Here is a 57,671-nt window from a genome sequence, read left to right on the forward strand (position 1 = left end):
CACGTGTCGACCTTGTCGGGCACCACCTCGGCGACGACCTCGTCGACGAACGAGATGTGCCGGACGATCTCCATGCGCTCAGCGAGCGGCACGACAGGACGCGAGCCCTTCGTGAGCTCGAGCATCTCGTCGGAGACCACGCCCGCGATCAGGTGATCGCAGTGCTGCTTGGCGAGCCGCAGGATGTTGAGGTGACCGACGTGGAACAGGTCGTACGCACCCGGTGCGTAGCCGATACGTGCCATGCCTGGTCCCCCGGTCCTGAAGTGGCGGCAGGGTCGCGAGAGCGGCCCGGCCGGCGTCGTCGCAGCGCCACGATATCGACGCAAACGGGCATTGACGACACACCAGGAGGTAATTCACCCGCGCGGCCGCGACCGTCCGGGTGGGTGGGGAGCCTCGCGAACCTGGCGCTGTGTCACGATGGAACGGTTGCCCGGGGCGCTGCCCCAGGTGGACGTACGCACCCGGGACGTGGGCACCGCGAGGCGGGCCCGACGTCCCCACCGGCCGCAGCTGCCCCGACGAAGGACGGTCGATGGAACCGAGCGAGTACCTGTCGATCCTGCGACGGAACTGGCTGCTGCTCGTGGTCGCCGCCGTCCTCGGCTTCGGCGGCGGGTACGCCTACGCGCAGACGGTCCCGCCGAGCTACCGCGCGAAGGCCAGCGTCTTCATCGCCGTCCCGCCCGGCGCGACCGTCGGCGAGGACGTGCAGGGCTCGACGTACGTGCAGAACACCGTCCCGAGCCTCGCGCGCCTCGCCGTCCAGCCCGTCGTGCTCGAGGAGGTCATCGACGACCTCGACCTCGGGACCACCGCAGGGTCGCTCGCCAAGACGATCACCGTCGAGAGCCCGCTCGACACCTCGATCCTCGAGATCTCCGTGGTGAGCGGCGAGGCCGAGCGCTCCGCCGCGATCGCCAACGGGGTCGCGGACCAGCTCCCGGAGTCGGTCGCCGAGCTCATGGGCGAGCGCGACGCCGACCGCCCAGCCATCCAGATCACCACGACGGGCCCCGCGACGCCGCCGTCGTACGCGTTCTCGCCCAACACCAAGCTGCTCGCCGCGACCGGCATGCTCCTCGGGCTCGCCGCGGCCGTCGTCTTCCTGCTCGGGCGCCGGATCGTCGACACGCGCATCCGCAGCGTCCGGGACCTGCGCCGGGTGACCGACGCCGCGGTGCTCAGCGTCGTGCGCTGGGAGCGTCGGGACGTCGAGGACCGCCTCGTCGTCCGCGACCGCCCCCAGAGCGACCGGGCGGAGGCGTTCCGCCGCCTGCGCACCAACCTGCGCTTCCTCAACCTGCGCGGCTCGGGGCGGACCATCGTCGTGACGTCGTCGCTGCCCGGCGAGGGCAAGTCGGTCACGACGATCAACCTCGCGATGGCGATGGCCGAGGGGTCCTCGCGCATCCTGCTCGTGGACGCGGACCTGCGCCGGCCGTCGGTCTCCCGGATGCTCGGGCTCGAGGGGGCGGTCGGCCTCACCACCGTGCTCATCGGCGACGCGCAGCTCGAGGACGTCGTCCAGCCCTTCGGCGACGGGACGCTCGACGTCCTGGCCGCCGGCCAGATCCCGCCCAACCCGAGCGAGCTGCTCGACTCCGACTCGATGGTCGAGCTGCTGCGCGAGGCGGCCCTGCGCTACGACGTCGTGCTGCTCGACTCCGCTCCCCTGCTCCCGGTGACGGACGCGGCCGTGCTCGCGCGGCTCACCGACGGCGCGCTGCTCGTGGTCGGCTGCCGCAAGGCCCACCGCCACCAGGTCACCGAGGCCCTCACCTCGCTCGAGACGGTCGCCGCGCGGATCCTCGGCATCGTGCTCAACCAGGTCTCGTCGAAGGAGTCCGGCGCGGCGTACGTGTACGGGTCGGTCCCCGGCGGCGACACGCGGCCGCAGGAGCGCCGCCGTCGCGGGGCACGCCGCACCGCCGGGGCCGACGCGTCCCGGCCCCTGCACGCCGCCGCCGGACGCGCGCCGGGCCGGCCGGCGCCGCTCCCGGCCCCCGTCCCCGCTCCCGCGGACGACCCCGCCCCGGGCGTGCCGGACGTGGCGGCCGCCCCCCGCTTCGTCGGCCCGAGCCTGCCCGAGGCGCTGCGCGCCATGGAGGAGGCCGCCGGCGCTGCCGAGCGGCCGCCCGCCGCGTGGCTGCCGGTCGCGGCACGCCCCGGCGAGGTCCGCTACGAGGAGACGGAGGCCGACGGCCCCGCCGAGGTCCCTGTGACGACGCGCGCCCTGCCGACGCTGCCGCCCGGCCCCACGGACCCGTTCGCGGTCTCCCGTGCCGAGGGCTCCGCCGCGCCGGACGGGGGTCGCGGCCCGGGAGGCCCTGCCGCGGACCGTGACGCGGGCGCTCCGGCTGCGGGAGGGCCCGTCGCGGGCACCCCGGCCTCGGTGGTTCCGGCCACGGGAGGTCCTGTCCCGGCGCCCGGTGCGGCACCGCAGGGGCGGCCCGCTCCCGGCCCCGACCCGGCCAGGACGGACCCCCGGCAGGCCGGCTCCGCCCCCTCGGCGCCTGCGACCGCACCGTCGACCTCCGCCGCGCCCGCGGACGGTCAGGACGCGCCGTCCGCCCACCACGACGCGGCGACGGTTCCCGCGGACTCCTGATTCCCGCCGACGCCTGACGACGCCCGCCCGGGGACGACGGGGCGGGCGGTGTGCGGGAGGTCAGCGCGCGGTCAGCCCACGCGCTCGAGCAGCAGCACCGCCGTGCGGTCCCCCTGCCACGCGTCCACGACCTCGAACCCGAGGCGTTCGAGCCCGGCGCGCTCGGCACCGTCCGCAGCCAGCGCGGCGTCGGCCACGAGCCACACCCGGGGCGCGCGCAGGAGCTCCGCGCGGTGATCCTCGACGGTGCTGCTGCGGTCCCACACCTCCCCCTCGGCGTCCGCGGTCGGCAGCCGCGTGGGGTCCTCGAGCCCGGCGAACGCGTCGGGGTAGGTCCGTGCGAGGGCCCGCGCGGAGGAGGTCGCGTCGCCGTTCGCGTTGACCAGGTCGGTGTAGACCACGGCGTCACCGGGGCGCGCCGACGCCTCGAGGTGCCGCACCGCCGGGGCCCAGTCCGAGAGGTCCTTCGCCGTGGTGCGCCGCTCCGAGACGTACGAGGGCACCGCGAGCAGCACGACGAGGCCGAGCGCGGCGGCCGGCTGGGCACGGCCGCGCAGCGTCGTCAGGGCCTCGCCGACGAGCAGCGCGAGGGCGGGCACCGTGAACGCGAGGTACTTCGGGGTGTAGACCGGCGAGGCGACGACCGAGTAGGCGAGCACGCCCACGGTCGGGACGACGAGCCACGGCAGCCCCACGACGACCGGCGACAGCACGAGGGCGTCGCGGCCGCCGCGGACGGCCCGGAGGACGACGAGGGCGACCGCGGCCCAGCAGACGAGGGCCAGCGGGAGCGACAGCAGGCCGTCGGTGCCGAAGGCCTGCTCGACCACGACGCCCCGCAGCGAGCGCAGCCCGGGCTCCGGGATCCAGGACACCTGGCCGGTCTGCCCCGCGGAGCGCACCAGCACCGGCGCGGCGAGCACGCCCCCGAGCACCGCCGCACCGACGAACCGCGTCACGGCGGCACGGCCGGGCCGCGCGAGGAGCACGGTGATCGCGTGCGCGACGACGAGCAGCCCGAGGAAGACCCACAGCGACGCCCCGACCCCGACCAGCACCGCGTAGACGGCCCACCGGCGCAGGCCGCCGCGCCGCAGCGCCGCCACGAGCGCGACGGTCGCCCACACCGCGGCCGCCGCGACGAGCGCCCCCGACCGCGCCTCGGTCGCGAGCCACGTCGTGCGCGGGAGCACCGCGACGACCACGCCGGCGAGCAGCCCCAGGCGGGCCCCACCGAGCGACCGTCCGAGCACGACCGTCCCGGCGGCCAGGAGACCGACGCCGACCGCGCTCAGGGCGCGGGCCGCGAGCAGCGACGGACCCCAGACGTCGAGCCAGACGTGCAGGGCCCCGTAGTAGACGCCGTGCACGGCGTCCATCTCCTCGAGGTAGCGCCCGAGCGCGGCCCAGCTGCGTGTGGCGGCCGAGAGGCTCGCCGCCTCGTCCCGCCAGCCCGACGGCACCCACGACCCGAGGAACCCGAGCAGCGACGCACCGACGCCGACGAGCGCCGGCACGAGCCAGGCGCGCGTCCCCGGCGACGGTGCGTCCCCCGGGCTCGTCCGCGGCGCCGACTCGTCGGCCTCCGGGACGCGCGTCGTCATCGCGGGGCGCCGGCCGGGACCGACGGGCGGGCAGGTGCCCGGCGCGTGACGCGCTCGAACCCCCAGCGCGTGACGCGCCCCATCGCCTCGACGACGATGTCCCGGCTCATCTTCGACTCGCCGCGCTCGCGCTCGACGAACGTCACCGGCACCTCGACGACGTGCATGCCCGCGTGGTGCGCACGGCGCACGAGGTCGATCTGGAAGCAGTAGCCCTGGCTCTCGATGCCGTCGGCGACGATGCGTCGCAGGGCGTCGGCGCGGTACGCGCGGTAGCCGGCCGTGGCGTCGCGCACGGGGATCCCGCACATCACGCGCGCGTAGATGCTGCCGCCGCGGGAGAGCACCTTGCGGTGCAGCGGCCAGTTCACGACCGAGCCGCCCCGGACCCAGCGGGAGCCGATGACGAGCTCCGCGGACCGCTCGTCGAGCGCCGCGAGGAGCGAGGGCAGCTGCTCGGGCAGGTGCGAGCCGTCCGCGTCCATCTCGACGACGACGCCGTAGCCGCGCTCGAAGGCCCACGCGAAGCCCGCGAGGTACGCCGCCCCGAGGCCCGCCTTGCTCGTGCGGTGCATCACGTGCACCTGCGGGTCCGCGGCGGCGAGCGCGTCGGCGAGGTCGCCGGTCCCGTCGGGCGAGCCGTCGTCGACCACGAGCACGTGCGCGCCCGGGACGGCGGCCCGGACGCGGCCGACGATGTCCTCGATGTTGAGGCGCTCGTTGTAGGTCGGTATGGCGACGAGCGGGGTCCCGGCATGCGTGCCGGTGACGCCCGCCTCCCCCTCGGCAGGCTCGGACAGCATCGTCGACTCCCTCGTTCCCCGTCGCGTCGGCGGTGCGCGACCCGTGGTGCCGGTCGCGGGGACCTCGTCCCGATCGTCACCCTAGCCGCGGGGCGCCTCCCCCCGACAGCGTCGACCGGGTGAGGTTTGTCCGGTTCGCCCACCTGATCGGCGGAGGACCGACGCCCGCTCGAGGGGGGAGAATGGGGGCGCACGGGACGGGGAGACATGGACACGAGCGACGAGCGCGGGCACGAGGCCGTGCCCCTCCTCCGGCGCGCCCGGACGACGACGCGGCGGGACGACGCGTGACGGCGCCCGCCGGCGCACCCGCCACCGCACCCCGTCGACCGCGGCCGCGCTCGGTGGTGCACGCCGACGTCGCGCAGCCGGCGGTGCAGCTCAACCGGTGGATCGCCGTCGTGGCGCTCCTGCTCACCGGGCTGCGCATCCGCCTCGGTCAGGAGCTCGTCCCGGGGATCCTCGTGGCGGTGGCCCTGCTGCCCGTGTGGCTGCCGGCGCTGCGACGGTTCGCCGGCGCGCGGCTCGTCGTGGGCCTCGGCGCCCTCGCGCTGCTCAACGGGGTGTGGCTGGGCGTCTGGTCCTCGGCGGACCACACGGTGAGCCAGGGGCTCGCGACCGGCGCCTCGCTGCTGCTCCTCGGGATTCTCGGCGGGATCGGGGTCGTCCTGTGGGCGCGCACCGTGCTGCCCGACGCGTGGGTCGGCATCTGGCTCGGGCTCGGCGCGCTCGCGTCCGAGCTCGCGAGGCCGGCCGGGTGGGGCGGGAACCCCTGGAAGTTCGCTCTCGCCGTTCCCGTGTCGATCGTCGTGCTGTCCGCGGTGCGCCTCTCGCGCCGCCGGTTCGTGGACGTCGTCGCGCTCGTCGTGCTCGCGCTGTTCTCGGCGACGCAGGACTCGCGGTCCGCGTTCGCGATCTACCTCGTCGCGGCCGCGCTCCTGCTGTGGCAGACGGTGCCCGCGGCCGCCGCGGGCGAGGGCCGCTCGTGGCGCCGGCGCGGGCGGATCCTGCTCGTGATGGGCGCCGTCGTGGCGGCGACCTACAACCTCGGCGTCGCGCTCGTGCTCGACGGCCACCTCGGCGAGTCGGCCCAGCAGCGCACCCTCGCGCAGGTCCGGACGTCGGGCTCGCTCCTGCTGGGCGGACGGCCCGAGCTCGCCGCGACCGCCGCGCTCATGCGCGAGCGGCCCCTCGGCTTCGGTCCCGGCACGCTGCCGAGCCCGGGCGACGTCACGACGGCCAAGGAGGGCATGGCCGCGATCCACTACGACCCCGACAACGGCTACGTCGAGCGCTTCATGTTCGGCACCCAGTTCCGGCTGCACTCGGTCGTGGGCGACCTCTGGGCGGCCTTCGGCATCCCGGGTGCCGCGCTCGCGCTCGCGGTGCTCGTGCTCGTCGTGCTCGCGCTCGCGGGCGCCCTGACGGCCAGGCAGGCGAGCGGCGTGACCGTCTGGCTGACGTTCCTGGTCGTGTGGGACCTGTTGTTCGGCCCGCTCTACGCGTCCGCGCCGGCGCTCGTCGCGGCGCTCGGGCTCGCGCTGCTGCGCAAGGAGCCCGCACCCGCGGAGCCGGCGGCCGCGGAGCCCCCGGCTGCGCCGGCGCGCGCGTACTCGCCGTAGGTCCGCCCGGCGACACCCGCGAGGACCCCCCAGCCGCTCGCCGCCCGGAGCTCACCGTGGGCTCGCCGCACGAGCGACCCCGTGAGGCTGCCCGTGAGCGCCTGCGCGGCGCCGAGCCCCAGGAGCGCGGTCCCGCGGGCGACGAGCGCGAGCCGCGCCCGGAACCGCCCCGGCACGGTGGGCTGCAGCGCGAGGTGCACCCGGCTCCACGTCGTCCCGGTGCGGTAGGAGCGGCGCAGCACCCACGCGCGCGTCGCGCGGTCCGCCGGCACGGGGTCGTCGACCACGGCCTCCGCGCACCAGCGCACCGTCTCGCCCCGGGCGGTGAGCGTGCGCGTGAGCATCGTGTCCTCGCCGCCGCTCGTGCCGAAGCGCTCGTCGAAGCGGAGCCCGAGCCGGCGCAGGACCCGCAGGTCGAGCAGGAGGTTGTTGGTCGCGGCGCCGGGCACGACGGCGCCGGTCGTCCGGGCCGCCCGTGGGGCGAAGAACCCGCTCGCCTGCACCCAGGGGTCGACGGGCCTCGTGAGCTGCTTGACCGCGGGTCCCGCGACCGCGGCGCACCCCCAGCGGGTCCACGCGTCGACGAGGTGGGCGAGCCAGCCGTCCCGCGGCAGCTCGTCGTCGTCCACGAAGACGAGGACGTCGCTCGCGGCGCTCTCGTCGAGCGCCCGGTTGCGCACCGCGGCGAGCCCCGGGCGCGGTTCGTGGCGGTACTCGACGCGGCCGGACCAGTGCCCGGTCACGAAATCGCGGGCGCTCGCGTCGGGGTCGTTGTCGACGACGAGCACCCGCACGGCGCCCACCAGCGCCTCGGCCAGCGCCTCCGCCTGCGGCACGACCTCGCTCAGCGCGCTCGCGAGCGTCCGGGGGCGGCGGAACGTCGCCACGGCGACGGTGACCGACGGGCCGGTGTCGCGGCCGGCCGCCGCCCCCGGCGAGGTCAGCTCGAGCTCGCCGGCTCGGGCGCGGCGGGCCGCGCGTACTCCGAGTAGACGGTCCCCGCGAGCCCCGAGAGCACGCCGGCGCCGCGGGCGAGGGTCCGGCGCCCCCGGGCCTCGTGCGCGGCGGACCGCGTGACGAACCCGAAGGCGGTCCGGGCGGCGCCGACCGCGACGCGGCCGCCCCCGAGCGCGAGCAGCGACGCCCGCGCGCGCAGCCGTGCGGGCGGAGAGCCGGCGACGACGAGGCTCACGCGGGTCCAGGTGTTCCCGGCGCGGTACGCGCGCTGCAGCACCCACGCGCGCGTCACGCGGCTCGGGGGCACGACGTCGGTCACGACGGCCTCGTCGCACCACACCATGCGCAGACCGTGCGCAGCGGCCTGCCGGGTGAACAGCGAGTCGCTGCCGCCCGTGAGGCCGAACCGCGCGTCGAAGCGCAGCCCGGCCGCGTCGACCTGGCGCACGTCGAGCAGGAGGTTGTTCGTCGCCGCGAGCGTCACCTCGGTCCCGGTGGGCAGACGGCGCCGGTCGAAGAACCGGCCGGCACGCACCCACGGGTCGGGCGGCACGACGTACTCCGAGACCACCGGTCCCACGACCGCGAGCGGCCGGTCGACGAGGTACTGCTGGACGAGCCGGCGCAGCCAGCCGTCGCTCGGCCGCTCGTCGTCGTCGATGAAGACCAGGAGGTCGTCACCGGCGGCCTCGTCGAGCGCCCTGTTGCGTCCGTGCGCGATGCCGGGCTGCGGCTCGTGCACGTACCGCGCGCCCTCCACCTGTGCGACGACGTCCCGGCCCCCGGCCGCGGGGTCGTTGTCCACGACGACCACGCGGGCCCGGGGCCCGAGCTCGGCGGCCTGCGCGACGAGCGTCGGCAGCACCGCTCGCAGGTCGTCGGGCCGGAGGTACGTGAGCACCGCGACCGTCACGGACAGGTCCGCCACCGACGGCTCCCCCGCGCCCGCCCCGGGGGGCCGTGCGCCGCCGTCACCCTCGTGCGTCACTGCGCCGGACCTGCCCACAGGTCACGGAAGCCGACCGTCGCGGGCAGCGTCGTGGACGAGCCCGAGAGGTAGGAGTGCAGCCCGATCGAGCCGGGCACCTGCAGGGCCGCCGTGGCGTCGGTCGTCGTGAGCTGCCACGCGGCGGGCTCGGCCGTCCCGTCGCGCCAGACCTTCGCGCGGATCGTCGTCGGCGTCGTGCCGGTGACCTGGAGCCGGACCCGCAGGGGCTGGCCGGCGACCGAGGTCAGGCCGGCCACGTCGGCCGCCGTCAGCGTCGTCGCGCCGCGCTGGAGCTGCAGCGTGACCTTGCCGCCGGGCCACAGCCGCAGGCGCGTGCGGTAGTCGTTCGTCGCGTCGACCCGGCGCCCGAGCACCGACACGTACGTGCCGCCGCCCGTGGGCTCCTGGTCGGGGACGACGGCGACCGTGACCTCGGTGTCCGTCGAGGAGACCCCGTCGAGGTACGTCACGACGTTGGCGCCCGCGGCACCCATGCGGTGCGTGCCGGTCCCGGCGGCGACCGAGAACCCCGCGGCGGCGGTCGTGGGCGTCCACGTGCCACCGGTCGCCGCGGCGCCCCAGCCGTTCGCCACGGTGCGGTCGAACACGTCGCGGGCCAGGTCGGTGACCACGGGCGGGTCGGTGACCGTCACCTGGGCGGTCCGCTGGTGCGTCGCACCCGTGTTGTCGGTGACCGTCAGGGTGACCGGGTACGTCCCGGCGGCGTCGTAGTCGTGCGTCGCCGTCGCGCCCGTCGCCGTGCCGCCGTCGCCGAACGTCCAGGCATAGGCCGTGACGGTGCCGTCCGGGTCGGACGACGTGGAGCCGTCGACCGCGACCGTGAGGTCCGAGGTCGTCGACGTGAACGCCGCGATCGGGGGCACGTTCGGCGGCGGGTCCGTGACCGTGACCTGCTGGCTGGTCGACGCGCTGCCGCCCTTGTCGTCGGTCACCGTGAGCGTGACGGTGTACGGGCCGCCCACCGCGTACGGGTGGGTCGCGGTCGCGCCGGTCGCCGTGCCGCCGTCACCGAAGCTCCACGCGTAGGCGGTCACGGTGCCGTCGGAGTCGGACGACGCCGAGGCGTCGACCGCGACGGTGCGCTGGCCGGGCGTCGCCGTGAAGGCCGCGACCGGGAGGGCGTTGGCCGGCGCGGTGCCGCTGCCGAGGGTGAAGTGCTCGCGCACCTCGTCGTCGGTCAGCGCCCGGCCGTAGACGGCGACCTCGTCGATGCGGGCGGCCAGGTACGCCGGGGTCCCGTTCCACGAGCTGTCGCCACCGACGCGCCAGTAGCCGTTGTACGTCTGCGCGCGCGCCTCGGCGTTGGACCCGACGAGCACACCGTCGACGTACAGGCGCATGCCGGCCGCGGACTGCGACGCCACGAGGTGGTGCCACGCGCCGTCGTTGTACGCCGCGGGCGACGTGATCTCGACCTGCGTGCCGGGGTAGGCGCCGAACGTGAGCCGGCCCGTCGCGTCCAGGAAGACGTGGCGGTCGTAGCTCGAGGACAGCCCGCTCGCGGCGCTGCCGAACCCGACGAGCTTGCCGCCCGTCGTCGACGTCGTGCTGAACCACAGCTCCTGCGTGAAGGCCGACGGGCTCACGAACTGCACGTTGCTGCCGATGGTGTCGTTGACGCCGTCGAACCGCGCCGAGGTGTTCGTCGTGCCGACGATCCCCGAGGGCTGCCCGAGCACGACGCCGTTGCGGTAGGCGCCCGTGATGTTGCGCACGCCCGAGTCCGCCGCGGTGGGGCCGGACGCCTCGCCCAGTCGCCAGTACAGGTCCGGGGCGTCGGAGTGGACCGCCTGGCCGTACGGGTCGGCCGGGACCGGCGGCAGGGCCGAGGCACGGCCCGAGAGGACGTAGTGGCTGTCGATCTCGGCCGCGGTCAGCGGGCGGTCGTAGACGGCGACGTCGTCGATGGAGCCGGTGAAGTTGCGCCCGCCGGACCACGTCGTGTCCCCGCCGATGCGCCAGTAGCCGTCGAAGGCCAGCGCGCTGACGGTGTCGGCGCGGCTCGCGACCCGCTTGCCGTCGACGTACAGCGACATCCCGTCCGCGCCGAGCGTGCCGGACACGTGGTGCCACTCGCCGTCGTTGAGCGCGGTCGGCGACTGCAGCGTGCGCGTCGTGCCGGGGAAGGCGCCGAAGAGCACCTGGCCCGACGTGTTCATGTAGAGGTTGCGGTCGTGGCGCGCGCTGTTCCCGGTCGCCAGGTTGCCGAACCCGACGATCTTGCCGCCGGCCCGCGTGGTCGTCCTGAACCACGCCTCGACCGTGAACGCGTCCCGGCCCATCTGCGCGCGCTGCGAGGCGACGCGGCCGGCGTCCGTCCCGTCGAAGGTCGACGCGGTGTCCGGATCGCCGGCGACGACGCCCGCGGTGCCCCGGGTGACCCCGTCGAGCGCGGTCGCCGGGTTGAAGCCGGCCCAGTCCCGCACGGTCGCGCCGGACCCCTCGCCGAGCCGCCAGAACGAGCGGGCGCCGTCGTCGAGGACCTTCTGGGCGTACGGGCTGAGGGTGCCGTCCGCGGCCACCGTCACGGTGACCCAGTCGGAGTACTGCACGTTGTTGAACGCGTCGCGCGCGGAGACCCGGTACTGCTGGGTGCTGCCCGGGGCCGCGGTGGTGTCGACGAAGCCGAGCTGCGGGAGGTTCCAGAACTTCGCGGTCACGACCTGCTCGTTGACGACCGTGCCGCCGCGGTGCACGCGGTAGGTCAGCGTCTCGTTGTCACGGTCGAAGTTGGCGTTCCAGGCGATCCGGACCTCGCCGGCCTCGTGCGACTGCGCCGAGACGGGGAAGGACGTGGAGTACAGGCGCGGGCCCTGCTTGTTCGGCGCGATGCTCTTCTTGGCCATGCGCACGAGGCCCTGCTGACGCGTGCCGTTGACGTGCGTGAACTCGCCGCCGTAGACGACGTAGTCGCCGTTGCCCGTGACCGTCCACGTGGCCTGGCTCGCACCCGTGAAATTGGCCGGCGTGAATGCCGGGAAGAACGTCAGCAGGCTCGGCCCGGGGTTTCCCTCGAACTGGAAGTAGCTGCTGTAGAGGTTGCGCCCGACGGGACCGGTCACGAAGTTCGTGAACGCGTTCGCGTAGTAGGCCGTCCACGGCTCCGTCTGCGGGTAGCCGTCGACCGTCGCGCAGTAGTGCGGGTGCCCCACGGTGTAGGTCACGTCGCCGCTGGTGTAGACGTCGTAGCTGTCGCCGTGGCAGTCCTCGACCCAGCGCAGGTTGCCCTCCCAGTCCGCGGAGAACGCGCCCTCGAGGTTGCCGCCGCTGCCGTAGACATAGCCGGTGCCGTAGAAGCCGCGGTCGTCGCCGTACAGGCTGTAGATCGACGCGTTCTCGCCGCCGTTGCGGATCAGGCCGTTGACCGCGAGGGGCAGCGACGCACCCGTGCTCGCGTCGAGCCGGGCGAGGCCGTAGCCGGGCGACGCCGCGCCGTCGACCGCGGTGAAGCTGCCGCCGACGACCACCGTCGAGCGGTCCGGGGAGATCGCGATCGCGGCGACCTGGCCGTCGGCCGGCGTCGCGGTGAAGGGCAGGGCCAGCCCGCTCGTGGCGTCGAGCTGCGCGACGCGGACCCGGTTCGCCCCGCCGGCCTGCGAGAAGATCCCGCCGATGTAGACCGAGGTGTTGGTCGCCTCGACGACCGCGACGCGCGCGTTGACCACGGGCGCCCAGCTCTGCAGCGCCCCCGTGGCGGCGTCGAACGCGGCGACCCGGTACCGGGTCGAGCCGTTGACCGAGGTGAACTCCCCGCCGACGTACAGGCGCGTGCCGTCGGGCGAGACCGACAGGCTGCGGGCCTGCGCGTTGAGCGTCGGCGCGAAGCTCGTGATGAGCACGCCCGTCGTGAGGTCGTACGCGAGCAGGTGCGACCGGGGGACGGTGCTCGTCCCGGGTGCGGCGCCCGCGGGGCGCGCGGTCGTGAAGTTGCCGGCCACGTACACGCGGTTCCCGACGATCTCCTGGTCCCACACCACGCCGTCGATCTGGACCGTGGGCAGGCCGTCCGCGGCGACCGTCTCCGGGACGGTCGGGTCGGCGGGCGCGGTGTCCGCCGCCGCCGGCTGCGCGGCGACGGCGAGCACGCCGGCCGCCATCACGAGAGAGGTCAGGCCGGCGGCGAGCCGACGACCGAGGTGAACGTGCTGGCGCATGGGGTCCTCGATTGCCACGAAAAACATCGACAGGGCTTTTGCGGTCGCGGAGGACCGATTCGTAGGATATCCGCGCGAACCGGACAGCCTCGGGTGCCGACCGGGTGAAAGTCGGCGCAGACGGGTGCGTTTCAGGACGGCGTCGGGGCCGTCGCGTCGAGAACTGCGGCGCCCGGGACGGAGTACACCTCGACGCGCGTGGTCGTGGCGCCGGCCGGGAGCAGGAACACGTACGTGCCGGTCGCGTCCGCGCCCGCGTCGACCGACGACGGCAGCGGGCTCGAGCCCGAGCCGCTCAGCTGGATGCCCGGCGTCTGCGCGTCGCCGAAGTACGCGTTCACGACCGCGCCGACGAGGGACAGCTCGGCGTCCGAGCCGTTGCTCACGCGGACCGTGAACCGGACCGAGGGCCCGTCGATCTCCCCGGGCCCGTCGCCGTCGCCCTGGATCGCCTCGAGCGCGTCGACCGTGACGGTGACGCGCGGCGCGACCTCGGCGGGCGCGCCGACGGCCGACGACACGGTGCCGGTCCCGGGAGCCGCCGCGTCGGGCGGGACGGTGACGGGGGCCGCCGTCTCGGGCGCGGGCGTCGGGGCCTCCCCCGCCTCGGCACCCTCGGTCGTGGCGCCCGCGACGACCGGCGACTGCGAGGCGGTCGAGGACGCGGTCGGGCTCCCCGACGGCGAGGGCGCGGCACCGGGCTCCCCGGCGCCGGCGCGCACGACGACCCAGACGACGAGCGCGACGACCACCGCGGCGAGGACCGCGAGGGCGACGAGCCGGTTGCGGGGGCTCAGGCGGGCCCAGGGACCGGTCGAGGGGGTGGGTGTCTCGCTCATCGCAGGGCCTCCGAGTCGGCGGGGACGGACGCGGCGGCGCCGTCGAGGGCGACCGGCCGGCGCCGGGCACGACGCGGGCCGGGGACACGGCGCTCGTGCAGGTCACGGCACAGCTGCTCGTAGCCGTCGGCCACGCGGTCCCAGTCGTAGGCGTCGGCCCGCACGCGCAGGCCCGCGGCGCGCGCCGCGGTGCCGGTGGCGTCCCGCTCGGCCTCCTCGACCGCCGTCGCGACCCCGGCCGCGTCCGCGAAGAACCGGCCGTCCGCGCCGAGCACCTCGCGGTTGAAGCTCACGTCGAACGCCGTGACCGCCGTGCCGGCCCCGATCGCCCGCAGGAGCGAGGGGTTCGTGCCGCCGACCGAGTGGCCGTGCAGGTACGTCCGGGCGTGCGCGTACAGCTCGTCGAGCTGGTCCTGGTCCCACACGGGCCCGACGAGGCGCACGCGGCCGTCCGCGAGCTCGCGGACCCGCGCGGTGTACGCATCGGAGTACGGCGCGCCGCCGACGACGACGAGGGGCAGCGTAGCGCCGCTGCGCACGTAGCCCTCGACGATCAGGTCGACGTGGTTCTCCGGCTCGAAGCGTGCGACGACGAGGTGGTAGCCGTCGGGCTCGAGGTCCAGCGCGCGGAGCCGCTCGGAGCCGGTGCCGTCGAGCCGCGGGGCGCCGTAGGTCAGGAGCGTCGTCTCGACGGCGAACGCGTCCCGGTAGTACTGCGCGATGCCCTCGGCGTCGGCGATCAGCGCGTCCGACCAGCGCACCGACAGGCTCTCCGCGGCGCGGTAGTACCGGCGACCGTTCGGGCCCCACTTGGCGCGCTTCCACTCCAGGCCGTCGACGTGCGTGGCGACGGGGATCCGCGCGGCGCGCACGACGGGCAGCCACGGGGAGTTGGCGGCGTTGAAGACGATCGCGGCGTCGACCCGGTGCGCCGCGAGGTGCAGCACCGACAGGCCGGTGTGCGAGAGCGTCTCGAGCGAGCGACGGCGCACCGCGGGCAGGTGCACGAGGCGCATCCCGGCGTAGGTCGGCAGCGCCTCCTCGCCCGTGGACCGGCAGTACACGGTGACCTCGTGCCCGCGGGCGGCGAGGCGACGACCCACCTCGTCGACGGCCGTCTCGAAGCCGCCGTAGCGCGCCGGGACGCCGCGCGTCCCGACGAGCGCGATCCGCAGGCCTGCCTCTGCCGTCACGACACTCCCCCTCGTGCTGCCCCACCTCGGCTGACGCGCAGCCGTCCGGCCCGCGGGTGGCGGGGCGGGCGCGGCCCCGCACCTGCGGGGTCCGGCTCTGTGGCCGACGGTCGGCCCTCGATCGTCAGCCAAAGAATACGGACGGCACGGGGCGCTCCAGCACGCAAAACGTACTTTTCACCCGGACGGCCGGGACGACCGCCCGGTGCGCCCGAGTAGATTCGACCCTGCTGGTCGGGGCCGACTGTCGCGCGCCCGTGCGTCGTCGGCACCGGCACCGGCGACCTCACCCGGGGGCACACCCCGGCGGTCGGGTCAGCCACCGCCCCCACCGAACGACCGGAGCCGTCGCGATGCCATCGTCCGCACCCCCCGCCGCGGGGCTGGGAGCGCGTGCGGCCCGCGGCGGCGCGGTCACCATGGCCGGCCAGGTGGTGCGGATCGGCATCCAGGTGCTGTCGGTCGTGCTCCTCGCCCGGCTCCTGGACCCGCACGACTACGGGCTCCTCGCGATGGTGCTCGCGGTGATCGGCGTCGGGGAGATCCTGCGCGACTTCGGCCTGTCCTCGGCGGCCATCCAGGCCCCCGAGCTCTCGCGCGGCCAGCGGACCAACCTGTTCTGGATCAACACCGCGCTCGGCGCGGTCCTCGCCCTCGCCGTCCTCGCGGGAGCACCGCTCCTCGCGGCGCTGTACGACGAGCCCGACGTCGTGCCCGTCGCGCGCGCGCTCGCGGTGACCTTCCTGCTCAACGGGATGGCGACGCAGTACCGCGCCGACCTGGTGCGCCGGATGCGCTTCTCGGCGCTCGCGACGAGCGACCTGGCCGCACCCGCCGCCGCGCTCGCCGTCGGCGTCGCGCTCGCGCTCGCCGGGCAGGGGTACTGGGCGCTCGTCGCGCAGCAGGTCACGCAGGCGCTCGTGCTGCTCGTGATGCTCGGCGGCTGGGCGCGCTGGCTCCCGCGGCTGCCGGACCGCTCCGCACCGGTGGGTGCGCTGCTCCGGTTCGGGCGCAACCTCGCCGCGACGCAGGTGCTCGGGTACGTCGCGAACAACGCCGACTCCTTCGTGATCGGCCGCCGGTTCGGCGCGGGCGACCTCGGGTTCTACAACCGCGGGTACCAGCTCCTCACGACGACGCTCAGCCAGCTGCGCGCCCCGACCACGACCGTCGCGCTGCCCGTCCTGTCGCGGCTCAGCGACGACACCGATCGGTTCGCCCAGTACGTCCGGCGCGGCCAGCAGACCCTCGGCTACACGCTCGTCGTCGGCGTCGCGCTCGTCGCGGGGGCGGCGGAGCCGGTCGTGCGCGTCGCGCTCGGCGAGCAGTGGCTCGCGACCGCGCCCGTGCTGCGCTTCCTCGCGATCGCCGGCGCGATGCAGACGCTCGCGTACGTCGGCTTCTGGGTCTACCTCGCGCGCGGGCTCACCGCGGACCTGTTCCGCTACTCGACGGTCACGGCGGTCGTGAAGATCGCGTGCGTCGTCGCGGGCAGCACGTGGGGCATCACCGGGGTCGCCGCGGGGATCGCGGTGGCCGCGTCGCTCGAGTGGCCGCTGTCGATCTGGTGGTTGTCCCGGCGCACGCCCCTGCCGGCGCGCGCGCTCGTGCTCGGCGCGCTGCGCATCCTCGCCGTGGCGTCCCTCGCGGGTGCGGCCGGGTACGGCGCGACGCTCGCGGTCCACGGCTCCCCCGTCGGCCAGCTCGCGCTGGCGACCCTCGGGCTCGCCGTGGTCTACGCGCTCGCGCTCACGGTGCCGCCCGTGCGCCGCGACCTGCAGGCGGTGCTCGCCGTCGTGCGGACCGCGCTCTCGCGGAGGGCGGGCCGGTGACCGCGGGCGGCGCGACGCCGGGCGCGACGGACGCCGACCTGCGCGGCGTCGGGGTCGTCGTCGTGAACTACGGCTCGAGCGACCTGCTGCGCGACAACCTGCCGGACGAGCTCACGGCGAGCGGCGCGCGCGTGCACGTCGTCGACAACTTCTCGGGCGACGCCGAGCGGCACTCGGTGCGCGCGCTCGCCCGCGCGCGGGGCTGGTCGCTGCTCGAGCTCGACAACGTCGGTTTCGGCGCCGGCATGAACGCGGGGGCGGCAGCCGCGGTCGCGGCGGGGGCGGACACGCTGCTCCTGCTCAACCCGGACGCCTCGATCCCTGCGGCCGGCCTCGCGGAGCTCGTCGCGACGACCCGCGCCGAGCCGCTGACGATGGTCTCGCCCCTGATCGTGCTGCCGAGCGGCCGGCTCCAGTTCCGGGGGTCGCAGGTGCTCGTGCGCGAGGGGCGCACGCGCGCCGCCGACGGCAGCGACCCGGGTCTCGAGGGTGCCTGGCTCGCGGGCACCGTCCTCGTGCTGAGCGTGACGCTCTGGGACGCGATCGGCGGCTTCGACGACGACTACTTCCTGTACTGGGAGGACGTCGACCTGTCCTGGCGGTGCACCGCGGTGGGCGGCCGGCTGCTCGTCGACCCCCGGGTGCGCGCGACGCACGACGTCGGCGGCACGCAGGCCACGGCGCACCCGCAGGCGAAGTCGACGACCTACTACTACTGGAACTGCCGCAACCGCCTGCTGTTCGCCGCGCGCCACCTGGGCCCGCGCGACCGGCTGCGGTGGGCGCTGCGCACCCCCGGGTACGCCGTCGAGGTGCTGCTGCGCGGCGGGCGCCGCCAGCTCGCGCACCCCGTGGCCCCGGTCGGCGCCGCGCTGCGCGGATCCTTCGCGGGCCTGCGCCTGCTCGTGACCCACCGAAGCCCCCGGCCCCTCGCGGAGCGCGCCACGTCCGGCGCCGTCTCCGCCGGGCCCGAGACGAGGAGCTCGACACCATGACATCCCGGCCCCTGGTGGACGGTCCCGCACCCAGCCACCGCGACGTCGTCGCCCGGCTGGCCGCAGCCCAGAAGAGCAACCGCGGCGCACCGGGGTGGTCGCGCTGGGTCAACCGGCCCGTCGGGCGCCAGCTCGCCGCGTTCGCCTACCGGCGCGGCATGACCCCGAACCAGGTCACCGCCGCGAGCGCCACCGTGAGCGCGGTCGCGATCGCGCTGCTCGCGACGCTGCGCCCGACGGTCGCGACCGGGGTTCTCGTCGCCGTCCTCCTGGTCCTGGGCTTCGCGCTCGACGCGGCCGACGGCCAGCTCGCGCGGCTCACGGGGACCGGCAGCCCCGCCGGGGAGTGGCTCGACCACGTCGTCGACGCGACCAAGACCGCCCTGATCCACGTCGCGGTGCTCGTCACCTGGTACCGGTTCTTCGACCTGCCCGACGCGCTGCTGCTCGTCCCGCTCGCGTTCGGCGCCGAGGCGAGCGTCTTCTTCTTCGCGATCATCCTCTCGGAGCAGCTGCGCCGGCGTGGCCGGGCGACGGCCGACGGCGCGGGGTCCCCGGGCGCCCCGGCTGCGACCCCCGCGTCCGCGGAGCCCGCGCCGGTCCTGCGCTCGGTGCTCGTGCTGCCGGCCGACTACGGCGTGCTGTGCGTGGCGTTCCTGCTGCTCGGCTTCCACGGCGTGTTCGTCGTCGTCTACGGGCTGCTCATGGCCGCGAACGTCGTGTTCCTGCTCGGCAAGCTCCCGCAGTGGTACCGCGAGATGCGGGCGCTCCCGGCGGCCTGAGCCGCCGGGTCAGGACCCCGGGCGCGCCACCGCCTCGACCGTGTGACCCGTCGCGCCCGCGAGCACCGCGAGCACGGCGTCCCCGTAGCGCTCCGCGGTGAACCGCAGGTCCGCCTCGGCGCGACCGGCGGCGGCGAGCGCGTGCGCCCGGGCGGGGTCGTCGAGCAGCGACGCCACGGCGTCCGCCAGCGCGGCGGCGTCCCCGGGCGGGACGAGCAGGCCCGTGCGTCCGTCGTCGACCACCTCGGCCAGGCCCTGCACGCGCGTGGCGACGACCGGGCGGCGCGCGAGCATCGCCTCGACAGCGGTGTTGCCGAACGGCTCGAGGCGCGACGGGACCAGCACGACGTCGGCGGACGCGAGCTCGGGCCACGTCGGGTGCACGTACCCGGCGAGCGTCACGCGACCGGCGAGGTCCGGGCGGCCCGCACGCGCACGCAGCTCCTCCTCGAACCACTCGTAGCCCGGGAAGACCGTGCCGCAGACGGTGAGCGTCACGTCCCGGCCCGCCGCGGTGAGCAGCGCGGTCGCCTCGAGCGCGACGTCGATGCCCTTGCGCGGCGACAGCCGGGCGACGAGCGCGAGCCGCGCGGGGTCGCCCGGGGCGCGCTCGCGCAGCGGCGCGGGGCCCTCCGCGGGCCCGGGCATACCGTTGTGCACCACCACGACCGACGTCGCCAGCCGGGGCACGACGTCGGTCACCGCGTCGCGCGCGGCGGCGCTGTTCGCGATCACGGACCGCGAGAGGAGCAGCGGGGCGGCGAGCGCGCGCCGCACCAGCCCGGGGTGCCCGTCCTCCGCCTCGTGCACGTGGCAGACCACCGGCCGGCGGGCGAGGCGCGCGGCGAGCACCCACTCGGGGATCGTCACCGTGTTGACGTAGACCAGCGCGGGGTCGACTCGGCGCACGAGCCGGCGCAGGCGCACCGTCGCGGCGAGCATCCGCCACGGCAGCCGCACGAGCTGGGCCGGACGCAGCAGCGCCTTGCGCAGCACGGGGTGGTCCACGACCTCGACGCGCGCGCCGCGCTCCTCGAGCAGCGGGACGAGCGGCCCGGACATCGGCAGGACGACGACGACGCGCCACCCGCCGCCGACGGCCGCGGTGATCGTCTCCAGCAGCTGGCGGTCGGAGCCGTACAGGTCCGGGGACGGGTGCGCGACGAGCAGGGTGCGCGCGCTCACTCCGCGACCTCCGTGCGCGGTGCGCGCGTCTTGAGCAGCCGGGCGGGGACCCCGCCGTAGATGCCGTTCGGCGGGTAGGTGCCGGCCGCGACCACGGCACCGGCGGCGACGATGCAGCCGTCGCCGATCTGCGCGCCGTCGAGCACGGTGACCTTGGCCCCGATCCAGCACCCGGCGCCGACCCGGATGCCGGCGTGGGTCACGCCCTGCTCGCGGATCGGCACGTCGAGCCGGTCGGCGACGTGGTTCTCGGAGTGGAAGCTCACGAAGTTGCCGACGATCGTGTCGTCGCCGATGGTCACGCCGCCGGCGCACCCGTAGAAACTGTCGGTGCCGAGCCCGACCCGGCGCCCGACCGTCAGCCCGCGGCCGCGCTGGCGCAGGCTCCCGGTGCACTCGATGCGGGTGCCGCGGCCGACGGTGGTGTGGTCGCCCAGCCGGACGCCGTCGACCGAGAGCGCGTCGACGTAGGCGTCCGCGCCGATCGTGACGCCGCGTCCCACGAGGAGGTCGCCCTTGCTGCGGACCCGGGCCCGGGCGCCGACGGAGGGGCGCTCGGAGCGGCCCGGGAAGAGCACGAGACCGCGCACCTTCATCGCCACGCGCTCGATCACGACGTGCAGGAGGTACCCCGCGCCGATGCCCTCGTCGATGAGATAACTCTCATCTTTGGCCCGACTGGCGAAACGGCTGAGTACGGTGGCCACGCGGGCGCTCATCGCCCGCACTTCCGCGTTGTTGCGACGTCCATGCGTACACCCTGCCCCAATGTTCGATCCCAACCGAATAGCCCACGACAGAGTGTGAAACGTGTCACGCATCCGCGACAGGATGTAGCCGGACAGACGTCCGAACGTGCAGGTCGGGCCGCGCGCCGCGCCCGACGGGAGGCGTCGGAGCTGTCCGCACCGCGTGATCACGGGCCTGTCGGCCGTCACCCGGATGGCCTAGTGTCGTCCGGACGCGGCCGCCCCTGCGGCCCGGAACCCGCGACTCGACGCGTGATGCGTGCGCCCATTTCGGCTGCACCGAAAGAAAAAGGAGTGTCCCATGACGGGTAGACACGTGACCGGAGCGCCCGACCGGCGCTCGAAGCACCGGCGGCTCGCCCTCACCTCGGTGGGCACGCTCCTGCTGGCGTTCGTGCCGTGGACCGCCTCGCAGGCGTCCACCCCCGCCTCGACCCCCGCCGGCGCACCTCAGGTCGCCGCGACGACCGCCCCCGCCGCCCCCGCCGTCTCGGCCGTCGCCGCGGCGACCACCGCCCCCACGATCGCCGAGTTCACGCTCGCGTACGGCGCTGCGCGGACCGTGGCGCTGCCGTCCGCGCCGACGAACGCCACCTCCGTGACCCTCAAGGTGCGCGGCCGGTGGTCCTGGAAGCCGACCCGCGTCTCGCTGTGCGCCGGGTCGACCGCGACCCAGAGCTGCAAGAGCAACGTGGTCCTCACGACGCCCAAGCAGCGCGAGAAGACCGTGACCGTCACCCTGCCGCTGTCCGCGGACGCCAAGAACCGGGTCACCCTCTACAACGCCGACGCCAGCGTCCGGCTCCGCGCCGAGGTGCAGTCGTACACCACCCCGCCGCCCGCGGCCGCCCCGGCACCCGCGCCGGCGCCGACCCCGACCGCCACGGCGAAGCCGGCACCCAAGCCGACCGCGACCGCCACGGCAGCCCCCGCGCCGGCGCCTGCGACCCCGACCGGACCGGCCACGGCCGCGACCACCGGTGTCCCGTCCGGCACCGCGCTCACCACGCACGCGGGCGACCTCGTCATCACGCAGCCCGGCACCGTGATCGACGGGCTGGACATCCAGGGCGTCGTGTCCGTCAAGGCGGACAACGTGACGATCAAGCGCTCGATCGTCCGGGGCAAGAAGCTCACCGGGAACATGGGCCTCATCACCAACGACCTCGGCCGGTACCGCTTCGTGCTCGAGGACAGCGAGCTGCGCCCCAACGAGGCCTCCCCGTACGTCAACGGCATCATCGGCAGCAACTTCGAGGTGCGGCGCACCGAGATCTCGCGTGTCATCGACTCGGTGCACATCACCGGCTCGAACGTCCTCGTCGAGGACTCGTGGCTGCACGACAACCTCTTCTACGACAAGGACCCGAACCAGGGCGGCGGGCCCAGCCACGCCGACAGCGTGCAGATCCAGGGCGGCTCGAACATCACGTTCCGCCGCAACACGATCGAGGGCGCGTACTCCTCGGCCTTCCAGACGACCCAGGACCGTGACGTCGTCTCGGGCGTCACGATCCAGGGCAACAAGATCAACGGCGGTGGCTGCTCGGTGAACGTCGCGATCGGCAGCCGTCCGGCCATCGCCGGGCTCAAGGTCGCCGACAACGTGTTCGGTCTCGACACCCGGGTGCCCGAGTGCGCGATCATCGCGCCGTCGAGCGTCACGGTCGCGAACACGAACAACACGTACGTCAACGGTGCGGCGGTCAAGGTCTCGCGCGGGTCGTGAGCTCGTAGCACCCGCAGGACCGCACGGCGGAACCCGCGCGGAGCAGGACCACACGGCGGGGCAGCCTCTCGGGGCTGCCCCGCCGTCGTCGTGACACCCGCCGGTCGGGCAGGACGACAGCCCCAGCCGACGACATGAATTCTCGCGGCGCGCGACCGCGGCGCCCGGGTGGCGCAGATCACACGCGCGAATTCCTCAGCTCCCGCGCACGCCGACCGAGCGCATTCCCGCGCCGACCGGGCGCACGCCGCATATCCCCCGATCCCGCCCGACTATTCGGGCAGAACGCCCCAAAAAGGCGGCCACATCACGCTCGCGGGTGAGATATTTCACCGCCGAGCGGGTGAAGTTGCAGGTCACAGCCTTCACCCTCGACCACCGGCAACCGATTAGCCCCCATGAGTGAGAACGCTCACTTACGGGTGTCGCGCCGATGGCCTACTGTCCCCTTCCGGGAACGCGGTCGCTGGAAGCGACCATAGCCACGCTGACGAGCATGGGATGTGCGTTCCGTCCGGAATGCACCTGATGAGGAGAAATTGTCATGTTCGCAGCACCCCTGCACCGATCACGCACCACGCGCCGCTCCCGCGGGCTGGCGCTCGCCGCCGTCGGCGCGCTCCTGCTCACGGCCGCGCCGAGCGTGGCGGCCCAGGCTGCTCCGGTCCCGCTCAGCGCCGTGACGAACACCGGTGCCGCGATCCCCGGGTTCACGCTCTCGTACAACTCCTCGAAGGTCGTCGCGCTGCCGTCGGTGCCCGCCGGTGCCACCGCCGTGACGATGACGCTCCAGGGCCGCTGGTCGTGGAAGCCCACGCGCCTGTCGGTCTGCGCGGGCTCCACGCTCACGACGGCCTGCAAGAGCAACGTCGTGCTGACGACCCCCGTCCAGGACGAGGGCAGCACCACCTTCACGCTCCCGCTGCCGTCCTCGGCCGCCGGCAAGGTCACCGTCTACAACCTCGAGGCGAGCGTCCGCGTCGCCCTGAGCGTCGCGAGCTTCGAGGTCCCGGGCACGACGCCCGCCCCGACGCCGAAGCCCACCGCGACCGCGACGCCGACCCCCACCGCGACGCCCAAGCCCACGGCCACCCCGACGCCGGCTCCCGCGCAGCCGCAGTTCGCGACCGCCGCCTCGACGGGCGTGCCGGCCGGGACGGCGCTCAAGGTCGTCACCGGTGACCTGGTCGTCACCACGCCGGGCGCCGTCGTCGACGCCGTCGACGTCCGCGGGTTCATCAAGGTCAAGGCGCCGAACGTCACGATCAAGCGCTCGATCGTCCGCGGCCGCCCCCTCACCGGCAGCTTCGCGCTCATCACGAACGACACCGGGGCGTACCCCTTCACGGTCGAGGACAGCGAGCTGATCGCGACCGAGGCCTCGCCGTGGATCAACGGGATCATCGGGCACAACTTCACGGTCCGCCGCACCGAGATCGCCAACGTCATCGACTCGGTCCACATCACCGGCTCGAACGTGGTGCTCGAGAACTCCTGGCTGCACGGGAACCTGTTCTACGCGCAGGACCCGAACCAGAAGGGCGGCCCGAGCCACGCCGACAGCATCCAGATCCAGGGCGGGTCGAACATGACCTTCCGCGGCAACACGATCGACGGCGCGTACTCCTCGGCGATGCAGACCACGCAGGACCGCGCCGCGGTCTCGAACGTCACGGTCACCGGCAACAAGATCGACGGCGGCGGCTGCTCGATCAACATCGCGATCGGCTCGACCTACGGCGCGATCAAGGGCTTCAACGCCTCCAACAACGTCTTCGGGACCGCGCAGCGGCACACGAAGTGCGCGATCGTCGCGCCGACCAGCGTCACGGTCGGCAACGTCAACAACGTGTTCACCGACGGCACCGCGGTGAGGATCACCAAGGGCGCCTGAGCCCGGCGGTCCCCGGACCCCAGCGACGACGACGGCGGGGCAGGCTCCTCAGGGAGCCTGCCCCGCCGTCGTCGTGCGAGCCGCGGCCGTGCGAGCCGGTCGTCGTGCGAGCCGGTCGTGCGCCGCTCCGTGTCAGTACGCCCCGGAGCCGGACAGGACCGCGCGGCCGGTCTTCCACAGGATCATGAGGTCCATCGTGACCGACCAGTTGTCGACGTACCGCAGGTCGAGCCGCACCGAGTCCTCCCAGGCGAGGTCCGCCCGGCCGCTGACCTGCCACAGACCCGTGAGGCCCGGACGCACGCGCAGCCGGCGGCGCACCGCGTCGGGGTACGCCTGGACCTCCTCGAGCAGCGGCGGACGGGGGCCGACGAGCGACATGTCGCCCTTGATGATGTTGAGCAGCTGCGGGAGCTCGTCGATCGAGAACCGGCGCAGGACCCGGCCGACCGGCGTGATGCGCGGGTCGGCGTGCATCTTGAACATGAGGCCGTCGCGGTCGCTCGACTCGAGCAGCCCCTCGCGCACCCGGTCGGCGTCCGCGACCATCGTGCGGAGCTTCCACATCGTGAACGTCCGACCGTCGACCCCGACGCGCGTCTGGCGGTAGAACGCCCCGCCCTTCGAGGTCAGGGCGACCGCCGCCGCGGCACCGAGGATCACCGGCGAGGCGACGAGCAGCGCGAGCACACTGAGCGTGCGGTCCATGACCGACTTGGCGAGCAGGCGCTCCCGCGGCGCCTCGATCTCGACCTGGAGCAGCGACAGACCCGCCGTGGGGCGGACCGTCAGGCGCGGGCTCGCGACCTCGACGATGTCCGGCGCCACGACGAGGTGCGCACCGGCGCGGCCGAGCGCCCACGAGAGCCGGCGCAGCGCGTCGCCGCTCAGCGACGAGCCCGTGACGATGACGACCTCTGCCGCGCGGTCTGCCACGACCTGGACCACGTCCGCGATCGCTCCCAGGACCGGGACCCCGCCGACGTCGCCGCCGGGCTGGGCCTCCGGGAGGCACATGCCCTCGATCTGGTAGCCGTGGTGCGTCGCCCCGCCGAGGTTGCGCGTGACCCGCAGCGCCGACGCGGCGTCGCCGACCACGACCGTGCGCATCATCGCCTGGCCCTGCATGCGCTGACGGTGCAGCCGGCGGCGGTGCACGTGCCGGACCCACCACGAGAGCACCGCGAGGACCGGGACCCCGACCACCACGAGCGAGCGCGGCACCGGGGCGCTGAGCAGGAACCCGAGGACCATGAGCGCGCCGGCGAGGTGCAGGGTGCCGCGCAGCACCGACTGGAACTCCCGCGGGCCGTCACCGAGCGCGGAGCGCTGGTACCCCTTGGCGGTCGCCACGAACGCCACGAACGCGAGCGCGCCGGCAACGGCCCAGGCGGCGCTCGCGAGCGTGTAGCCCGCCGACCAGCCGAGGACGGCGAACGTCACGCCGGCCGCGAGGACCGCGTCGAGCAGGACGGCGGTGCGGGCGTACGCCACGCTCGCGCGCGCCCACCGCATCGGGTAGGTGGTCTCGTCGGAGTTGTACGGCGTCGGTCGCCGCTCGAACGGGAGGTCGGAGGCCCAGGAGCGGCGGGCCTCGATCGACCGCGCACGACGCTCCTGCGTCCATTCCGACTCGTCCAGCCCTGGTTCTGCCGTCAGCGTCATACGTCCCCCGTCCAGCGCTGAATGTGCTGGTGAAAGGGTAGGACGACCTCCTGGGCGTAACAACGCCAAATGTCCGATTTCACCCGATGCCGAGGCATCCGGGTGAACCGTGGGTGACGATCCGGTGAGCCGGTCAGCCCTTGGTGTGGACGCGCAGCTGGGCCTTCTCGAGCCCGTCGACGACGACGAGCTCGACCGCGTCCGCCGCCGCGTCGACGAGCCACGGCAGGTCCTTGCGCTCGGCCGCCGAGAAGTCGCGCAGCACGAAGTCGGCCGGGTCCATGCGACCCGGCGGCCGGCCGACGCCGACGCGGACGCGGACGTAGTCCTTCGTGCCGAGCGCCTTGGACGTGTCGCGCAGCCCGTTGTGCCCGCCCTCGCCGCCCCCGCGCTTGAGCTTCAGCTCCGCGTACGGGATGTCGAGCTCGTCGTGCACCATCACCACGCGCTCGGGCGGCACGTCGTAGTACTGCGCGAGCGAGGCGACGGGCCCGCCCGAGACGTTCATGTACGTCGTCGGCTTCGCCAGCACGACGCGCGGGCCGGGCGCACCGCCGGGGAGCGTCCCGAGCCGGGTCTCGGCGACGACGGCCTGCGGGCGGCGCGAGAGGATCCCGCCGCGCGACCCGAAGCTCGAGCCGGTGCGCCGCGCGAGCTCGTCGAGCACCATCTGGCCGACGTTGTGGCGGTTCCCGGCGTACTGCGCACCGGGGTTGCCGAGGCCCACGACGAGCCAGGGGTCCTCGGTCATGGCGGTCCTTCCGATCGGTCGGGTGCCCGGGGCGACGCAGCGGCGCCCGGCACCGAGACGGTACCGGGCGCCGTGGTGCGTCCGAGCGGGGCGGTGCGCGAGCGCGTCACCCCGTGCGTGTGGTGGCTCAGGCCTCCGCGGCGGCGGCCGAGGCGGCCGACTGCGAGGCGGCGATGTCGGCCGCGACGGCGTCGGCCTCGCGGTCGGCGGCCGTGGCCTGGGGCGCGGTGATCGCGACGATGACGGCGTCGGCGTCCGTGACGAGCGTCGAGCCCTGCGGGAGCGTCAGCTCGCCGGCCGTGACCGTGGCGCCGGCCTCGAGGCCCTCGATCGAGACCTCGACGGACTGCGGCAGGTGCGTCGCCTCGGCCTCGAGGGTGACGGTCTGGTGCTCGACGATGTGGATGGTGCCCGAGAACGACTCGCCGGTGATGACGACGGGGATCTCGACGGAGACCGTCTCGCCCTGCTTCACGATGAGCAGGTCGACGTGCTCGATGACGTTGCGGACGGGCTCGCGCTGGACGTCCTTGGTGATCGCGAGGGTCGTCTTGCCGTCGATCTCGATCGCGAAGAGCGCGTTGGCGTGCTTGAGCGCGAGGAACGTCTCGTGGCCCGGCAGCGACACGTGCAGCGGGTCCGAGCCGTGCCCGTAGAGGACGGCGGGGATGCGGCCGGCACGGCGCGTGCGGCGCGCGGCGCCCTTGCCGAAATCGGTGCGGGTGGTGGCGACGAGCTTGACCTCGGACACGATGACTCCCAAGTGAGGACGGTGGTGCAGGGCAGCGAGCAGGGGGACGCGCCGTCCGGGGAGGACGGCCGCCGCTGATGATGGTCAGCGCAGGACGAGCAGGTGGTGGCCTCGACGCGGGGCGCAGGACGGGCACGCGGAGGCATCCGCCCAGTCGATCACGGAGATCGTGGTCCGATCGTGCGGGATGGGCATCCCGCGACCTGACCGTCCGACGTCCCTCGCCGAGGCAACCTGACGATCTTACCCGCCCGGGGCCAGGACCCCAAGCCGGTCGAGGGGTGAGCCCCGGCCGGCCCGGCGGCGGGCGCCGCGTCCGGCGGCGTGTCGGTCGTGCGGGAGGGTCAGGCCTGGCCGTCGAACAGCGACGTGACCGAGCCGTCGTCGAAGACCTCGCGGATCGCGCGCGCGATGAGCGGGGCGATCGAGAGCACGGTGAGCTGCTCGAAGCGACGGTCGTCGGCGATCGGCAGGGTGTCCGTGATGATGATCTCGCGCGCGCCGCACTGCGACAGCCGGTCGATCGCGGGGTCCGAGAGCACCCCGTGCGTCGCCGCGACGATGACGTCCTTGGCGCCGGCCTCGAGCAGGACCCGCACCGCGCCGGTGATCGTGCCGGCCGTGTCGATGAGGTCGTCGACGAGCACGCAGCTGCGGCCCTCGACGTCACCGACGACGCGGTTCGCCTTCGTCGAGTTGGGCCGGTTGATGTCGCGGGTCTTGTGCACGAACGCGAGCGGGCCGCCGCCGAGCTTCGCGGCCCACTGCTCGGCGACGCGGATGCGGCCGGCGTCGGGCGAGACGACCGTGACGTTCGTCGTGTCGACGCGCGTGCGGACGTACTCGGTGAGGATCGGCATCGCCCACAGGTGGTCGACCGGGCCGTCGAAGAAGCCCTGGATCTGGGCCGCGTGCAGGTCGACGCTCATCATCCGGTCGGCGCCCGCGGTCCGGAACAGGTCGGCCATGAGCCGCGCGGAGATCGGCTCGCGGCCGCGGTGCTTCTTGTCCTGGCGGGCGTAGCCGTAGAAGGGCGCGACGACCGTGATGGTCTTGGCCGAGGCGCGCTTGAGCGCGTCGACCATGAGCAGCTGCTCCATGAGCCACTGGTTGATCGGCGCCGCGTGGCTCTGCAGGACGAACGCGTCCGAGCCGCGCACCGACTCCCCGAACCGCACGTAGATCTCGCCGTTCGCGAAGTCGTAGGCGGTGGTGGGGACGAGCGAGGTCCCGAGCTCCTCGGCGACCGAGGTCGCCAGCTCCGGGTGGGCGCGGCCCGAGACGAGCACCAGCCGTCGCTCGCCGTCGTTCGACACGGTCCCGATCATCGTGCGGTGTCCTTCGTGTCGGCCGGCAGGTCGTGGATCTCCGCGGGGTGGTCCGGGAGCGTCGGTGGAGGCGTGGGGGCCTGACCTGCGGCGGCCCGCTGGGCGCGCTCGAGCTCGAGGCGCGCCTGCGGCGAGAGGTCCTCGGTGCTGCGGTCGCCGAGGGCGCGCGCGGCGGCCTCGGCGGCGGGCGTGCCGGCGCGTGCGCGCAGGACCCACGCGTCGATCGTGCGCTGCGGCCCGGCGCTCACCGCGAGCGCCCCCGGCGGGACGTCGCGCCGGATGACGCTGCCCGCCCCGGTGTACGCGCCGTCGCCGACCGTGACCGGGGCGACGAACATGTTGTCCGAGCCCGTGCGGGCGTACGAGCCGATCGTCGTGCGGTGCTTGTTCACGCCGTCGTAGTTCACGAAGACGCTCGCGGCACCGATGTTCGTCTCGACGCCGATCGTCGCGTCCCCGACGTACGACAGGTGCGGGACCTTCGAGCCCTCGCCGATCTGCGCGTTCTTGGTCTCGACGAACGTGCCGATCTTGCCGCGGTCGCCCAGGTCCGTGCCGGGCCGCAGGTAGGCGAACGGGCCGACCGTGGCGCCCGCCCCGACGACCGCGCCCGAGCCGTGCGTGCGCACGACGCTCGCGCCCGCGCCGACCGTGACGTCCGTGAGCGTGGTGTCCGGGCCGACCGTCGCGCCCTCGCCGACCGTCGTGGCGCCGTGCAGCTGGGTCCCCGGCAGGAGCGTCACGTCGCGCGCGAGCTGGACGTCGACGTCGACCCACGTGGTCGCCGGGTCGACGACCGTGACGCCCTCGCGCATCCAGTCCTCGAGCAGCCGGCGGTTGAGCTCCGCCCGCAGCGCCGCGAGCTGGACGCGGTCGTTGACGCCCTCGACCAGCAGCGGGTCGTCGGTGCGCAGCGCGCGCACGCGCCCGCCGTCGGCCCGCGCGATCGCGAGCACGTCGGTCAGGTACACCTCGCCCTGCGCGTTGTCGCGGCCCAGGCGGCCGAGCGCCGAGCGGAGCACGCCCGAGTCGAAGACGTAGACCGACGAGTTGATCTCGCGGATCGCGCGCTGCTCCTCGTCGGCGTCCTTCTCCTCGACGATCCCGAGCACGTCGGCCGTGCCGGCCTCCCGCAGGATGCGGCCGTACCCGGTCGGGTCGTCGACCTCGGTCGTGAGGACCGTGACGGCGTTGCCGTCCGCGACGTGCGCGGCGAGCAGCTCCGCGAGCGTGTCGCCGTCGAGCAGCGGGACGTCGCCCGCGAGCACGACGACGGCACCCTCGACCTGCGAGCCCGCGGCGCTGCCGCCGGGGCCCGGGCCGTCGACCGCGGCGGCCTGCTCGGCCTGGGCCGCGGCGTCGAGCACCGACAGCGCGCACTGCACGGCGCGGCCGGTCCCCGGGATCGCGTCCTGGTCGGCGAGCAGGACCGTGGGGTCGAGCTCCCGGGCGTGCGCGGCGACGCGCTCCCGCTCGTGGCGGACGACGACGGTCACCCGCGCCGGCTCGAGCCGGCGGGCCGCGGCGAGCGCGTGCCCGAGCAGGCTCCGGCCGGCGATCGTGTGCAGGACCTTGGGTGTCGCCGAGCGCATCCGGGTGCCCTCACCTGCGGCAAGGACGACGACGGCGGCTGGGCGGGGGGTGGTCACCTGTGGGTGCTCCTCGCGGACTGCCCGAAGGCTCGGGCGGCGGATCTGGCGCGAGTGCACTCTACCGCCGCGCGGAGGGCCCCCCGCGCCGCCACCTGCCGCCGCGGGTCGCGCGGGGGTCGGACGGGTGGTCGGGGTGCCCGGTTGGCCCGGATCGCCGGGTTCGGCCGTGCGACGGCTCGGACTCGCTCCGCCCCCAGGATTCGAACCCGGACCGCAAGGCACCAAAGGCCTGCGTGCTGCCGTTACACCAGGGCGGATCGTCGGCTCGCCGCGCACGGCACCGACACGGGCCGAGGCCGACCGGCGCGGACCGCCGTCGGCCGACCAGTCTGCCAGCCGCAGCCGCCGCGGTCCCCGCGGGGGCTGCGATGATGGGCGCGTGGCTACCGAGACGAGGCGGACGACGCGCGCACGCATGACAGGCGTGCAGCGGCGCGAGCAGCTGCTCGACGTGAGCCGTCGACTGTTCGCGGAGAAGGGCTTCGAGCTCACGAGCGTCGAGGAGATCGCCGCGCGCGCCGAGGTCTCCAAGCCCGTCGTGTACGAGCACTTCGGCGGCAAGGAGGGCGTCTACGCCGTCGTCGTCGACCGGGAGATCCGCGCGCTCACCGGGGCGCTCACCGCGGCGCTCGCCGGCGGCGGCCACCCCAAGGTGCTCGTCGAGCGCACCGCGCTCGCGCTCCTGACCTACATCGAGACGTCGACCGACGGGTTCCAGATCCTCGTGCGCGACTCGCCCGTCGCGCAGGCGACCGGCACGTTCTCGAGCCTCATCGGCGACGTCGCGACCCAGGTCGAGCACCTGCTCGCCGACCAGTTCAAGCGCCAGGGCCTCGACCCCAAGACGGCCCCGATCTACGCGCAGATGCTCGTGGGCATGGTCGCGCTGACCGGGCAGCACTGGCTCGACGCGCGCCGCCCCGGGAAGGCCGACGTCGCGGCACACCTCGTGAACCTCGCGTGGAACGGGCTGTCGGGGCTCGAGCGCCGCCCGACGCTCACGTCGACCGAGAGCTGACGCCGCGCCGCCGGCGGCAGCCCGCCAGGTATCTCGATGTCGAGTAACCTCGCGCCATGACGGCTCGAGCGGCGCACGGACGGGGCGACGAGCCCGCGCGTGCGCCGGCTGCCGGGACGGACGCCACCCGGACCGGGGTGCGGGACGAGGTCGACCGGATCGTCGAGGCGTGGGGGCGCGAGCGCCCGGACCTCGACGTCACGCCGCTCACCGTCCTCTCGCGCGTCAGCCGCCTCGCTCGGCACCTCGACCTGGCCCGGCGCGGCGCGTTCGCGCGCCACGAGCTCGAGACGTGGGAGTTCGACGTGCTGTCCGCGCTGCGGCGCGCGGGCGCGCCCTACCGGCTCTCTCCCGGCGCGCTGCTGACCCAGACGCTCGTCACGAGCGGCACCATGACGAACCGCATCGACCGGCTCGCCGAGCGCGGGCTCGTCGAGCGCCAGCCGTCCCCGGAGGACCGGCGCGGGGTGCTCGTGCAGCTCACCGGCACGGGGCTCGCACGGGTCGACGCGGCGTTCAGCGACCTGCTCGACGTCGAGCGCCGGCTGCTCGCGGTGCTCTCCGAGGCCGAGCACGCGACGCTCGCGACCCTGCTGCGGGACGTGGTCGCCCCGTTCGACGCCCCCTGACGCGGGCTCTCAGCCGGCCGTCTCCGCCGCCTCGAGCCACGCCTCCTCGAGCTCCTCCCGCTCGGCCGCGAGCGCCCGCAGCTCGGCGTCGAGCGCGAGGACGGCCTGGTGGTCGGTCGCCTGCGCCGCCATCTTCTCGTGCAGCTTCCCCTCGAGCTCCGTGATCTTCGCGAGCCGGCGCTCGATGCGCTGGGTCTCCTTGCGGGCGGCGCGCTGGTCGGCCGCGGACGGCGCCGCCGTGCCCCCGTCGCCCGCGCCGTCCGACGGCCCGGTGCCCGCGGGGGCGCCGGTGTCCGTGCTCAGCGCGCCCGGGGCCCCCGAGCCGCCACCGCCGGCCGTCGCCGCCCGCCGCAGCTCGAGGTACTGCTCGACGCCGCCGGGCAGGTCGCGCACCCGGCCGTCGCCGAGCAGCGCGACCTGACGGTCGCACACGCGCTCGAGCAGGTACCGGTCGTGCGAGACGACGATCAGGGTGCCGGGCCAGCCGTCGAGCAGGTCCTCGAGCGCCGCGAGCGTGTCCGTGTCCAGGTCGTTGGTCGGCTCGTCGAGCAGCAGGACGTTGGGCTCCCCGACGAGCAGGCGCAGGAGCTGCAGGCGCCGGCGCTCGCCGCCCGAGAGGTCGCGCACCGGCGTGCGTGCGCGCTCCTTGGTGAACCCGAGGCGCTCGACGAGCTGCGCGGCGGTGAGCTCCTTGCCGCCCGCGACGACGGTGCGCTTCTCGCGCTCGACGACCTCGACGACCCGCAGCTCCCGCAGCTCGTCGAGGTCCTCGACGTCCTGGGTCAGCTCGGCGACCTGGACGGTCTTGCCGCGCTTGACCCGACCGCTCGTCGGCTCGAGGCGGCCCGAGAGGAGCTTGAGCAGCGTCGTCTTGCCCGCGCCGTTGACGCCGACGACCCCGTACCGGTCCCCCGGCCCGAGCCGCCAGGTCACGTCGTCGAGCAGCGTGCGCGTCGTCGCCTGGCCGGTCGCGTCGTCGGGCGCGTCGAAGCGCAGCGTGACGTCCTCCAGGTCGAGCACGTCCTTGCCGAGCCGGCTCGTCGCCATGCGTGTCAGCTCGAGGCGGTCGCGGGGCGGCGGCTCGTCGGCGATGAGCTCGGCGGCGGCGTCGAGGCGGAACTTGGGCTTCGAGGTCCGCGCCGGGGCGCCGCGGCGCAGCCACGCGAGCTCCTTGCGCAGCAGGTTCTGGCGCTTCTCCTCGGTGACCGACGCGCTGCGCTGGCGCTCGGCGCGTGCGAGCACGTACGCCGCGTAGCCGCCGTCGTACTGCTCGACCGAGCCGTCGTTGACCTCCCACGTCCGCGTGCAGACCGCGTCGAGGAACCAGCGGTCGTGCGTGACGACCACGAGCGCCCCGGTGCCGCGCGCGTAGCGGGCCACGAGGTGCTCGGCGAGCCACGCGACGCCCTCGACGTCGAGGTGGTTGGTCGGCTCGTCGAGCGCGAGGACCTCGTGGTCGCGCACGAGCAGCGCCGCGAGCGCGACACGGCGGCGCTGGCCGCCCGAGAGGTTCGCGACGTCGTCGGTCAGGTCGAGGTCGGCCAGGAGCCCGGCGTGCACCGACCGGACGCGGGGGTCGCGTGCCCACGTGTGCTCGTCGGCGTCGCCGTGCACGATCTCGCGGACCGTCGCGCCCGGGGGCAGCTCGTCGCGCTGGTCGAGCAGCGCGACACGGACCCCGCCCGCGCGCGTCACGCGGCCGGAGTCGGCGGGCTGCAGGCCGGCGAGGACCCGCAGCAGCGTCGACTTCCCGGCGCCGTTGGGGCCGACGACGCCGACGCGCATCCCGTCGTCGACGCCGATGCTCAGGTCGTCGAGGAGCGTGCGGGTACCGAGGGTGAGCGACACGGAGTCCGCTCCGAGCAGGTGGGCCATCAGGTTCTTCCGCTGGGGGTGGGGTGCGGGTGCACGACCAGGCGAGGGTACGCGGGCGGCGACGTGGGCCGCCGTCCGGTGCCACCCCTGGGGCGGGCGACCTCAGACGACGGTCGCGTGAGCCGCAGGTCGGCTCACTCGGGCCCGGAGGTGACGACGCGCGCGCCGGGGACGGGGCCCACCGCGGTGAGCACCGAGTCGGCGACGCCCGCCGCGGTCATCGCCGCGGCGATGACGAGCGCGTGCTGGCGGCTGCGGGCCAGCGCGGCGATCGTCGGCCCGGAGCCCGAGACGACGACGCCGAGCGCACCGGCGTCCTCGGCCACCGCGAGGGGCTCGGCGAGGTTCGGGGCGAGCTCGAGCGCGGCCGGCTGGAGGTCGTTGTGCAGCGCCCGCCCGAGCGCCCGGGGGTCGCCCGCGCGCAGCGCCTGCATGAGCGCGACCTCGGTCTCGTGGCCGCCGCCGCCCATGTGCAGCTCGTCGAACGCCGCGTACACGGCCGGGGTCGAGAGGCCCTCGTCCTGCACCGCGAACGCCCAGTGGTACTCGCCGCGGCACAGCGCGGGGGTCAGCAGGTCGCCGCGGCCGGACCCGACCGCCGTGTGGCCGAGCAGCCCGAACGGCACGTCCGAGCCGAGCGACGCCGCGAGCTCGTGGAGCTCGTCGCGCGGGAGGCCCGTGCGCCAGTGCGCGTCGCACGCGATGAGCGCGGCCGCGGCGTCGGCGGAGCCGCCCGCCATGCCACCCGCGACCGGGACCCCCTTGTGCACGTGCAGGTGCACGCCCTCGTCGATCCCGGCGTGGTCGGCGAGCGCGCGAGCGGCCCGCAGCGCGAGGTTGGTCCCGTCGGTCGGCACGAGGTGAGCCTGCGGGCCGGTCACCGAGAGGGACAGCCCCTCGGCCGGAGTCGCGACGACGTCCTCGTACACCGAGACGGCCTGGAACACCGTCGCGAGCGGGTGGTAGCCGTCGGCCTCACGCCGCCCGACGCGCAGCGACAGGTTGACCTTGCCGGGTGCGCGGACCCGGACCTCACGGTCGGCGCGGATCTCCGTGGGGCTCGACGTCACGGTTCCACTGTGCCAGGTCCGCCCGGCGGCGGCGCGGAGGCGTCGGCGAGCGCGGCGTCGGCGAGCGCGGCGTCGGCGGGCGACACCTCGGCGGGCGCGGCGTCGGCGAGCGCCGCGGCGATCCGCGCGAACCCGTCCACGTCGACGCGCTCGCCGCGGGCCTGCGGGTCGACGCCGGCCGCCTCGAGCGCCGCGACGGCGGCGTCGGCCGAGCCCGCGAGACCGGCCAGCGCCGAGCGCAGCATCTTGCGCCGCTGCGCGAACGCGGTGTCGACGACAGTGAACACGTGCTCGCGCGTCGCGGACGTGCTCGGCGGCTCCCGGCGGTCGAGGCGCACGAGCGCGGAGTCGACGTTCGGCACCGGCCAGAACACGCTGCGCCCGATCGTGGAGGTGCGGCGCGCGTCGGCGTACCAGGCGACCTTCGCGGACGGGACGCCGTAGACCCGGCTGCCGGGCGGCGCGGCGAGCCGGTCGGCGACCTCGGCCTGGACCATGACGAGCACGCGCTCGAGCGTCGGGAAGCGCTCGAGGAACGTCAGCAGCACCGGCACCGAGACGTTGTACGGCAGGTTCGCGACGAGGGCCGTCGGCGGGCGCCCGGGCAGCGCCCGCACGTCGAGCGCGTCCGCCAGCACGATCGTCAGCCGCGCGGCCGCGTCGACGTCCGCGTCCGCGACGGGGCGGTCGCCCGCGTGCGGGCCGGAGACGACGAGCCCCGGGACGTGCGCCCGCGCCGTCCCGGGCAGCAGCCGCGCGAGCACCGGGTCGATCTCGACCGCGAGCACGTCGGCGCCCGCCTCGAGCAGCCCGAGGGTCAGGGACCCGAGCCCCGGGCCGATCTCGACGACGCGCTCCCCCGGCTGCACGGCCGCCTGCCGGACGATCTTGCGCACCGTCCCGCCGTCGAGCACGAAGTTCTGCCCGAGGGTCTTGGTGGGACGGATGCCCGCGCGCTCGGCGAGCTGCCGGATCTCCGCGGGCCCGAGCAGGGGTCCGGGGGTGTCGGTCATGCGCAGGAGCCTAACCGCGAACCACAGGCGCCCGGCGGGGACGACGACGCCCCGCCGCCGCTGCAGTCAGCGAGGGCGCGGCGTCGACGGTCGATCAGGCGAACAGGTTCTTCCCGCAGTGCGGCCACTGGCCGGCACCCGAGCGGTTGTAGAGCATCTTGGCGCGCGCCGTCTGCTCCTCCGCCGACGCGTCGGACGGGAGGCCGGCACCGCCGACCGCCTGCCACGTCGCGACCGAGAACTGGTACAGCCCGTGGTACTTGCCGGTCGAGGAGACGATCGACGGGTTGCCGCCGGACTCGCACTTCGCGAGCGCGGCCCAGTTCAGCGAGTCGGCGTCGCCACCCGCCGTGACCGGGGACCCGGTCGCCGGCGCGGACTCGGCAGCCGGAGCCGCAGGGGCCTTGGGCGTCGCCGCCGGGCGCGCCTTGGTGCCGACCGCGACGACCTCGTCGACCGGGGCCTGCGTGACCTGGTCCGAGACCGGCTCGCGCGCGGTCTCCACGCCGTCGACGGTGGTGACGCGCTCGACGACCGTGCGGACGCCCACGGCGCCCTCGGTCACGACGGCCTTCTGGCCGACGTAGCGCTCGGCGTCGTCCTGCGTGACCGAGGCGAACGGGAGCTCGACCGTCGTGGTCACGTCCTGCACCACGACGCGGCTCACCACGACGGCCACGCGGCCGTCGGCGCCGGGGCGGACGACGACGGTGTCGCGCTCGGTGAGCACGACGCCGAGCCGCTCGAGCGCCGTCGCGACGTCCGTGACGCCGTCGGGCACCGGGAGCGTGCGGCCGTCGACGAGCACGTCGGCCGCGCCGTCGAGGGTCAGGTCGCCGGCGAGGAACGGGCGGCCGGTGCCGTTGGAGCGCGACGCGACGAGCTGCACGTCCGTGCCGCGGCCCGCGAGCGCGTCGAGCGCCTCGTCGGCGCTGAGGGCGGTGGTCCAGACGGACTCGTCCACGCCGTCGGTGCGGACGGTCACGAGGCGCGCGTGGCGCACGACGACGTCGGAGCCGTCCTGCAGCGCCCCGTCGGGGGCGACGGTGTCGCGCGTGCCGACGGTGACGTCGTGCTCCTCGAGGAGTCCTTCGACGCTGCCGGCGAAGGTCGTGACCTCGGTCTCGACGCCGTCGACGTCGAGCGTGACGGTCTTGTGCGCCTGGGCCGTGACGGCCGTGCCGGTCGCGAGGACCAGGGCCGCGGAGAGGGCGGCGACGAGGCGGAGGCGGGCGCGGCCCGAGTCGGCGGACCCGGTGAGGCGCGAGCGCAGGGAGGGGGTGTCGGTGAGCTGGGGCTCGGCGGCTGTCTCGGCGGTGTCGCCGGCGGGGGTCAGGGAGGGGAAGCGCACACGGTTCCAGACGTCGGTGGTCCCGGGCACGGGGAGCGGACGCACCGCACGCGGCGCACGGCGGTGCCCCGTCGCCCGAGGGCCGGTGGCTCTGCGCGTCCTGGAGGGAGGACGTGCCCGTCGTTCCCGGATCCCCGATCCGGCCGTCAACGGCTCACGCGGAGGCGCGTGGGCCCGTCGCCCGCGGTCCTGGCCGGGTGCCCACGAGGGACGTCCGGCCGGTGCAGCGACACGCGACCGTAACCGACCCGTGATGTGGCGCCCAACCCTCTGTGCGCGAGATCACCCCGCGGGGCAGGCCGATACCGGCACAGAGACGGACATACTGGACGGCTGCGCACACGTCGCCGGCGCCGCACCGGTGTGCGGCGCGACCCGTTCGTCGGACGCCGCGGCTGCCGCCCGCGCGGACCGGCGTCTGCTCGGCCGGCCCACCGCCGACCGGTCAGGAGCGGGCCCGCCGGACGGGCGCCGGCCCGTGCCTCGGGACCGGCCGGTGGCTCAGTACCAGCCCTTGGCCTGCGAGTGCGCCCACGCCCCGCACGGGTCGCCGTACCGGCCCTCGATGTAGTTCAGGCCCCACGTGATCTGGGTCGCCGGGTTGGTGCGCCAGTCGTCCGCGACGGTCGCCATCTTGCTGCCCGGCAGCGACTGCGGGATGCCGTACGCGCCGGAGGACTTGTTCTCGGCGTTCACCCGCCAGCCGCTCTCCTTCTTCCAGAGGGCGAGCAGGCACGCGAACTGGTCGTCGCCGTACCCGCGGGCGGCCGCCATCTCCTTGCCCAGCGCCTGCGCCGTACCCGGCTCGACCGCGACGGTCGACGGGTCCGGCAGCTCGGCGGTGCCGACCCGTACGACCTGGTCGACGGGGGCGACCGTGACGGCCGACGCGAGCACGGTCCGCTCGACGACGGCGCCGCCCACGAGCGACGTCGCGTACGTCGTCTGCCGCTGACCGGCCCGGCCCTTGGTCTCGACGACCTTCTGGCCCTTGACGAGCTCGGGGTCCTCGACCTCGAGGGTCTGGAACGGCACGACCTCGGTGACGGTCTGGTCGCCCTGGCTCGCGCGCGTGACGAGCACGACGAGGCCGTCGACCGCCGTCGCGTCGAGCGGGACGGACACGTGGTCGCCCTCCTCGAGCACGAGGCCGATCTCCCGGAGCGCCTCGCGGACCGTCGGGGCGCTGCTCACGCCGTCGATGACCTGCCCGTCGACCACGAGGTGGAGCGTCTTCTCGGTCGAGACGCGCAGCACGTCGCGCCCGAGCGACGCCGACCGCGAGGCCGACAGCAGCGTGTCGCCGCCGCGCAGGCCGAGGCCCTCGACAGCCTCCCCCACCGTGAGCGCCGTGGTCCACACGGTCTTCTGCGCGCCGTCGATCTCGACCTCGAGCTCGCGTCCGTGGCGCACGACGACCTGGGCCCCGCTCGTGATGTGCTCGTCGAGCGCGGGTGCGACGAGGTCCCCCTCGCCCACCTCGATCTCGGCGCCCGCGAGCACGTCGGCGACGGTGCGGCCGAACGCGGTGACCTCGACCGGCGTGCCGTCCACGTCCACCGTGACGGACTTGTGCAGCACCGCGAACGCGCTCGTGCCGCCGGCGACCAGCGCGAGCACGACGCCCTGAGCGGCGAGGCGGACCGGGCGCGAGACCCTGCGGGCCGCCGGAGCCGAGGCCGGGCGCTCCGGGCCGCCGCCCGTGCGCCGGGGAGGCCCGGGGACCGCCGTGCGCGTCTGCGCCCGCTCGAGCGCCGCACGCTCGCGCCGCGTCGTCGGCATCGCGTCGGGCTCGGGCACGGGCGTCCTCTCGGTCCTCGGTGGGTGCTGCGCCGGCGGTGCTTGCGGGGACCGCGGCGCCCCGAAGGGCACCGTCCCGCGCGCGGCTGTCCGACCGTAACCGATCCGTGACCGCGGCGGGTAGCGGAACCCGGACGCTTGTCCGGGTTCGCCGGGACGTCTCACCCCGTGGCCGGTCTCAGGCGGGGCCGTACACCGCCTCGGACGTCGCGCTCAGCGTGCGGCACAGCACGTCGAGCCCGACGCCGCGCTCGGCGGCGACCCGGCGGACGGTGAGGCCGAGGAGGTACGGCGCGTTCGGCCGCCCGCGCAGCGGGTGCGCCGTCAGGTACGGCGCGTCGGTCTCGACGAGCACCCGGTCGAGCGGGACCGCCCGCAGCGCCGCCCGCAGCTCGTCGTTCGCGCCGAACGTCACCGGGCCGGCGAACGAGAGGTACCAGCCGCGGTCCGCGCACAGCCGCGCCATCTCGGCGTCGCCCGAGAAGCAGTGGAAGACGGTGCGCTCCGGCGCACCGTCGCGCTCCAGGACCTCGAGCACCTCGGCGTGCGCGTCGCGGTCGTGGATCTGCAGCGCGAGACCGAGCTCCTTGGCCAGCGCGACGTGCGCGCGGAAGGCGGCGACCTGCACCTCGCGACCCCGCGGGCCGGCGCGGAAGTGGTCCAGCCCCGTCTCGCCGACCGCCCGCACGCGCGGGTTGGTGCGGGCGACCTCGGCGACGCGGGCGATCGCCGCGTCGAGGTCGAGGTCGTGGCGGGGGTCGAGCGCGGGGTCGAGGCCGTCGGGCGCGACCTCGAGGACCCGGGCGTGCAGCACGGCCTCGTTGGGGTGGATCGCGACGGCGCCAAGCAGCCGGACACCCGCGAGGCCGTCGGGGTGCGCCCGCAGCAGCGCGTCGGTCCACCCGATCGCGTCGACGTCGCAGCCGACCTGGACGAGGGCCGTGACGCCGGCTGCCGCCGCCCGGCCGAGGTGGTCCTCGAGGGTGCGGCGCCCGCCGTCCGCGCCCGCGTCGTGGGGCACGTCGAACGCCAGCACGCTCTCGAGGTGCGTGTGGTTGTCCCAGACCGGGGACGGCAGCGGCTCGGGGTCGGCCGGCCAGCCGCGCTCGCGGCTGCGCGACCGGCTCACTGCTCGGCCGGCTCCTCGATCCGCGGGAACAGCGACGCGCCCTTGGTCACCGTGGTGCCGGCCGGGAGCACGCCGAAGCGGCCCGCGTCCGCGACCGGCTGCGCGCCGAGCGCCCCGAGCGCCTGCTCGGCGCCGAGCGCCGCCCACAGCGACTGCGCGGCGCGCGGGGTCACCGGGTGCAGCAGCACCGCGAGCGAGCGCAGGGCCTCCGCGGCGGTCACGAGGATCGTCGCGAGCCGTCCGCCGGCGACACCGAGCCCGCCCTCGCCGACCTCGCCGGGCGCCTTGGCGACCTTCCACGGCTCCTGCTCGGTCAGGTACAGGTTGGTCGCGTCGACGAGCGTCCACACCGCGCCGATGGCCTCGTGCAGCGCGAGCCGGTCGATCGCCGCCTCCGCATCGGCGACCGCGCGCGCGGCGACCTCGGCGAGCGCCTCCTCGGCGGGCGTGAGCGGGCCGGCCGCGGGCAGCGAGCCGCCGAAGTTCTTCGCGATCATCGCCGTGACGCGGGACGCGAGGTTGCCGAAGCCGTTCGCGAGCTCGGAGGTGTACCGAGCGTGCAGGTCCTCCCACGAGAACGAGCCGTCCTGCCCGAACGCGATCGCGCGCAGGAAGTAGTAGCGGAACGCGTCGGACCCGAACGTGTCGATGATCTGGCTCGGCGCGATGCCCGTGAGCTTGGACTTGCTCATCTTCTCGCCGCCGACGAGGAGCCAGCCGTGCGCGAAGACCTGCCCGGGCAGCGGGAGCCCCGCGGCCATGAGCATCGCGGGCCAGATGACGGCGTGGAACCGCAGGATGTCCTTGCCGACGAGGTGCACGTCGGCGGGCCAGACCCGCTCGAACCGCGCCTTCTCCTCCGGGTCGTCCGACCCGAGCCCGACGGCGGTCGCGTAGTTGAGCAGCGCGTCGAACCACACGTAGAGCACGTGGCTCGTGTCCCACGGGATCGGGATGCCCCAGTCGAAGGTGTTCCGCGAGATCGACAGGTCCTGCAGGCCCTGCCGCACGAACGCCAGCACCTCGTTGCGCGCGCTCGCGGGCTGCACGAACGTCGGGTTGGCCTCGTAGAACTCCAGCAGGCGCTCGGTGTACGCGCTCATGCGGAAGAAGTAGTTCTGCTCGGAGAGCATCTCGACGGGCCTGCCGTGGATCGGGCAGACCTTCTGGCCCTCGTACTCGCCGGTGCCGTCGAGCAGCTCGCCGGGGAGCTTGTACTCCTCGCAGCCCACGCAGTACGGGCCCTCGTAGGAGCCCGCGTAGATCTCGCCCTTGTCGTGCAGGTCCTGGATGAACGACTGCACGCGCGTGGTGTGGCGCTCCTGCGTCGTGCGGATGAAGTCGTCGTTGACGACGTCGAGCGTCTGCAGGACGGGCTGCCACTGGCTCTCGACGAGCCGGTCGGCCCACTCCTGCGGGCTCACGCCGTTCGCCTCGGCGGTGCGCATGACCTTCTGCCCGTGCTCGTCGGTCCCCGTGAGGAACCAGACCTGCTCCTGGCGCTGGCGGTGCCAGCGGGTGAGGACGTCGGCCGCGACCGTCGTGTACGCGTGCCCGATGTGGGGGGCGTCGTTGACGTAGTAGATCGGCGTGGTCAGGTAGAAGGACGAGCGGGACTCGGGCATGGCGACATCGTAGGCGGGGGCCGTGCGGCGGGTCGTCGTGATTCACGCCGGCGCGTGCCCCGGCTCGTCCGGCGTCGGTGCCCCCTCAGCGGCACGCCGACGCCCCGCCGCACGACCGGGAGGGTCGGCGCCGGGGCGTCGGTCGTCGAGCGCCGTCAGGTCGCCGTGCACCGCAGGGTCGGCGTGCCGGGCGACGCGCCGCTGACCTGGAAGCCGAACGTCGTCGAGGCGTTCGGTGCGAGCGAGCCGTTGTACGACTCGTTGCGGACCGTCTCGTTCGACCCGCTCTGCGTGAGCCGGCCGTTCCACAGGCTGCTGATCGTCTGGCCGTTCGGGTACGTCCACGTGACGGTCCAGCCGGAGATGGCCGACGACCCCGAGCTGCGCACCGTGACCGAGCCCTGCGAGCCGCCCTGCCACGAGTTGACCGTCGAGTACGTCGCCGTGCAGGCGCCCGCGCCCGTCGGCGGCGGGGTCGTCGGGGGCGGGGTCGTGGGCGGGGGCGTCGTCGGCGGCGGGGTGCTGCCACCCGTCGTCACCGAGAAGTTGTTCACGGCGAGCCCCGTCCCGCCGATCCACGGCTCGAAGCCGGCCTGGATGCTCGTCAGCCACCACGCGCTCGACCCCAGCCCGCGGCTGACCACGTCGTCCCAGAAGGTCTTGACGTTGAAGCTCAGGCTGGTCGTGGGCGTCGTCCGCACGTAGGAGATGACGTTCCAGCCGATGTTGCCGGACCACACCTCCCACGTCGCACCGTTGAGGTTCGCGGTGCCGACGCGCGAGCCGATCGGCTGGATCGAGCCCTGGCGGTTGAGCCAGATCATCAGCTCGGCACCGTTGTTCTGGCCGGTCGTCGACGTCGGCCGGCTCTGGTGGAACCAGATGTCGTACGCGGCGTTGTACGTGCCGCTGCTCGGGTAGCTCATGCTCACGCTGGTCGAGATGCCCGCGAACGCGGGGTCGCTCGCCTGGAGCCCGTTGGTCAGGATGTTGCCGCTCGTCGAGCAGACGCCGTAGTGGCAGCCGTAGTAGACGGTCGGGTACGACTTCGGGCTGCCGTTCGTGGGGTTGCTCCCGTCGGCCTGGGTGACCCGGAAGCCGGTCGCGGTCGTGTCGATGCACTGCGTCGCGCTGCTGCCCCAGCGGTTGTTGCCGACGATGTAGCGGCCGTTCTGGATCGGCGCGCTGCCGTACTGCTCGCAGATCACGGCGGCGGTCGCGGGTGCGGCCGCGACGAGCGCGGACACGCCGAGCCCGAGGCTCAGCGGGCCCGTCAGGAAGGTCGTGCGTAGGGATCTCATGTCGCTCCTTGGTCCGTGCGCGGACGGCGAGGAAGGTGCGTGGCACCGCGGGGGTGCGGGCCGGCGGGCGGTCGACGGCGCGGCGCTGCGCCGGGGTGCCCTCGGCCATGCAAGCACCGCGCCGCCGCGGGCGCGCGACGCGAATCGATTCAGCATCGAGCAGCACCCGGACCGCCGAGACGTCCGCGTACGGGCGTCGCGGCTCCCCGCTCCTCTCGCGCGCCCGCCGGCCTGCCCGCCGCAGCGCACGAGGCCCGACTCGTCAGGAGCCCGCGCGTTGACGGGGACGGGGACGAGCGGGATCGTCGGGCCATGCACTTCGTCCCGGACGACAGCGTCGTGCCCGCACTCCCGGCGTGGGCGGCCGGCCCGCCGGAGAACGAGGTGCCCGCCCCCGTCGCCGTGCACGCGGTGCTCGCGCGGACCGAGGACGTCGCGGTGGCGCTCGTCGGCGGGCACGTGTACTCCACGGGCGTCGAGCTCGACCTCGCGGTGCGCCGCCGCCGCGACGACCCTGCGGCGCTCGACCTCTTCTCCCTCGTGGAGGGTCACGGCCACCGGCACCGCGCGAACGCCGCGCCCGGCCGGCTGCTGCTCGGCGTCGAGCTCGCGGACGGGAGCGTCGCGACGAACGCGGGACCGGAGCCCGACCGCGACGACGCTCCACGCCTCGGTGACCGTGGCGGTCGCGGCGGCGGCCGGAGCGTGGACAAGAAGCTGTGGCTGACGCCGGTGCCGCCCGACGGCGACGTCGTCGTGGTGTGCGCGTGCGAGGCGCTCGGCGTCCCCGAGACCCGGACCGTCATCCCGGCTGCGGTTCTCGCGGGAGCGCGGGACCGCGTCGTGACGCTCTGGCCGTCCGAGCCGCGCGTCGAGCACACCGAGCCGCCGCACGTGCCGCTCAGCCTGCCTGCGGGCGGGTGGTTCGAGCGCGTGCTCGGGCCGCAGGAGCGCCCGGGCGACCCCGGGTCCCGTGGCTAGGCGGGGCTAGGCGGGGCTAGGCGACAGAGCCCGGCGCCGCCCGCGGGAACGTGACGCCCGTGAGCTCCTCGGAGACGTCCCACAGCCGCCGCGCGAGCACGCGGTCCCGCGCCTTCGCGGACCGGCCGACGAGCGTCGGCGCCCCGCGCCCTTCGAGGAGGCCGCCGGGCCCGGCGTAGGAGTCGCCCGGCACGTCGGCGACGGCGGCGAGGAGCGTCGGCAGGGCACCCTGCTCCTCGCTCTGCGACATCAGCCGGCTCAGGGCGCGCTCGACGGCGTGCCGCGCACGGCTCCGCCCCGCGGACCGCAGCAGGTTCGTCGCCGCGAGGCCCGGGTGCGCCGCGGTCGCGATCACCGGGGAGCCGGCCTCGTCGAGGCGGCGCTGGAGCTCGGTGGTGAACAGCAGGTTGGCCAGCTTGGACTGCGCGTACGCGACCATCGGCCGGTACGGCTTGCGCTCCCACTGGAGGTCGGTGAAGTCGATCGACCCCATCCGGTGACCGTTGGAGGAGACGGTGACGACGCGCCCCCGGATGCGCGGCAGGAGCAGGTTGGTGAGCGCGAAGTGCCCCAGGTGGTTGGTGCCGAGCTGCAGCTCGAAGCCGTCGGCGGTCCGGGTGAGCGGCGGGATCATGACGCCCGCGTTGTTCACCAGCACGTCGACGTCCCCCGTGAGCTCGGCTGCGAACGCGCGCACCGAGGCGAGGTCCGCGAGGTCGAGCCGGCGCACCTCGACGTCACCGGTCATCTCCGTCGCCGCGCGGCGCCCCTTGTCGAGGTCGCGCACGGCGAGGACGACGTGGGCGCCGCGCTCGGCGAGCACCTGCGCCGTCACCCGGCCGATGCCGCTGTTGGCGCCCGTGACGACGACGGTGCGCCCGGCCATGGCGGGGACGTCCGCCGCGGAGAATGTTGTCATGTGCAACATAGTAGGCAGCGACCACAATGTCGTCAACGACAACATGGGCGGTAGGCTCGGTGCGTGCCCGAGACGACCGACGAGCGCCGCTACCACCACGGCAACCTGCGCACCGCCCTGCTCGACGCGGCCGAGCAGCGCCTCCGCGAGACGAGCCCCGACCAGGTGACGCTGCGCGACCTGGCCCGCGAGATCGGCGTCAGCCACGGCGCGCCGCGCCGACACTTCGCGAACCGGCAGGCGCTGCTCGACGCGCTCGCGGAGGCCGGGTTCGCCCGGCTCGACACCGCGCTGCGTGGCGCCGTAGCGGACGCCGGCGCCGACTTCCCCCGACGCCTGCGCGCCGCCATGACCGCCTACGTGCGCTTCGCGACCGAGAACGCCGCGCTGCTCGAGCTCATGTACACGAGCAAGCACCGGGCCGGCGCCGAGCGGATCGTCGAGGCCGCCACGGCCCCGTTCACGCTCATGCACGGGCTGGTCGTCGAGGGCCAGGAGCTCGGCGCACTGCCCGCGGGCGACCCCGAGCAGACCGGCCTCGTCGTGTTCGCGACGCTCCAGGGCATCGCGTCGATGATCAACGGCAGCCTGGTGCGGCCCGAGCTGCTCGACGGGCTCGTGGAGACGGCCGTCGAGCAGCTGCTGGGCGGCGCCCGCCCGGGCCAGGCGGCCGGGCGCAGCGCTCCGAGCTAGGCGGCCGGCGCCACCGTCACGCGCAGGACGCGGTCGTCGCCGTCGCGCACCCGCCCGCGGCCGTCGGTGTTGCCGGTGACGACCCACAGCGAGCCGTCCGGGGCGACCTCGACCGCCCGCAGGCGCCCGTGCTCGCCGTCGAGCAGCGCCTGCGGCTCCCCCACGCCGTCGGCCCGCAGCGGCACGCGCCACAGCCGCTCGCCGCGCAGGCCCGCGAGGTAGACGCCTTCGTCGGTCACGGCGAGCCCGCTCGGCGACGCGTCCGACGTCGCCCACGTCGCGACCGGCGCGACGAAGCCCTCGTCCTCGCCCCCGGCGCCCTCGACGACGGGCCAGCCGTAGCTGCTGCCGGGCGTCAGCACGTTGAGCTCGTCCCACGTCTCCTGACCGAACTCCGAGGCGAACATCCGGCCGTCCGCCGCCCAGCCGATGCCCTGCACGTTGCGGTGCCCGAGCGTCCACACCGGGGAGCCCGGGAACGGGTTGCCCGGGGCCGGCTCGCCGACGGCGGTGACCCGCAGCACCTTGCCGCCGAGGCTCTCGCGGTCCTGCGCGAGCGACGTGTCGTACGTGTCGCCGGTCGTGACGTAGAGGAACCCGTCGGGGCCGACCTCGAGACGCCCGCCGTTGTGGTTCTGGCCCTTGGGGATGCCCGTGAGGACCTCGGTGACCTCGCCGAGCGTCGTGCCGTCGAGCTCCGCGGTCAGCACCCGGTTGTCGCGCTCGGACGTGAGGTACACGGCGACGGTCGTCGCGCCCCTGCCCGCGCCCGCGCCGTCCGACGCACCCTCGGCGGGCAGGACCGCGACGCCGAGCAGCCCGCCCTCGCCCTGCGCGTCGGTCGCCGCCGCGACGGCCTCGGCACCCGGCCCGACGACGTGCGTCACGTCGCCCGCCGGGTCGACGACGACGAGCCGTCCCGCGTCGCGCAGCGTCACGAGCGCGCGGCCGTCGGGCAGGAAGTCCAGGCCCCACGGGACGTCGAGCCCGGTCGCGACCTCCTCGACCGCGGTCACGTCGACCGTGGGGACCTCCGCGAGGGGGGCGCCCGTGCCGGTCGTCGCGGGCGTGGGGGCCGTGGACGACCCCGGGCTCAGTCCCGGCGTCGCCGCCCCGCCGCCCGCGTCGGACGTCGTGCACCCGGCGAGCAGCAGCGCACCCACCGCGAGCGCCGACGCACCGCGCCGCGCCACCGCCGGGACCGCCCGAGCGCCCTGCCGCCTCTGCTCACCCATGCCGACAGCCTCGCGGTCCGGGCCGCCCCGCGCCTCCCGACGCCCGGCTCGGCGCCGCGTCACCGCAGCCGCATCACCGCAGCCGCGTCAGCCCAGCCGCGTCAGCCCGCGCCGCAGCCCGCGCACGGCCTGCGCGATCCGCTGCTCGTTCTCGATGAGCGCGAACCGCACGTGTCGGTCGCCCCCGGGCCCGAACCCGACGCCCGGCGACACCGCGACGTCGCACTCCCGCACCAGGTGCTGCGCGAACTCGATCGAGCCCATGTCGGCGTACTGCTCGGGGATCCGCGCCCAGGCGAACATCGTGCCGCGCGGCTTGAGGATGTCCCACCCGATGCGCGTGAGGCCGTCGTAGAGCGCGTTGCGCCGCGACTCGTAGACCGTGTTGAGCTCGATCGGGTAGTCCGCGGCCTCGTTGAGCGTCACGGTCGCGGCGATCTGGATCGGCTGGAACGTGCCGTAGTCGAGGTAGCTCTTGAGCTTGGCGAGCGCGCCCACGACGTCCGGGCGCCCGACGAGGAACGCGACGCGCCAGCCGGCCATCGAGAACGACTTCGTCATCGAGTACAGCTCGACCGCGACCTCCTTGGCGCCCTCGCACTGCAGGATCGACGGCGGCGTCCACCCGTCGAAGCACATGTCGGCGTACGCGAGGTCGTGCACGAGCACCACGTCGCGCTCGCGCGCCCAGTTGACGAGCCGCTGCAGGTCGGGCAGGTCCACGGTCGTCGTCGTGGGGTTGTGCGGGAACGAGAGCACGACGACGCGCGGCTTGGGCCAGCCGAGCTCCCACGCCTCCATCACGCGGTCGATGTACCCGGCACCGTCGTCGCCGTCGCCGATGGGGACCTGCCGCGCGTCGGCCCCCGCGAAGTACGGGCCCCAGATGTGGATCGGGTAGCTCGGCGTCGGCACGATCGCGGCGTCGCCCGGCTGCAGCAGCACCCACATGAGGTGGCTGAACCCCTCCTTGGCACCGATCGTCGAGATGATCTCGGTCTCCGGGTCCAGGCTCACGCCGAAGCGCCGCTGGTAGAGGTCGGCGACCGCCTGGCGCAGCTTGGGGATGCCGCGCGACGAGGAGTACCGGTGGTTGCGCGTGTTCTGGGCCGCCTCCGCGAGCTTGTCGACGGCGACCTGCGGGCTCGGCAGGTCGGGGTTGCCGAAGCCGAGGTCGATCACGTCGTGGCCGGCGCGGCGGGCCTCGAGCTTGAGCGAGTCGATGATCGTGAACACGTAGGGCGGCAGGCCCGGGATGCGACGGAACTCCATGGACCGACGCTAGTGCCCACGTGCGGGGACGCACCCGGTCCGCCACGCTGCGAGACTCGGGGCGCAGGGCCGCCCGCACGACTGGAGGAGCACCGTGACGCAGCAGGACCCGCAGGCACCGCCGACGCGGATCAGCGCCCCCGCCGGGCCGCGCGCCGAGACCGCCACCGCTCCCGGAGCCGCGCCCCGGGTCGCAGACCCCGGCGCCGGACCCGTGCGCGCACTCCTCGTGGTCGACGTCCAGCCGACGTTCTGCGAGGGCGGGTCGCTCCCGGTCGAGGGCGGCAACGCCGTCGCCGCGGCGATCGCGCGCTACGTCGAGGTGCACCGCGACCGCTACCCGCTGGTCGTCACGACCCAGGACTGGCACGTCGACCCGGGCGCGCACTTCAGCGACACCCCCGACTTCGTCGACACCTGGCCGCCGCACGGCGTGGCGGGCACGGCCGAGGCCGCGATCCACCCCGCGCTCGCCGCGATGCTCCCCGACCTGAGCGTCCGGAAGGGCGCGTACGCCGCCGCCTACTCGGGCTTCGAGGGCGTCGACGCCGACGGGCGCCCGCTCGCGGACCTGCTCCGCGAGGGCGGGGTGACCGACGTCGACGTCGTCGGGATCGCCGAGTCGCACTGCGTGCGCGCGACGGCGCTCGACGCGCACGCCCTCGGGCTGCGGACGCGCGTGCTGACCGACCTGACCGTGCCGGTGACCCCGGAGCTCGGCGAGCGGGCGCGCGCGGAGCTGGCCGCGACCGGCGTCGAGCTCGTCGCGTCGTACGACGCGTGAACGCGCCCCGACCGGTGCCCGGCGCCGACGCCGACGTCCCTGCGGAGGCCCGTGCGCTCTACCCTGCCGTCCCGGGCGCGACACCCGTCGACGGCCGCGGCCCGCACTGGACCGCGGGCGACGTCGTGTTCTGGCGCGAGTCCCCCCATCGCGGCCACCCCGTCCGGGTCGTGCGGGACGACGAACGCGGACTCGTCGCGTGGCTGCCGCGCGGCTCCGAGTCCGTCGTCGCCCGGCTGCCCGACGGCCGGGACGTGCGCGCGGTGCGGCCCTCGGAGCGCGACCCGTGCACCGAGGTCCCCACCCGGAGGCGGTGGCAGGGTGCGGGTCAGGTGCGGGTGGCGCCGACGGGCGCCCCCTGGTCGCTCTGGTTCTTCACGGGCGACGACGGCGGGTGGACCGGTGTCTACGTCAACGTGGAGCTGCCGCACCGGCGCGGCGCGCGGACCACCGTGACCCACGACCTGGTGCTCGACCTCCTGGTCCACCCGGACGGGTCGTGGCAGTACAAGGACGAGGACGAGCTGGCCGACCTGGAGGGCGCGGGGACGATCTCGCCGGCGTTCGCGTCCTGGGTGCGTGCGCAGGGCGCCGCTGCCGCGGAGCTCGTCGAGCGCCGGGGCTGGCCGCTCGACGAGGGGTGGGAGTCGTGGCGCCCACCGACCGGGTGGGACGAGCCCTTGCCGCTGCCCGACGACGTCCGGTACGCGGCGGACGAGCTCGGCTGACCCCGCCCGGGGGCGGCTCAGCCCCCGAGCGGCCCCATCGCGTGCAGCTGCGCGTACGCACCGCCGCGCGCGACGAGCTCGTGGTGCGCGCCGATCTCCACGAGCCGCCCGTCGCGCATCACCGCGATGCGGTCGGCACCTTGGATCGTGGTGAGCCGGTGCGCGACGACGAACGTCGTCCGGCCCTTCATCAGACGCGCGAGGGCCTCCTGGACCAGGCGCTCCGACGCGGTGTCGAGCGCCGACGTCGCCTCGTCGAGCACGAGGACCCGCGGGTCCCGCACGAGCGCGCGGGCGATCGCGAGCCGCTGGCGCTGACCGCCCGAGAGGCGTGCGCCGCGCTCGCCGATCACGGCGTCGAGCCCGCCCATCGCCTCGACGAACTCGAGCGCGTTGGCGTCCCGGAGCGCGGCGCGGACCGCGTCGTCGGACAGGTCCGGGCTGCCGTAGGTGACGTTGGCGCGCACGCTGCCCTCGAACAGCAGCGACTCCTGCGGCACGACGGCGAGGAACCGGCGGTAGGTGCGCAGGTCGAGCTCGGCCATGTCCCGGCCGTCGAGCAGGATGCGGCCCTGCGTCGGCGCGAGGAAACCGATGACCATGTTGAGCACGGTCGACTTGCCCGAGCCCGACGGCCCGACGAGCGCGACCGTCTCCCCCGCCGCGACGTCGAGCGTCAGCCCGTCGACCGCGTGCTCGTCCGGCGCGTCGTCGTACGCGAACCGCACGTCCTCGAAGCGCACCGCGCCCGCGACGTCGGTCACCTCGGCCTTGCCCGCGTTGCGCTCGAGGTCGGGCTCGGTCAGGACCTCGCCCATCGACCGGACCGACTCCAGCCCCTTGGTCACGACGGGGGCGAGGCTGAGCAGCGCGGTCACCGAGCCGGTGAGCGCCATGAAGTAGCTCGACAGCATCACGACGTCGCCCGGGCTCACGTCGAAGACCCCGGTCCACGCGACCCACGCGGCGCCGACCAGGCACGCGACGCTGAGCAGCTGGAACGTGATCCACGCGAGCGCGCCGAACTTGCCGTTGACGACGTCGAGCCGGATCCCGGCCTCCCGGACGCCGACGAGCGAGCGGTCCATCCGGTCGAGCTCGTCGTTCTCGAGCGCGTGCGCCCGCGTGATCGGGATGAGGTGCGTCATCTCGCTGACGCGCGCCGACATCTGCTCGACCTGCGCGCGGAACGCGGCGTTGCGCGCGGTCATGCGCCGGCGCATCGCGACGACGAGCAGGGCCGACGCGGGCACCGCGACCGCGAACACGGGCAGGAACTCGGGGACGCGCACCGCGGTGATGACGATCGCGCCCGCGAGGGTCGTGACCGCCGCCATGCCGGAGTCGAACGTCTGCCGGGTGCTCTCGACGACGTTCTCGACGTCGCGCACGATCTTCGCCTGCAGCACGCCCGCGCTGATCCGGCGGTGGTAGCCGATCGAGAGCTCCTGCAGGCGGCGGCACAGCGCCATGCGCAGGTTCGTCTCGACGGTGCGGACCGAGAGGGACAGCTGGCGGATGAACAGCACGCTCAGCGGGTAGTTCTGGCCGATGAACAGCGCCATGAGCGCGGCGGCCCACCACAGGTCCCGCAGCGGGCGGTGGTCGACGACGATGTCGATGACCTCGGCGGTGAGCACCGGCATGATCCACACCGGCGAGTGCTTGAACGCGAACGCCACCGCGGCGACGAGGAGCCGCCACCGCTGGCCGGCGAACAGGTACGCGAGCGTGCGCAGGGGTCGGCCGCCCTGGTAGCGGTCCTCGAGCAGCTCGGCTGTCACCGCGTCATCGTAACGATTCGACCGCGATCGCACCGGGTGATCCCGCGGACCGTGGCGAGCGGGTGCGGGACGAGTGCCCGGCCTGCGCCCCCGCCCCGCGTCAGCGTGAGCGCGCCGCGAGCGCCGCCGCGTACAGGTCCCGCTTCGCCACCTGGCCCGCGACCGCGACGTCGGCGACGGCGTCCTTGAGCCGCTCGCCGCCGTCGGCCCGCGCGAGCACCTCGACGACGAGGTCCGCCATCGACGTCGCCGCCGGGCCCGCGACCCCCGCGACGACGACCGCGATCTCGCCGCGCACCTCGCCGTCGGCCGCCCACGCCGCCAGCTCGGCGACCGGCCCGCGGCGGACCTCCTCGTACGTCTTCGTGAGCTCGCGGCACACCGCCGCGGCCCGGTCGCCGCCGAACGCCTCGACCATCGCCGCGAGCGTCTCGGCGAGCCGGTGCGGCGCCTCGAAGAACACCATCGTGCGCCGCTCGGTCGCGAGGGCGGCGAGAGCCCGTGCCCGCTCCCCGGCCTTGCGCGGCGGGAACCCCTCGAAGCAGAAGCGGTCGGTCGGCAGCCCGGAGAGCGCCAGCGCGGTCAGCACCGCGCTCGGACCCGGCGCCGCGGTCACCGGCAGCCCCGCCTCGACGGCCGCGGCGACCACGCGGAACCCCGGGTCGGAGACCGACGGCATCCCCGCGTCGGTCACCACGACGACCGTCCCGCCCTGCGCGACGACGTCGAGCAGCTCGCGCGCGCGGGCCGCCTCGTTGTGCTCCTGGTAGCTCACGACCCGCCCGCCGACCGTGACGCCCATGCGCGCCGCGAGCGCCCGCAGCCGGCGGGTGTCCTCGGCCGCGACGACGTCCGACTCCTCGAGCAGCCGGCGCAGGCGCGGCGAGGCGTCCTCGACGTCGCCGATCGGGGTCGCCGCGAGGACGAGCCGGCCGGTCGGGGTGCCTGGTGTGCTCACGCCGCAAGCCTGCCACCCGCCGCGGCGGGGGCAGGCCACCGCGCCGGGCTGACCGCGACGACGCGGACGGCGCTCGTGCAGCGGCGGGCGGCCGCACGTCCGGGCTCCGCCGCTCGGCCGTCCGGGCACGCTCCGGCGGGCGTCGTCGGGCGACCACGGACCGGAACGACCGGGATCGGGAGGGGGCGCACGCGGGAGCGCTCCCCCTACGATGACCGGGTGCCGCGCACCTTCGACGACGACGCCGCGCCCACGGGCGCCTCGACGTCCACCGACCCGGCAGGTCCCCGCGCGCCCGGGGAGCAGCCCCCGGACCACCGCGGGGCAGGCACGGCCGACGGAGCGCCTGCCCCCGCGGAGCGCAGCGACGGGCCCGACGACGGCCGCCCGTTCCACGCCGTGATGACCGCGAAGGTCCGCGCCGACGGCGACGCGGAGGCGGACGAGGCCGAGCGGGACAACTTGGCCGACGGGACCGACCCGGCCGACGCCGGGCCCATCGTCCCGACCGAGACCCGCCTCCTGCGCCGCCTGCTCGGCACCGCGACCCTCGAGCTCGACGCCACCCCGCGCGCGCGCCTGCTGGGCTGGCTGTGGCCGCTCGCGGTGACCGCGCTCGCCGCGTTCCTGCGCCTGTGGGACCTCGGGCGCCCGCGCGAGCTCGTGTTCGACGAGACGTACTACGTCAAGCAGGCGTACTCGATGCTCGAGCGCGGCTACGAGGCGCAGTGGCTCGGCGACGACGCCAACCAGCGCTTCGCCGCGGGCGACCCCGGCGCGCTCCAGGTCGCCGCGGAGTACGTCGTGCACCCGCAGGTCGGCAAGTGGATGCTCGCGCTCGGGCTGCAGCTCGGGGGCGGCGTCGAGAACCCGGCGGCGTGGCGCCTCGGCGCGGCGATCGCCGGGATCCTCAGCGTGCTCATGGTCGCGCGGATCGGGCGGCGGCTGCTCGCGTCGACCGCGCTCGGCACGCTCGCGGGGCTGCTGCTCGCGGTCGACGGCATGGCGATCGTGCACTCGCGGATCGGCCTGCTCGACGGGTTCGTCATGTTCTTCGCGCTCGCGGCGTTCGGCGCGCTGCTGATCGACCGCGAGCAGGCCCGGCGCCGGCTCGCGGCGCGGACCGCGGCGGTCCTCGACTCGGGCGCCGCGCTGGGCTGGGGCCCGTGGACGGGCGTGCGGTGGTGGCGGCTCGCCGCGGCCGTGCTGCTCGGGCTGTGCGCGGGGACCAAGTGGTCGGGCGTGTACTTCCTCGCGGTGTTCGGGCTGATGAGCGTCCTGTGGGACGCGACGGCCCGGCGCGCCGTGGGGGTCCGCGCGTGGCCACTCGCGGCGTTCGTCAAGGACGCCGTGCCGGCCGGGATCGCGATGGTGGCGATCGCGGTCCTCACCTACGTCGGCACGTGGTGGTCGTGGTTCCGCTCCCCCGACGCCTACGGGCGGCTGTGGGCGGAGCAGAACCCCGGGCAGGGCGTGCAGTGGCTGCCCGAGGGGCTGCGCTCGCTGTGGAAGTACCACACCGACATGTGGGCGTTCCACACGTCGCTCAGCGCCGAGCACTCCTACGCGGCGCACCCGCTCGGCTGGATCGTGCAGTGGCGCCCGACGTCGTACTTCTACCCCGCCGGCGTCTCGACGCTGCCGCCCGACCAGGCGCGCGAGGCGTGCGGGGCCGACGCGTGCGCGCAGGCGATCACGTCGCTCGGCAACCCGCTGATCTGGTGGGCCGCGGCCGCCGCGATCGTGGTCGCGCTCGGCTGGCTCGTGTGGCAGCGCGACTGGCGCGCGGGCGCCGTGCTGTCGGGGATCGCCGCGGGCTGGCTCCCGTGGTTCGCCTACACGCACCGCACGATCTTCGCGTTCTACTCGATCGCGTTCACGCCGTGGGTCGTGCTCACGCTCGTGTACGTGCTCGGGCTGCTCATCGGCGAGCGGGACGGTGACCCGGTGCACCGGCGGCGCGCCATCGCCGGGGTCTCGGCGTTCGTCGTGGTGATCGTCGCGGTGAGCGCGTTCTTCTACCCGATCTGGACGGCGTGGGTCATCCCCTACTCGTTCTGGCACGCGCACATGTGGCTCGACACCTGGGTGTAGACCCGCACGCTGCAGGCCCGCACGGCGCGGACCCGCACGGCGGCCCCTGTGCAGCGATCGGATGACGGAACCGTCACGATCAGGCCACGACGCCCCGGCCGCCCCGCGCCCGCCCCTACCGTCGCCGCATGAGACGACACCGGGTGCGAGGACGCAGGACCGCTGTGCTGGCCGCCGTGCCGCTGCTGCTCGTCGGGGTGCTCGCGGGCTGCTCCGCGAGCGACTCGGGCGGCTCCGAGGCCGCCTCGGACGCGGCCGCCCCGATGCAGGAGGCCCCGCAGGCCGCGGACGCTGCCGAGGGTGCCGTCGGCGGTGAGGCCGGCGCCGAGCGCGCGGCGGAGGACACCGACGCGAGCGGGCGCCAGGTCGTCACGAGCGGCGAGGTGCAGCTGACGTCCGAGGAGCCGCGCGACGCCGCCGACGAGGTCGTCCGGCTCGTCGAGGCGGCCGACGGGCGTGTCGACGAGCGCTACGAGCGCGCCGCGACCTCCGGGCAGGAGGCCGGCGCCGACCTGCTGGTCCGCGTGCCGTCGGACGACCTGACCCCGACGCTCGACGCGCTCGAGGAGATCGGCACGGTCGAGTCCGTCAACCTGTCCGCCGAGGACGTGACCGCGCGCAGCACCGACCTCGACGCGCGGATCCGGTCGCTGCAGATCTCGGTGGCGCGCATGGAGGACCTGCTCAGCAAGGCCACGACGAGCGAGGACCTCATCACGGCCGAGGTCGCGCTGTCGGAGCGGCAGACGAACCTCGAGACGCTGCAGTCGCAGCGCGCCCGCCTCGCCGAGCAGGTCGCGCTCTCGACGCTGCGGGTGTCGATCACCGAGCCGTCCGACGAGCCGGAGGTCGTCGAGGAGGAGCCCGCACCCGAGGGCTTCCTCGGCGGGCTCGCGGTCGGCTGGGAGTCGCTCGTCGCGATGCTCGGCGGGCTCGTCCTCGTGCTCGGGGTCCTGCTGCCGTGGCTCGTGCTCGGCGCGCTCGTGGCGTTCGGCGTCGTCCGCCTGCTGCGGTGGGTGCGCGCGCACCGGCCGGCCCGCGCCCCGCAGCCGTACCCGCCGGGTCCGTGGGTCGGCACGCCGGCCGCGCCGCCGCAGAGCGGTCCGCCCGCGTACGGCGGCCGCGCTCCGCACGCCGCTGCGCAGGGCGCCGCGCCGGTCGCGCAGCCCGAGCCGTCGCCGGTCGAGCCCGACGACCAGCCGGCACCGGAGCCGGCGCCGAACCCGACCCAGGAGCGCTGACCCGGCGACGGGTCAGGCCGTGCGGGCCGCGACCTCGTCGGGCTCGGTGCTCGCGAGCCGCCGCGCGATGACCGCGCACGTCGCGAGCTGCAGCTGGTGGAACACGATGACCGGCAGCGCGACGCTCGCCGCGACGACGGGGCTGAACAGCACCGACGCCATGGGCAGGCCGGTCGCGAGGCTCTTCTTCGACCCGCACATGAGCAGCGCGATCCGGTCGGGCCGGCTCAGCCCGAGCCGCCCGCCCGCACCCCAGGTCGTCGCGAGCATGACCGCGAGCAGCACCGCGCACACCACGAGGAGCACGACGAGCGACACCCAGGTGAGGTCGTCCCACGCCCCCGAGACCTGCGCCTCGCTGACCGACGCGTACGCGACGAGCAGGATCGCGGCCCGGTCGGTCGCGAGGGTCAGCGGGCGGTGCGCGCGCACCCAGCGCCCGATCCACGGCTGCACGGCCTGCCCGACGACGAACGGCACGAGCAGCTGCAGCAGGGTCGCGGCGGCCGACCCGCCGAGCGGTCCCCCGGTCCGGCTGAGCAGCACCGCGACGAACAGCGGCGTCAGCACGATCCCGAGCACGTTCGACACCGTCGCCCCGCAGATCGCCCCGGCGACGTTGCCGCGTGCGATCGACGTGAACACGACCGACGACTGGATCGTCGACGGCAGCACCGAGAGGAACAGCAGCCCGGTCTTGAGCTCGGGCGCCAGGACCGCGTCGGGCAGCAGCTGGACCGCGAGCCCGAGCACGGGGAACAGCACGTAGGTCGCGGCGAGCATCGAGCCCTGCAGCTTCCAGGCGCGCAGCCCGTCCCACACCTCGCGCGTCGCCATGCGCGCGCCGTAGAGGAAGAACAGGACGACGATCGCGGCGGTCTTGACGGTGCCGAGCGCGTCGGCGGCGACGCCCTGGGCCGGGAGCACGAGCCCCAGGACGAGCACCGCCACGATCATCACGACGAGCGGGTCGACCCACGCCTTCACGGCGGACCAGGTGCGGCGCGCGCCGCCGGAGGGTTCGGGGGGGCTGCCGGGCATCGCGTCATCATGCCACCGGGACGTTTCCGGCTCAGAACCGCGTACTTGCGACAGCACGCACGTCGCTCCCCTCCTCTGGCGCACGCGACGCGCTTAGTCTTACTATCCAGAAAGTAAGTTGCTCCCAGCGTCGGGAGCAGGCTGCGACGTCGTACCGCAACACCGGACTCACAAGGTCGTGATCGTCCCCCTGCAGGTGCACACCCGAGTCGCCTGCTGCTCCCCGCTGTCCCGGTCTCCCCGCTGCACCATGCGCCGCGGGCCCTCCGCGCGCCTCCTCCGAGCTCTCAGGAGCCTCCTCATGGTCCGATCTGCAGGAACCGTCCCCCTCGCGGCGCCCACGGCGTCCGCCTGGCGCCGGCCCGTCCTCGTGCTCCTCCTCGTCGCGACGCTCCTGTCGTTCGCGACCCTGACCCCGCTCGTCCCGGTCGCGCACGCAGCCGGTCCGCTCATCTCGCAGGGCAAGCCCGTGACGGCGTCGTCCGTGGAGAACGCGGGCACCCCGGCCGCGAACGCCGTCGACGGCAGCACGGACACGCGCTGGTCGAGCGCCTCCGCCGACCCGCAGTGGATCCAGGTCGACCTCGGCGGGACCTACGCGATCGACCAGGTCGTGCTCCGCTGGGAGGCCGCGTACGCGCGCTCCTACCAGGTCCAGGTCGCGTCGTCGGCGTCGGGCCCGTGGACGGACGTCCACGCGACGACCACCGGCGACGGCGGCGTCGACACCCTCGCAGTGACCGGCACGGGCCGCTACGTGCGCGTGCTCGGCACGCAGCGCGCGACGGGCTACGGCTACTCGCTGTGGGAGCTCCAGGTCTTCGGGACCGGGACGACGACGCCCACGTGCAGCACCGGCACGAACGCCGCGCTGAACAAGCCGGCCTCGGCCTCGTCGACCGAGAACGCGGGCACTCCCGCGTCCGCCGCGGTCGACGCGAGCACGACCACCCGCTGGGCGAGTGCGTCCGCGGACCCGCAGTGGATCCAGGTCGACCTCGGCAGCACGCAGAGCATCTGCC

General features: G+C 74.9%; 45 protein-coding genes, 1 tRNA gene and 1 pseudogene (2 of these 47 running past the window's edge). 16 read left to right on the forward strand and 31 right to left on the reverse strand.

Going from position 1 to position 57,671, the window contains the following annotated elements; all coding sequences use genetic code 11:
• Nucleotides 1-245: the beginning of an adenylyltransferase/cytidyltransferase family protein gene (locus NXY84_RS16075; RefSeq protein WP_258724052.1), read on the reverse strand. 253 nt of this gene lie to the left of the window's left edge; only the first 245 of its 498 coding nucleotides appear in the window; it begins with the start codon at nt 243-245; the stop codon falls past the left edge of the window.
• 293 nt (nt 246-538) lie between these two features.
• Between NXY84_RS16075 and NXY84_RS21765 the strand changes: the two genes are divergently transcribed.
• On the forward strand, nt 539-2,614 hold the full coding sequence (locus NXY84_RS21765; protein WP_309485005.1) for a polysaccharide biosynthesis tyrosine autokinase: 2,076 nt from the start codon (nt 539-541) through the stop codon (nt 2,612-2,614).
• A gap of 71 nt (nt 2,615-2,685) precedes the next feature.
• On the opposite strand, the gene NXY84_RS16090 is transcribed toward NXY84_RS21765, so the two are convergent.
• The gene (locus tag NXY84_RS16090) at nt 2,686-4,218 is read right to left on the reverse strand and encodes a glycosyltransferase family 39 protein (RefSeq protein ID WP_258724053.1); all 1,533 of its coding nucleotides are present in this window, start codon (nt 4,216-4,218) and stop codon (nt 2,686-2,688) included.
• Complete coding sequence (locus NXY84_RS16095; protein WP_258724054.1) at nt 4,215-5,021, reverse strand: polyprenol monophosphomannose synthase; 807 nt, start codon at nt 5,019-5,021, stop codon at nt 4,215-4,217. The genes NXY84_RS16090 and NXY84_RS16095 overlap by 4 nt, the downstream gene beginning before the upstream one ends.
• A gap of 287 nt (nt 5,022-5,308) precedes the next feature.
• Between NXY84_RS16095 and NXY84_RS21885 the strand changes: the two genes are divergently transcribed.
• A complete protein-coding gene (locus NXY84_RS21885; RefSeq protein ID WP_396126260.1) occupies nt 5,309-6,643 on the forward strand; it encodes a hypothetical protein in 1,335 nt (444 codons plus the stop codon).
• 284 nt (nt 6,644-6,927) lie between these two features.
• Here the strand turns inward: NXY84_RS21885 and NXY84_RS21890 are convergent.
• From NXY84_RS21890 to NXY84_RS16120, 5 genes and pseudogenes are all read right to left on the reverse strand, one after another.
• Nucleotides 6,928-7,587, reverse strand: a pseudogene (locus tag NXY84_RS21890) (glycosyltransferase family 2 protein); the annotation flags it as partial.
• Nucleotides 7,584-8,528, reverse strand: coding sequence for a glycosyltransferase family 2 protein (locus NXY84_RS16105; protein ID WP_258724056.1), 945 nt, complete (start codon nt 8,526-8,528; stop codon nt 7,584-7,586). The pseudogene NXY84_RS21890 and the gene NXY84_RS16105, both read right to left, overlap by 4 nt.
• A gap of 56 nt (nt 8,529-8,584) precedes the next feature.
• On the reverse strand, nt 8,585-12,763 hold the full coding sequence (locus NXY84_RS16110; RefSeq protein WP_258724057.1) for a LamG-like jellyroll fold domain-containing protein: 4,179 nt from the start codon (nt 12,761-12,763) through the stop codon (nt 8,585-8,587).
• A 131-nt stretch (nt 12,764-12,894) separates the two neighbouring features.
• Complete coding sequence (locus NXY84_RS16115) at nt 12,895-13,602, reverse strand: hypothetical protein (RefSeq protein WP_258724058.1); 708 nt, start codon at nt 13,600-13,602, stop codon at nt 12,895-12,897.
• A complete protein-coding gene (locus NXY84_RS16120; protein ID WP_258724059.1) occupies nt 13,599-14,795 on the reverse strand; it encodes a DUF1972 domain-containing protein in 1,197 nt (398 codons plus the stop codon). Before NXY84_RS16120 ends, NXY84_RS16115 begins: the two co-directional genes overlap by 4 nt.
• A gap of 353 nt (nt 14,796-15,148) precedes the next feature.
• On the opposite strand from NXY84_RS16120, the gene NXY84_RS16125 reads away from it, so the two are divergent.
• The 3 genes from NXY84_RS16125 to NXY84_RS16135 are packed head-to-tail and all read left to right on the forward strand — an operon-like array spanning nt 15,149 to nt 18,404.
• Nucleotides 15,149-16,627, forward strand: coding sequence for a lipopolysaccharide biosynthesis protein (locus NXY84_RS16125; RefSeq protein ID WP_258724060.1), 1,479 nt, complete (start codon nt 15,149-15,151; stop codon nt 16,625-16,627).
• Nucleotides 16,624-17,622: a glycosyltransferase family 2 protein gene (locus tag NXY84_RS16130; RefSeq protein ID WP_258724061.1), complete on the forward strand. Its 999-nt coding sequence runs from the start codon at nt 16,624-16,626 to the stop codon at nt 17,620-17,622. Before NXY84_RS16125 ends, NXY84_RS16130 begins: the two co-directional genes overlap by 4 nt.
• The gene (locus NXY84_RS16135) at nt 17,619-18,404 is read left to right on the forward strand and encodes a CDP-alcohol phosphatidyltransferase family protein (protein WP_258724062.1); all 786 of its coding nucleotides are present in this window, start codon (nt 17,619-17,621) and stop codon (nt 18,402-18,404) included. Before NXY84_RS16130 ends, NXY84_RS16135 begins: the two co-directional genes overlap by 4 nt.
• Nucleotides 18,405-18,413: 9 nt before the next feature.
• Here the strand turns inward: NXY84_RS16135 and NXY84_RS16140 are convergent, their stop codons facing one another.
• Both NXY84_RS16140 and NXY84_RS16145 read right to left on the reverse strand, forming a co-directional pair.
• Nucleotides 18,414-19,589 (reverse strand): glycosyltransferase, encoded by a 1,176-nt coding sequence (locus NXY84_RS16140; protein ID WP_258724063.1) that lies wholly within the window; start codon nt 19,587-19,589, stop codon nt 18,414-18,416.
• Nucleotides 19,586-20,308, reverse strand: a complete 723-nt coding sequence (locus tag NXY84_RS16145; protein WP_258724064.1) for an acyltransferase — start codon at nt 20,306-20,308, stop codon at nt 19,586-19,588. Before NXY84_RS16145 ends, NXY84_RS16140 begins: the two co-directional genes overlap by 4 nt.
• A gap of 331 nt (nt 20,309-20,639) precedes the next feature.
• On the opposite strand from NXY84_RS16145, the gene NXY84_RS16150 reads away from it, so the two are divergent.
• Complete coding sequence (locus tag NXY84_RS16150) at nt 20,640-22,067, forward strand: hypothetical protein (RefSeq protein WP_258724065.1); 1,428 nt, start codon at nt 20,640-20,642, stop codon at nt 22,065-22,067.
• Between the two features lie 195 nt (nt 22,068-22,262).
• On the opposite strand, the gene NXY84_RS16155 is transcribed toward NXY84_RS16150, so the two are convergent.
• Nucleotides 22,263-22,427: a hypothetical protein gene (locus tag NXY84_RS16155; RefSeq protein WP_258724066.1), complete on the reverse strand. Its 165-nt coding sequence runs from the start codon at nt 22,425-22,427 to the stop codon at nt 22,263-22,265.
• A gap of 184 nt (nt 22,428-22,611) precedes the next feature.
• On the opposite strand from NXY84_RS16155, the gene NXY84_RS16160 reads away from it, so the two are divergent.
• Nucleotides 22,612-23,961, forward strand: a complete 1,350-nt coding sequence (locus tag NXY84_RS16160) for a hypothetical protein (protein ID WP_258724067.1) — start codon at nt 22,612-22,614, stop codon at nt 23,959-23,961.
• A 132-nt stretch (nt 23,962-24,093) separates the two neighbouring features.
• Here NXY84_RS16160 and NXY84_RS16165 read toward each other — a convergent pair whose 3' ends face one another.
• From NXY84_RS16165 to NXY84_RS16190, 6 genes are all read right to left on the reverse strand, one after another.
• The gene (locus tag NXY84_RS16165) at nt 24,094-25,626 is read right to left on the reverse strand and encodes a sugar transferase (protein ID WP_258724068.1); all 1,533 of its coding nucleotides are present in this window, start codon (nt 25,624-25,626) and stop codon (nt 24,094-24,096) included.
• Between the two features lie 133 nt (nt 25,627-25,759).
• On the reverse strand, nt 25,760-26,377 hold the full coding sequence (pth, locus tag NXY84_RS16170; protein ID WP_258724069.1) for an aminoacyl-tRNA hydrolase: 618 nt from the start codon (nt 26,375-26,377) through the stop codon (nt 25,760-25,762).
• A 127-nt stretch (nt 26,378-26,504) separates the two neighbouring features.
• Complete coding sequence (locus tag NXY84_RS16175) at nt 26,505-27,128, reverse strand: 50S ribosomal protein L25/general stress protein Ctc (RefSeq protein WP_258727247.1); 624 nt, start codon at nt 27,126-27,128, stop codon at nt 26,505-26,507.
• A gap of 344 nt (nt 27,129-27,472) precedes the next feature.
• Nucleotides 27,473-28,456 carry a ribose-phosphate diphosphokinase gene (locus NXY84_RS16180; RefSeq protein ID WP_034631234.1) on the reverse strand — a complete coding sequence of 328 codons (984 nt, stop codon included), beginning with the start codon at nt 28,454-28,456 and terminating at the stop codon, nt 27,473-27,475.
• Nucleotides 28,453-30,105, reverse strand: a complete 1,653-nt coding sequence (glmU, locus tag NXY84_RS16185) for a bifunctional UDP-N-acetylglucosamine diphosphorylase/glucosamine-1-phosphate N-acetyltransferase GlmU (protein WP_258724070.1) — start codon at nt 30,103-30,105, stop codon at nt 28,453-28,455. Before glmU ends, NXY84_RS16180 begins: the two co-directional genes overlap by 4 nt.
• A gap of 188 nt (nt 30,106-30,293) precedes the next feature.
• Nucleotides 30,294-30,365 (reverse strand) — tRNA-Gln (locus NXY84_RS16190).
• 158 nt (nt 30,366-30,523) lie between these two features.
• Here NXY84_RS16190 and NXY84_RS16195 point away from each other — a divergent pair.
• A complete protein-coding gene (locus tag NXY84_RS16195; protein WP_258724071.1) occupies nt 30,524-31,126 on the forward strand; it encodes a TetR/AcrR family transcriptional regulator in 603 nt (200 codons plus the stop codon).
• 56 nt (nt 31,127-31,182) lie between these two features.
• A complete protein-coding gene (locus NXY84_RS16200; protein WP_309485006.1) occupies nt 31,183-31,755 on the forward strand; it encodes a MarR family winged helix-turn-helix transcriptional regulator in 573 nt (190 codons plus the stop codon).
• 9 nt (nt 31,756-31,764) lie between these two features.
• On the opposite strand, the gene NXY84_RS16205 is transcribed toward NXY84_RS16200, so the two are convergent.
• The 8 genes from NXY84_RS16205 to NXY84_RS16240 all read right to left on the reverse strand — a co-directional run bounded on the left by NXY84_RS16205 (nt 31,765) and on the right by NXY84_RS16240 (nt 42,919).
• Nucleotides 31,765-33,630, reverse strand: a complete 1,866-nt coding sequence (locus NXY84_RS16205) for an ABC-F family ATP-binding cassette domain-containing protein (protein ID WP_258724072.1) — start codon at nt 33,628-33,630, stop codon at nt 31,765-31,767.
• A 134-nt stretch (nt 33,631-33,764) separates the two neighbouring features.
• On the reverse strand, nt 33,765-34,700 hold the full coding sequence (locus NXY84_RS16210) for a 4-(cytidine 5'-diphospho)-2-C-methyl-D-erythritol kinase (RefSeq protein WP_258724073.1): 936 nt from the start codon (nt 34,698-34,700) through the stop codon (nt 33,765-33,767).
• Nucleotides 34,697-35,713, reverse strand: coding sequence for a 16S rRNA (adenine(1518)-N(6)/adenine(1519)-N(6))-dimethyltransferase RsmA (rsmA, locus tag NXY84_RS16215; protein ID WP_258724074.1), 1,017 nt, complete (start codon nt 35,711-35,713; stop codon nt 34,697-34,699). The genes NXY84_RS16210 and rsmA overlap by 4 nt, the downstream gene beginning before the upstream one ends.
• A 94-nt stretch (nt 35,714-35,807) precedes the next feature.
• Nucleotides 35,808-37,094, reverse strand: coding sequence for a resuscitation-promoting factor (locus NXY84_RS16220; RefSeq protein WP_258724075.1), 1,287 nt, complete (start codon nt 37,092-37,094; stop codon nt 35,808-35,810).
• A 471-nt stretch (nt 37,095-37,565) separates the two neighbouring features.
• Nucleotides 37,566-38,864 carry a ubiquitin-like domain-containing protein gene (locus tag NXY84_RS16225; protein WP_258724076.1) on the reverse strand — a complete coding sequence of 433 codons (1,299 nt, stop codon included), beginning with the start codon at nt 38,862-38,864 and terminating at the stop codon, nt 37,566-37,568.
• Between the two features lie 178 nt (nt 38,865-39,042).
• Nucleotides 39,043-39,993 (reverse strand): TatD family hydrolase, encoded by a 951-nt coding sequence (locus tag NXY84_RS16230; RefSeq protein ID WP_258724077.1) that lies wholly within the window; start codon nt 39,991-39,993, stop codon nt 39,043-39,045.
• On the reverse strand, nt 39,990-41,618 hold the full coding sequence (gene metG / locus NXY84_RS16235) for a methionine--tRNA ligase (RefSeq protein WP_258724078.1): 1,629 nt from the start codon (nt 41,616-41,618) through the stop codon (nt 39,990-39,992). The genes NXY84_RS16230 and metG overlap by 4 nt, the downstream gene beginning before the upstream one ends.
• Nucleotides 41,619-41,773: 155 nt before the next feature.
• A complete protein-coding gene (locus tag NXY84_RS16240; RefSeq protein ID WP_258724079.1) occupies nt 41,774-42,919 on the reverse strand; it encodes a GH12 family glycosyl hydrolase domain-containing protein in 1,146 nt (381 codons plus the stop codon).
• A 312-nt stretch (nt 42,920-43,231) separates the two neighbouring features.
• On the opposite strand from NXY84_RS16240, the gene NXY84_RS16245 reads away from it, so the two are divergent.
• Nucleotides 43,232-43,900 (forward strand): hypothetical protein, encoded by a 669-nt coding sequence (locus tag NXY84_RS16245; protein WP_258724080.1) that lies wholly within the window; start codon nt 43,232-43,234, stop codon nt 43,898-43,900.
• A gap of 16 nt (nt 43,901-43,916) precedes the next feature.
• Here the strand turns inward: NXY84_RS16245 and NXY84_RS16250 are convergent, their stop codons facing one another.
• Entirely contained in the window at nt 43,917-44,819 is a 903-nt protein-coding gene (locus tag NXY84_RS16250) for an oxidoreductase (protein ID WP_258724081.1), read from the reverse strand.
• A gap of 63 nt (nt 44,820-44,882) precedes the next feature.
• Between NXY84_RS16250 and NXY84_RS16255 the strand changes: the two genes are divergently transcribed.
• Nucleotides 44,883-45,512, forward strand: coding sequence for a TetR/AcrR family transcriptional regulator (locus NXY84_RS16255; RefSeq protein ID WP_258724082.1), 630 nt, complete (start codon nt 44,883-44,885; stop codon nt 45,510-45,512).
• Here NXY84_RS16255 and NXY84_RS16260 read toward each other — a convergent pair.
• Nucleotides 45,509-46,747, reverse strand: a complete 1,239-nt coding sequence (locus tag NXY84_RS16260) for a PQQ-dependent sugar dehydrogenase (RefSeq protein ID WP_258724083.1) — start codon at nt 46,745-46,747, stop codon at nt 45,509-45,511. The two genes, NXY84_RS16255 and NXY84_RS16260, sit on opposite strands and share 4 nt — an antisense overlap.
• 87 nt (nt 46,748-46,834) lie before the next feature.
• Entirely contained in the window at nt 46,835-48,019 is a 1,185-nt protein-coding gene (locus NXY84_RS16265; protein ID WP_258724084.1) for an aminotransferase class I/II-fold pyridoxal phosphate-dependent enzyme, read from the reverse strand.
• Nucleotides 48,020-48,233: 214 nt separating this feature from the next.
• Here NXY84_RS16265 and NXY84_RS16270 point away from each other — a divergent pair, with 214 nt between their 5' ends.
• Both NXY84_RS16270 and NXY84_RS16275 read left to right on the forward strand, forming a co-directional pair.
• Nucleotides 48,234-48,803, forward strand: coding sequence for an isochorismatase family protein (locus NXY84_RS16270; protein WP_258727249.1), 570 nt, complete (start codon nt 48,234-48,236; stop codon nt 48,801-48,803).
• Nucleotides 48,800-49,531, forward strand: a complete 732-nt coding sequence (locus tag NXY84_RS16275) for a DUF402 domain-containing protein (protein ID WP_258724085.1) — start codon at nt 48,800-48,802, stop codon at nt 49,529-49,531. Before NXY84_RS16270 ends, NXY84_RS16275 begins: the two co-directional genes overlap by 4 nt.
• Before the next feature lie 17 nt (nt 49,532-49,548).
• Here NXY84_RS16275 and NXY84_RS16280 read toward each other — a convergent pair whose 3' ends face one another.
• On the reverse strand, nt 49,549-51,315 hold the full coding sequence (locus NXY84_RS16280) for an ABC transporter ATP-binding protein (RefSeq protein WP_258724086.1): 1,767 nt from the start codon (nt 51,313-51,315) through the stop codon (nt 49,549-49,551).
• Between the two features lie 100 nt (nt 51,316-51,415).
• A complete protein-coding gene (gene rsmI, locus NXY84_RS16285) occupies nt 51,416-52,273 on the reverse strand; it encodes a 16S rRNA (cytidine(1402)-2'-O)-methyltransferase (protein WP_258724087.1) in 858 nt (285 codons plus the stop codon).
• Between the two features lie 219 nt (nt 52,274-52,492).
• On the opposite strand from rsmI, the gene NXY84_RS16290 reads away from it, so the two are divergent.
• Both NXY84_RS16290 and NXY84_RS16295 read left to right on the forward strand, forming a co-directional pair.
• Nucleotides 52,493-54,367, forward strand: coding sequence for a dolichyl-phosphate-mannose--protein mannosyltransferase (locus tag NXY84_RS16290; protein ID WP_258724088.1), 1,875 nt, complete (start codon nt 52,493-52,495; stop codon nt 54,365-54,367).
• Nucleotides 54,368-54,495: 128 nt separating this feature from the next.
• Nucleotides 54,496-55,608, forward strand: coding sequence for a DUF4349 domain-containing protein (locus NXY84_RS16295; protein ID WP_258724089.1), 1,113 nt, complete (start codon nt 54,496-54,498; stop codon nt 55,606-55,608).
• Between the two features lie 12 nt (nt 55,609-55,620).
• On the opposite strand, the gene NXY84_RS16300 is transcribed toward NXY84_RS16295, so the two are convergent.
• Nucleotides 55,621-56,649 carry a bile acid:sodium symporter family protein gene (locus NXY84_RS16300; RefSeq protein ID WP_258724090.1) on the reverse strand — a complete coding sequence of 343 codons (1,029 nt, stop codon included), beginning with the start codon at nt 56,647-56,649 and terminating at the stop codon, nt 55,621-55,623.
• A gap of 301 nt (nt 56,650-56,950) precedes the next feature.
• On the opposite strand from NXY84_RS16300, the gene NXY84_RS16305 reads away from it, so the two are divergent.
• Nucleotides 56,951-57,671, forward strand: partial view of a discoidin domain-containing protein gene (locus tag NXY84_RS16305; protein WP_258724091.1) — the 5' end (the start) only. 1,934 nt of this gene lie beyond the right edge of the window; the window shows 721 of its 2,655 coding nt (coding positions 1-721); the start codon lies at nt 56,951-56,953; its stop codon lies beyond the right edge, outside the window.

Source organism: Cellulomonas sp. NS3 (assembly GCF_024757985.1).
Classification (GTDB): Bacteria; Actinomycetota; Actinomycetes; order Actinomycetales; family Cellulomonadaceae; genus Cellulomonas_A.

What these genes read in the sequence shown, in the direction of transcription:
- NXY84_RS21765 (WP_309485005.1), top strand. Translation starts at nt 539, where the DNA reads ATGGAACCGAGCGAGTACCTGTCGATCCTGCGACGGAACTGGCTGCTG.
- NXY84_RS16090 (WP_258724053.1), bottom strand. Translation starts at nt 4,218, where the DNA reads ATGACGACGCGCGTCCCGGAGGCCGACGAGTCGGCGCCGCGGACGAGC.
- NXY84_RS16095 (WP_258724054.1), bottom strand. Translation starts at nt 5,021, where the DNA reads ATGCTGTCCGAGCCTGCCGAGGGGGAGGCGGGCGTCACCGGCACGCAT.
- NXY84_RS16110 (WP_258724057.1), bottom strand. Translation starts at nt 12,763, where the DNA reads ATGCGCCAGCACGTTCACCTCGGTCGTCGGCTCGCCGCCGGCCTGACC.
- NXY84_RS16115 (WP_258724058.1), bottom strand. Translation starts at nt 13,602, where the DNA reads ATGAGCGAGACACCCACCCCCTCGACCGGTCCCTGGGCCCGCCTGAGC.
- NXY84_RS16125 (WP_258724060.1), top strand. Translation starts at nt 15,149, where the DNA reads ATGCCATCGTCCGCACCCCCCGCCGCGGGGCTGGGAGCGCGTGCGGCC.
- NXY84_RS16135 (WP_258724062.1), top strand. Translation starts at nt 17,619, where the DNA reads ATGACATCCCGGCCCCTGGTGGACGGTCCCGCACCCAGCCACCGCGAC.
- NXY84_RS16145 (WP_258724064.1), bottom strand. Translation starts at nt 20,308, where the DNA reads ATGAGCGCCCGCGTGGCCACCGTACTCAGCCGTTTCGCCAGTCGGGCC.
- NXY84_RS16150 (WP_258724065.1), top strand. Translation starts at nt 20,640, where the DNA reads ATGACGGGTAGACACGTGACCGGAGCGCCCGACCGGCGCTCGAAGCAC.
- NXY84_RS16160 (WP_258724067.1), top strand. Translation starts at nt 22,612, where the DNA reads ATGTTCGCAGCACCCCTGCACCGATCACGCACCACGCGCCGCTCCCGC.
- NXY84_RS16165 (WP_258724068.1), bottom strand. Translation starts at nt 25,626, where the DNA reads ATGACGCTGACGGCAGAACCAGGGCTGGACGAGTCGGAATGGACGCAG.
- pth (WP_258724069.1), bottom strand. Translation starts at nt 26,377, where the DNA reads ATGACCGAGGACCCCTGGCTCGTCGTGGGCCTCGGCAACCCCGGTGCG.
- NXY84_RS16180 (WP_034631234.1), bottom strand. Translation starts at nt 28,456, where the DNA reads ATGATCGGGACCGTGTCGAACGACGGCGAGCGACGGCTGGTGCTCGTC.
- NXY84_RS16195 (WP_258724071.1), top strand. Translation starts at nt 30,524, where the DNA reads ATGACAGGCGTGCAGCGGCGCGAGCAGCTGCTCGACGTGAGCCGTCGA.
- NXY84_RS16200 (WP_309485006.1), top strand. Translation starts at nt 31,183, where the DNA reads ATGACGGCTCGAGCGGCGCACGGACGGGGCGACGAGCCCGCGCGTGCG.
- NXY84_RS16205 (WP_258724072.1), bottom strand. Translation starts at nt 33,630, where the DNA reads ATGGCCCACCTGCTCGGAGCGGACTCCGTGTCGCTCACCCTCGGTACC.
- rsmA (WP_258724074.1), bottom strand. Translation starts at nt 35,713, where the DNA reads ATGACCGACACCCCCGGACCCCTGCTCGGGCCCGCGGAGATCCGGCAG.
- metG (WP_258724078.1), bottom strand. Translation starts at nt 41,618, where the DNA reads ATGCCCGAGTCCCGCTCGTCCTTCTACCTGACCACGCCGATCTACTAC.
- NXY84_RS16240 (WP_258724079.1), bottom strand. Translation starts at nt 42,919, where the DNA reads ATGAGATCCCTACGCACGACCTTCCTGACGGGCCCGCTGAGCCTCGGG.
- NXY84_RS16245 (WP_258724080.1), top strand. Translation starts at nt 43,232, where the DNA reads ATGCACTTCGTCCCGGACGACAGCGTCGTGCCCGCACTCCCGGCGTGG.
- NXY84_RS16250 (WP_258724081.1), bottom strand. Translation starts at nt 44,819, where the DNA reads ATGACAACATTCTCCGCGGCGGACGTCCCCGCCATGGCCGGGCGCACC.
- NXY84_RS16260 (WP_258724083.1), bottom strand. Translation starts at nt 46,747, where the DNA reads ATGGGTGAGCAGAGGCGGCAGGGCGCTCGGGCGGTCCCGGCGGTGGCG.
- NXY84_RS16265 (WP_258724084.1), bottom strand. Translation starts at nt 48,019, where the DNA reads ATGGAGTTCCGTCGCATCCCGGGCCTGCCGCCCTACGTGTTCACGATC.
- NXY84_RS16295 (WP_258724089.1), top strand. Translation starts at nt 54,496, where the DNA reads ATGAGACGACACCGGGTGCGAGGACGCAGGACCGCTGTGCTGGCCGCC.
- NXY84_RS16300 (WP_258724090.1), bottom strand. Translation starts at nt 56,649, where the DNA reads ATGCCCGGCAGCCCCCCCGAACCCTCCGGCGGCGCGCGCCGCACCTGG.